Here is a 43,152-nt window from a genome sequence, read left to right on the forward strand (position 1 = left end):
GAATAGAAGAGGGTGGATTTGCATAATAAAGAAAACGGCATCAGTTTCCTGACACCGTTCAGGGGGTGAATCTGCCCGTTTATTATGCAGAAAGGGCGTTAATTACCGTCACGACGCCAGGCATCAGCAGTCAGCGCTTCGCCAAAGTGACTCGAAATCAACCGTTTGGTGAGGTCATGCAGCGGTGCCGCCAGAACTTCGGCCGTATTTCCGCGTTCCACCACCTCGCCTTCGTGCATCACCAGTACCTGATCGCTGATGTGTTTCATCATGCCCAGATGCTGCGTCACGTAGATGTACGAGATGCCCTGTTTTTCCTGTAATTCGAGCATCATATTGATGATTTGTGAACGCATCGACATATCCAGAGACGCCAGCGCTTCATCAGCCACGATCACTTTGGGTTGCAGGATAAGTGCACGTGCCAGTGCCACGCGCTGCTTCTGACCCGACGCCAGCATATGCGGGTAATAATTGGCGTGATCGGGCAGCATGCCGACCAGCCGCAATGTCTGGTTGATGCGTTGTTCGCGCTGTTGTGCATCCATTTCGCTGTTCAGTCGCAGGGGGGCTTCGAGTAACTGCCCGATACGCTGACGTGGATTAAGTGAGGTGCTCGGGTCCTGAAAAATCATGCGGATTTGCTGGCTGCGGAAACGATAATCACGAAACGTCAGCGGATGATCATCAATCAGAATTTCGCCGTCGCTCGGCTCGACCATGCCGGAAAGCATTTTAGCCAGCGTCGATTTGCCCGAACCATTCTCGCCGATGATCGCCAGCGTTTGTTTTTCGCGCAGGGTAAAGCTGACCGGTTTCACGGCCTCGAGATTCATCTTGCGGAACAGTCCGGTGCGATAACGGAACGTTTTGCTCAGATTACGGACTTCGAGCAGGGTTTCGCCCATTATTGCTCCTCCATGTTCAGCGGGAAGTGGCAGGCATACGCATGGGTTTTCGCCAGACGCAGACGTGGCGTTTCGATGCATTTTTTCTGCGCGTAAGGGCAGCGTGGCCCCAGACGGCAGCCAATCGGCAAATGTTCCAGCGAAGGAATGGCACCTGGCAGCGTATTCAGACGGCTTTTATGTGGCAGTGAGCGGCCGAAATCAGGCATCGCGCGGATGAGCGCCTGCGTATAAGGATGATGCGGCGTGGCCAGCAATTCTTCACACGCTGCGCTTTCAACCGTTTGTCCGCAATACAACACGTTGATACGGTTCGCCCATTTGCTCATCATTTGCAGGTCGTGGCTGATCAATAAAATGGTGGTGTTATTGTTCTGGTTGAGTCGCGCCAGCAGGCGGAAAATCTGCGCCTGCGTCGTCGGCTCCATGGCGTTAGTCGGTTCATCGGCAATCAGCAGACGCGGCTGATTCGCCAGCGCGATGGCGATCATCACTTTCTGGCACTCGCCTTCGGTCAGTTCATACGGATAACTGGCCATAACGTCTTTGTGATCTTTAATACCGACGCGGTGCAACAGCTCGATGGCGCGTTTTTTGCGCCACTTCCAGCGCTGATACCAGCGGCCTTTGTAGGTCCAGCCGGGAATGGCCTGAATCAGCTGGCGGCCGATGCTTTCAGAAGGATCCAGACAGGACTGCGGCTCCTGAAAAATCATCGACACATTTTGCCCGACCAGTTTACGTCGTTCGCGTGGCGTCAGTTGCAACAGCTCGATGTTATCAAAGCGCATCCGGTCCGCCGTCACGCGCCAGTTGTCTTTGGTAACGCCACAAATCGCCTTGGCAATCAGGCTTTTACCCGAACCGGATTCGCCCACCAGCCCGCGGATTTCCCCAGCGTTGAGCGTCATACTGACGCGATCCACAGCTTTGACCGGGCCATCGGCGGTCATAAATTCAATGGTCAGATTGCGGATATCGAGTAACGGCATTATTCCACTCCCGCATTAATCGCCCGACGCACACCGTCACCCAGCAGGTTGATCAGCAACACGCTGATAAGAATGGCGGCGCCCGGCAGCATGACTGTCCACGGTGCGACATACACCAGCTCCAGCGAATCGCCGAGCATGGCTCCCCATTCCGGTGACGGCAGTTGTGCGCCCAGATCCAGAAAGCCTAACGCGGCGATATCCAGAATCGCCATCGACAGTGCGCGGGTAAATTCCGTTGCCAGCACCGCAACGATATTTGGCAGAACGGCATAACGCAGAATCTGCCAGGTGGAGGCACCATCGAGTCGTACGGCGACCACATACTCTTTTTCCAGCTCATCATGCACGGCGCTGTAAATCGTGCGCGAAATGCGTGGCAACAGCGCCAGCCAGACGGCCAGCATCGCATGCTCAAGTTTCGGCCCGATAAACGCGACGACGACAATCGCCAGCAGCAGGGAAGGGATAGACAGCAGCGTATCGAAAATATGGTTCAGAATGGCCGATTTCAGGCCACGGCTGATCCCCGCCAGTACGCCGATGATCACACCACATAAAGACGCCGCGAGGGTTATCACCAGTGCGCCGCCAATCGTCGGCGCAGCGCCTGTAAGCATCCGGCTGAGTAAATCGCGGCCAAGATCGTCAGTGCCGAGGAAGAACGACACATTGCCGTAGCGCGACCAGGAGGGCGGCAACAACTGATAACCAAGGAATTGTTGATCGAGCGCGTAAGGCGCTAATAAATGGCCAAATATGCACAGCAATAACAAGCCGAGCACGCCGTAGAAACCGATCATCGACAGTGTGTCGCGATAGAAAATCCCCCACGTATGGCGCAGAGGACTCGGAACCTGTTTTTCGCGGTATACATTATCGAAGGGCATACCATTCCTTATGTTTCAATGGATTCATCAGTGCGCCCAGAATGTCTGAAAGCACGTTAACCACAATTACCAGCGAGCCAACGACCATCACACCGGCTGAAATCGCCGCGTAATCCTGCTGACGGATAGCGTTAATCAGCCATCGCCCGATGCCTGGCCAGTTAAAGACCACCTCAGTAATCATCGCCAGCGTCAGCATGGTCGAAAATTGCAGGCCGAGCTTGGGAATAATCGGCGGCAGCGCGTTGTGTAATACATGGCGACGGATAATCGTAAAGCGTGATAAACCGCGCGTTGCGGCGGCTTTCACATAGTTTTTCTCCAGCACATCGTCGGTGGAAATGCGCATCAGGCGGATCACTTCGGTCGTCGGCGCAACGGCCAGCGCGGCGATCGGTAAAATCATATGGCGGATAGCGCTCATGATCATCTCATGGCGGTATGGCGAATCAGAAAGCCATGCATCAACCAGCGTCAGGCCGGTGACACTTTTCAACTGATAGAGTAAATCCAGGCGACCGGAAACCGGCAGCCAGCCCAGTTGCAGCGAGAAGAACAGCATCAGCAGTACCGCCAGCCAGAACACCGGAATGGAAAAGCCGAGCAGGGCGATGCTGCTGATGGCGACATCCGGCCATTTTCCACGCATCACTCCCGCCAGAATGCCCAGCGGGATCCCGACGACTAATGCCAGCGCAAAGGCCAGCACGCACAATTCCATCGTGGCCGGGAAAACCGCTTTCAACTGATAAGAGATGCCTTCGCCATTGATACTCGACACACCGAAATCAAACTGGCAAAGACCCGCAAAATAGAAGTGGTAGGCGTCCCACAAGGACGCGCCGCGCAGTGGCGCATTCGGCGTGAAATAGCTCAGGCTGAACGCCACAAGGCTCAGGAAGAACAGGGTCACCAGCAGCAGCAAAATGCGGCGTAACGTAAAGATAATCATGGAACTTTCCTTCCTTCATTATCACGACTTTTTTCATCATCACGGAAGACGCCAGCAAACGAGGAGTTGCCAAACGGGCTCAGTACCAGCCCTTTGATGTCGTAACGGTAAGCCTGAAGACGCAGGGAAGACGCCAGTGGCAACACCGGCAGTTCCTGCTCAAGGATTTTTTGCGCCCGCTGATAAAACTCAATACGCTGGGAAAGTTGCTGTGACAACAGCCCCTGACGCAGCAATTCATCAAATTCCGGGTTACACCAGTGAGCATAGTTGGTCTGCGAATGAATCGCTGCACAACTGAGCATAGGGCGGAAGAAACTGTCCGGGTCATTACTGTCCGTTGACCAGCCAGACAGCGTCAGGTCGTGATTCATTTCCATCAGCTTGGCTTCCTGGAAACGTCCCTCGACCGGGACAATGGTGACTTTAATCCCTACCTGTCCCAAATCGGCCTGGATCAGTTCGGCGGTTTTCAGCGGGCTGGGGTTAAAGGACTGCGACGCCGTCGGTACCCATAAATGCAGATTAAGCTTTTCCTGCCCGAGGTCTTTCAGGATTTGCTTCGCTTTATCCGGATTGTATTCCGTTACCTGCGCGTTGCTGTCATAAGCCCAGGACGCACGCGGCAAAATAGACGCAGCGGTTTCAGCGGTGCCGTAATAAATCGACTGCATCAGGCGCTGATTGTTGATCGACAGCGCCACCGCCTGACGGATACGCGGATCATTGAGCGGGGCTTTGTTGGTATTGAAAGCCAGGTAGGCAACGTTCATCCCCGGGCGCAGGGAAAGACGCAAGCGCGGATCCTCACGTAGTATGGACAGCTGACTGGCCGCCGGATACGCCAGCACATCACATTCACCGGTCAGCAATTTCGACAAACGCCCGGTGCCGCCAACGCCCATATCAATCACCACCTGTGCCATACGCGGTGTGCCTTTCCAGTACTGTCCGTTGCGCGCCAGCCGCACATATTGCCCGGTACGGTATTCACCAAGCTGGAACGGGCCAGTGCCTACCGGCTGGCGATCAATCTCTTCTTCGTTGCCGGATTTGATGAGATTCGCGGCATATTCAGCCGAAAGCACCGGTGCATAGTGCGTGGCAAGATGCCAGAGAAAAGAAGCGTCAGGATTATTGAGGCGAAACTCAACGGTATAGTCGTCCAGTTTTTTGATGCTTTTCACCGCATGGGCAAACTGCAGGCTGTCGAAATACGGATATTCTTCACCGTTTACAGCGTGGTAGTGATTATTCGGGTCGATGATGCGCTGGAAGCTGAACACCACATCGTCAGCGTTCATCTTGCGCGACGGTGAAAACCAGCCGGTTTTCTGGAAAGGCACATCTTTGCGCAGATGGAAACGGTAGGTTGCGCCATCATCCAGCACTTCCCAGCTTTGTGCCAGTTCGGGGATCAGGCGATAGGTATAAGGGTCGACATCCAGCAGGCGGTCATATAACTGTGCGGCCAGCGTATCAATGATCAGCCCGCTGCTGGCTTTCTGCGGGTTAAAGGTATTGACCATGCCGTTAACACAATAGACAAAGCCGCTCTGGCGAATATCGTTCACCGGCGCACTGACGACTGTCGGGCTGGCGTGTGTTGGAGCAGTCTCAGCAAAAACTGCCGTGGACAAGCCACTCAGTAAAATCATCCACAAAGTTAGACGACGCATAAAGGCTTCAAAGTTAAGGTGCAATAGCTTAAGTGTACCGTACTCTGCGAGGTACCCCAATCCATTGAGCAAATCAGCGTGCGGGACTGCGGCACTTCGCGCAAAAACCGTTCGTTTTCCGGCAAAAAAAGAGCATGTATCAATAAAACCCTTGAAATTGGATTGTTATTGTTATGTTATATTATAACAATAATTGCAGGCGAAGTATTCCTGCACTGTCCTGAGATATGAGGTTAATGATGTCCTTACTCCCTGTTACCGTGCTGTCCGGTTTTCTTGGCGCAGGTAAAACTACCGTTCTCAACCATATTCTGAACAACCGTCAGGGATTACGCGTGGCGGTTATCGTCAATGATATGAGCGAGGTGAATATTGACGCCGCACTGGTCGCCAGTGAAATCACGCTCGACCGTCAGCAGGAAAAACTGGTGGAAATGAGCAACGGCTGCATCTGTTGCACGTTGCGGGAAGATTTGCTGATTTCAGTGCGTGAGCTGGCACAGGCCGGACGTTTTGATTATCTGCTGATTGAATCGAGTGGTATTTCAGAACCGCTGCCGGTGGCGGAAACCTTCACTTTCGAAGATGAAAACGGTGAAAGTCTGTCGCAGTTCGCACGGCTGGATACGCTGGTGACCGTGGTCGATGGCGTCAACTTTATGCAGCAATATCAGGAAGCGCGCAGTGTGCAGGAGGCCGGTGAAAGTCTGGGCGAGGACGATGCGCGTAGCGTGACGGATTTGCTGATCGACCAGATAGAATTCTGCAACGTGCTGCTGGTGAGCAAAACCGATCTTCTCGACAGCCTGCAACAGCGGGAAGTGATTGCATTGCTGAAAAGCCTCAATCCCGATGCGCACATTATACCGATTTCCCCCGGCAGCCTGCCGCTTGAAGCCGTGCTTAATACGCACCGGTTTGATTTCGCCAAAGCACAGCAGGCGCCGGGCTGGCTGAAAGAGTTACGCGGTGAACACACACCGGAAACCGAAGAGTACGGCATCAGCAGTTTTGTCTACACCGCACGCAGGCCGTTTGATCCGGATAAGTTTTACCGCGTGGTGCACGGCGACTGGGGGGGCGGTACCTTACTGCGTTCCAAAGGCTTTTTCTGGCTGGCGTCGCGTCCGCGCTTTGCCGGGCAGTGGAGTCAGGCGGGCGGCATAGCGCATTATGGCATGGCGGGTATTTTCTGGCGTTCGCTGCCTGAAAGCGACTGGCCGCAGGACGAGGAGACCCGTGAACAGATTATGGAGAAATGGGTTGAGCCGTTTGGCGATATGCGCCAGGAACTGGTGTTTATCGGCCAGCACCTGAATAAAGAAGAGATTATCCGGCAGCTGGATGCGTGTCTGTTAAGCGAAGAGCAGATGGCAGAAGGCATCGAACACTGGGTCAACATGGCCGATCCGTTCCCCGAATGGTAGTCCTTAGTGACCTTAAGGTGTTCATAAAGTAGCCATAATATCAGTGTGGTAATGAGAAATATTCTCAACAAAGTGCTTTACAGACGATACTGAGAACTATTATCATTCTTTTCACCGGACGAGAGGCGGCCCGCCAGGGACGTTAATCGCGAGGTACGACATTGCTCACATTGCTTCCAGTATTACTTAGCCAGCTCGGGTGCTGGCTTTTTTTTTGCCTGTTATTCAGCCCCTTCCTGCGAATTGACCTGAATTGCGTGTTTCTTCAACATTCCGCGCAACTGATGATAAGTCACGTTCAGCAACTCTGCGGCTTTACGCTGATTAAAGCGTGCCTGCCGTAAAGCCTGCTCAATCAGATTTTTTTCCTGTCCGGTCACCCATTGCTTAAGATCCAGCGGTAACGTCGGCAGCGTGTCGTGTGGACTGACGTCAGCCGTTTCGACGGTGGCAGTGCGCTGCGCAAACGGGTTCAGGATAATATTATCGAGCGGAAAATCGCTGGTACCATGGCGGTACATCGAGCGTTCGACGACGTTTTTCAGCTCGCGGATATTGCCCGGCCAGCGGTAGGCCATCAGCGTCTGACGCGCATAGTCGGTAAAGCCGGGGAATAACGGGAGAGACAGTTCGCGGCACATCTGAATGGCGAAATGTTCCGCCAGCAACATGATGTCCTGCTGGCGTTCACGCAACGGCGGCAGTTGCACCACATCAAACGCCAGCCGGTCCAGCAGGTCGGCGCGAAATTTTCCTTCAGCGGCCAGCACCGGTAAATCATCGTTGGTCGCACACACCAGCCGGACATCCACCTGTAACGGCTGGCTGCCGCCGACGCGCTCCAGATGACCGTACTCAATCACGCGCAGCAGTTTTTCCTGCACCAGCATGGGCGCTGTCGCCAGCTCATCGAGAAATAACGTGCCGCCATCCGCACGTTCAAAGCGTCCGAGATGACGTTTCTGTGCGCCGGTAAACGCGCCAGCTTCATGGCCGAACAACTCGGAATCCAGCAGGTTTTCATTGAGCGCCGCACAGTTGAGCGAAATGAACGGCCCCTGCCAGCGGGGCGACAGATAATGCAGACGATGCGCAATCAGTTCCTTTCCGCTGCCGCGTTCGCCGGTGACCAGAACCGGCTTATTCAGCTTCGCCAGTTGTGAGACCTGTTCCAGCACTTCGATGAAGGCGTTGGCTTCACCGAGTAAATTGTCTGTGTTATCCGTCATTTGGCTTTCCTTGTGTGGTGAAACACACTAACACTTAGTGAAAATAATCATCTCGAAAAATAAGCATAGCAGAGACAAAAGTAAAAAATTCAATTTATTCATGCAGATAATGATTTTAAAAAGTTGGCACGGATCCTGATATAGGTTTATCGCCGCAGTGAAAAATTTTCCTGCGGATTTAACCGGTAATCATTTGGCCGGAAACCAACAGAAACAAAGAGGAATTTCGATTATGGGTATTTTTTCTCGCTTCGCTGACATCATTAACGCCAACATCAACACCTTGCTGGATAAAGCAGAAGATCCGCAAAAACTGGTTCGTCTGATGATTCAGGAAATGGAAGACACGCTGGTGGAACTGCGTTCTACCTCCGCCCGTGCGCTGGCAGAAAAGAAACAACTGATCCGTCGTATCGATCAGGGTGAATCCCAGCAGAGTGAATGGCAGGACAAAGCCGAACTGGCGCTGCGTAAAGATAAAGACGATCTGGCCCGTGCGGCGCTGATCGAAAAGCAAAAGCTGTCCGAGCTGGTGACCACGCTGAAAAACGAAGTGAACGTGGTAGAAGAAACGCTGGATCGCATGAAGTCAGAAATTGGTGAGCTGGAAAGCAAACTGACCGAAACCCGTGCGCGTCAGCAGGCGCTGACCTTACGTCATCAGGCCGCAGCGTCCTCGCGTGACGTCCGCCGTCAGCTCGACAGCGGTAAAATTGATGAAGCGATGGCGCGTTTCGAGCAGTTCGAACGCCGCATCGATCATATGGAAGCGGAAGCAGAAAGCGTCAGCATTGGTAAAAAGAAATCGCTGGATCAGCAATTTGCCGAACTGAAAGCCGACGATGAAATCAGCGCACAAATTGCTGCGCTGAAAGCTAAAATGAACGGCAATCAGGACGCATAATGTTTGCCATTAAACCTGCCTGTTCGCAGGCAGGTTGTTGCAGGATTAACGCCGTAACCGGTAATAAATAAGACTCATAAGGAGAGACAATGAGCTTCCTGTTTTTAGCTATTCCGCTGACTATTTTCGTTTTATTCGTGGCGCCCGTCTGGTTGTGGCTTCACTACAGCAATCGCCAGCAAAATGGCAGTCAGCTCAGTCAGCATGAGATACAAAATCTCACCAGCCTGACTCATGAAGCGCAACGTATGCGCGAACGTATTCAGGCACTGGAAGAAATTCTTGATGCCGAACACCCGGGCTGGAGGCAATCATAATGGCGACCCGTCTGTCTGAGAAAAAACTCTACCGCGTGCCGGAAGAGGGCGTAATAAAAGGTGTACTGGCCGGGCTGTCGCACTATCTGGGCGTGCCGGTAAAATTGCTGCGGATTATGGCCGTGCTGTCGATTTTCTTTGGTTTATTCATGTTCACCGTCCTGGCGTATATCATTCTCAGCTACGTGCTGGATCCGGTACCGGCCAGTGAATATGACGATGAAACTGCGCCATCGCCGCGTAATTTGCTGGAAGAAGCCGACCGCGAGCTGAAAGCCAGCGAGCAGCGTTTACGCCAGGTCGAACGCTATGTCACCTCTGAAACCTTCGGGGTGCGTAGCCGGTTCCGCCAGCTTTAATTCTTTATTCACCGCTTTGCCTCTGGCCGCCGGACGTTGCTCCGGCTGCTGTTTTCCTTCTCCTCTCCCGCTTAAGGAATCTTTATGACCCGTTACCTGAATTCCTCGCTGCCGGGTAAGCGCAGCCTGTTTTCGAAAATTTTCAGCGTGATCATTACGCTGGCGCTGACCTTTGGCCCTGCCGGGCTGGCAGCGCGTGTGTTGGGCGTGGTGGGAAAAGGGCCAATGAGGTATGTTTTAGCACTATTATTAGAACCATTATTCAAACGTATTTTGACCGCGCTGTTTGGGCGCTACGCCAGGGAGAGCAATGAAAAGACTACAAAATGAGTTTAATTCACTGATCAATCGCGGCATGGACAGACATCTGCGGCTGGCTGTCACCGGTTTAAGCCGCAGCGGAAAAACCGCTTTCATCACCGCCTTCGTTAACCAGCTTTTACATATGCACAGCGGCGCACGTTTACCGCTGTTTTCGGCTGCCCGCGAGGAGCGTCTGCTTGGCGTGAAACGCGTCCCCCAGCGTGATCTGGGTGTGTCGCGCTTTGCCTATGACGAAGGTCTGGCGGCACTCTACGGCACGCCGCCCGCATGGCCGACGCCGACCCGTGGCGTCAGCGAAATCCGTCTGGCACTGCGTTACCGATCCAACGATTCCCTGCTGCGTCACTTCAAAGACACCTCCACGTTATATCTGGAGATCGTCGATTATCCCGGCGAATGGCTGCTGGATTTGCCAATGCTGGAGCAAAACTATCTCGACTGGTCGCGCCAGATGGCGGGGCTGTTGCAGGGCGATCGTGCAGAATGGGCGAAGCCGTGGCTGACGCTGTGTGAACAATGTGATCCGCTGGCCCCGGCGGATGAAAATCTGCTGGGCGCGATTGCGCAGGCCTACACCGATTATCTGGTGCGCTGCAAAACCGAAGGTTTGCACTTTATCCAGCCGGGGCGTTTTGTTCTGCCGGGAGATATGGCCGGTGCGCCTGCGCTGCAATTTTTCCCGTGGCCGGAGCTGAACCGCTATTCCGATGCGCAACTGGCGCAGGCGGATAAAAACAGCAATCTGGGTATGCTGCGTGCGCGTTTCGACTATTACTGCCAGCACATCGTGAAAGGTTTTTACAAAGATCACTTTGTGAAATTTGACCGCCAGATTGTGCTGGTCGATTGTCTGCAGCCGCTCAACAGCGGACCGCAGGCATTTAACGATATGCGCCTGGCACTGACGCAGCTGATGCAAAGCTTTCACTATGGCAAGCGCACACTGTTCCGCCGTCTGTTTAATCCGTGCATCGACAAACTGATGTTCGCCGCCACTAAAGCCGATCACATTACCGGCGATCAGCACGCCAGCCTGGTGTCGCTGTTGCAGCAACTGGTGCAGGAAGCCTGGCAGAACGCCGCTTTCGAAGGCATCAGTATGGATTGCGCCGGTCTGGCGTCGGTGCAGGCGACGGAAACCGGCATGGTGGAATATCAGGGGCAAAGTTTGCCCGCGCTGAAAGGTCACCGGTTACAGGATGGCGCGCCGCTGACCGTGTTCCCTGGCGAAGTGCCTGCACGTCTGCCGGGTCATGCGTTCTGGCAAAAACAGGGGTTCCACTTTGACGAGTTTCGTCCGCGTGAAATGAGCGTGGATACACCGTTGCCGCACATCCGTCTGGACGCGGTGATGGAGTTTTTACTGGGAGATAAAATGCGATGAGCGAACCCATCAAACCGCGTATCGATTTTGAAACGGAATTAAAAGCCCCTGCTGAACCGGTGATCAAACCGGCGCTGGCGTTTGACGAACAAATTTCAGAGCGCTTTATTGCGGTATCCACCGAAGCAGACGAACAGCAGGAAGAGGGCGAGGCCGAAGCAGTGCTCAACCGTGCGCTGAAACCGCGTCGCAGTTTGTGGGGCAAAATTGTGCGCCTCGGCGTGGCGGTGCTGGGCATCAGCGTGGTAGCACAGGGCGTGCAATGGGTACACGAAGCGTGGATCCAGCAGGACTGGGTGGCGCTTGGTGCCTGCACCGCAGGCGGGCTGATTATTGTCGCCGGTGTCGGTTCCGTTGCGACCGAATGGCGACGCTTGTACCGCCTGCGTCAGCGCGCCGACGAGCGCGATACGGCACGCGAATTAATGCACAGTCATGGATTAGGGCAGGGACGTGTATTCTGCGAAAAACTGGCGGCGCAGGCCGGGCTGGATAACAGCCATCCGGCGCTGCAACGCTGGCAGGCCTCACTGCATGAAACCCAGAATGACCGGGAAGTGGTTGAACTGTATGCCCGTCTGGTTCAGCCGGTTCTCGATGCGCAGGCCCGGCGTGAAATCAGTCATTCAGCAGCCGAATCTGCGCTGATGATCGCTGTCAGCCCGCTGGCGCTGGTGGATATGGCCTTCATCGCCTGGCGCAACCTGCGGCTGGTTAACCGTATCGCGGTGCTGTACGGCATCGAACTTGGCTATTACAGCCGTATTCGTTTGTTCCGTCTGGTGCTGCTGAATATGGCATTCGCCGGTGCATCCGAACTGGTGCGTGAAGTGGGCATGGACTGGATGTCGCAGGATCTGGCGGCGCGTCTTTCAGCCCGTGCGGCACAAGGTATCGGTGCCGGCTTGCTGACTGCGCGTCTGGGCATCAAAACCATGGAACTCTGCCGCCCGCTGCCGTGGCTGGAAGGCGATAAACCGAAACTCGGTGATTTTCGCCGTGAGCTTGTCGGCAAGCTGAAAAACAGCATGGTGAAAAGCGATAAAACTAAATCAGGCGTCTGATATTTCTTCAGTTTTAAACTGCCAATAAAAAAGCCCCCAAATTAACGGGGGCTTGTATTACTCTGACTAAGTTGCTTATAAATTAACTTTCGGTACAACAAAAGCTGTTTATAAACTAGGTTGTCAGATAGTTCTGTGCTTTAGCAAGACCATCGGAAATTTGTGAATACGCCTTGTTCACCGCATTACTGGTGTCACTCACCGCGTCCTGACCAAAGTTTGATAGGCGATCGGCAACCTTATTAACATCTTCCGACCAACCCGCACCATTAACCATTTCAATATCATGTTCTGTTAATTGTTTCATCTTAGGCCTTCCTTTTAATCTGTTAAAGCAAGTCCCCTTAAATAACGGGGGCGATGAAAACATTGAGTAAGTCTATGGAGATAATTTCTACGCAATGTCTTCACAGGGATTAAGCCTAGAGTACTGCGGACGGAATTTGACTAGGAATAATCTCCTATGTGAATTTAGATATGTAACTCATTGTTTGAAATCATTATTAAGATATTTTTAAATCTGAATAATTAATGCAATGTGCAAAAAATAATCGAACCAGAGGTCAGGTGGTTATTTTTTATAAGACATTGAAATTAATATTACTGCGCAATTATCCCTGCGTGGTAATAACTTCATCCGGTGTTTCAGAGTAATCGCGGTGGCAGCGTGATTATGTGCTGCTATCTTTCAAAGATTCTGTTTTTACAGCCGGTTTTTCTGGAACGCTTAAATATGCTCTTTCGTAAAGAGGTCAATGAACATCAGCAAAGTCACTGGGCGGGTAAGGCTTTATTGCTCTCCGGCTGGCCTTTATGGATTGTCACGACACTCACGGCCCTCTTCCTGTTTGCTTTACTGATATTCCTGATCTTCGCTAACTACACACGTCGCATCAACGTCAGCGGTGAAATCATTACTCAGCCGCACAGCATTAATTTATTCAGCCCTGAGCAGGGCGTGGTCACCAAATTGTATGTCGATACCGGTAAACCCGTAAAAAAGGGCCAGCCTTTATATGAAATCGACGTCAGCCGCGTGACGCAGGCGGGGAATGTCAGTACCACCACGCTCGCCGCTATTAAAAAGCAGCGCGAGCAAATCGATTCCATTATTGCCCAGCTGGAACACAATAAGCAGGAAACCCTGCAAAACCTGCAACAGCAACTCGATCAGTATCAGAAGGCGCATGAAGTCTCACAAAGCATGGTGGATTCGGCGCAGGAAGGGCTGGATGCCATGAAAAAGAGCATGCAGAACTACGGGGCATATCAGAAGAAGGGCCTGATCAATACTGACCAGCTGAATAATCAGCGCTACCTGTTTTACCAGCAGCAGACATCGTTCCAGAGCCTGAACACCCAGGCGATTCAGGAAGCATTACAAATCACCAATCTGCGCAGCGAACTGGTCACCCGCGCCGCCGAGTTTGATAACCAGATTTCACAGTACGGCTACCAGCGCAATGACCTCGAACGCCAGCTGGCGCAGGCCGATGCCAAAGGCTCATTGCTGATCACCGCGCCGACCTCCGGCAAAATCTCTTCGCTGAGCGTCACGCCCGGACAGATGGTCAACGCCGGTGACAGCCTCGCGCAACTGGTGCCAGCCAGTAATTCCCCGTTCTTTCTCGTTGCCTGGCTGCCGAATGAAAGCGTGCCTTACGTGAAAGCCGGCGAGCACATCAATATTCGGTACGAAGCCTATCCGTTTGAAAAATATGGCCAGTTCCCCGGCAAGGTGGAATCGATTTCCTCTGCGCCGGTTTCCGAACAGGAGCTGAATTCTTACGCCAGCGCGCCGAGAACGGCCAATGGCACGATCAGCGGGCCGTATTACAAAGTGATTGTTTCACTGGATAAAAAAGCCATGAACTGGCACGGCGAAACGCTGAATTTATCCAGCGGCATGAAAGCCGAGTCGACGTTATTCCTGGAGAAAAGGCCGCTGTATCAGTGGATGTTGTCTCCGTATTACAGCATGAAGAAAAGCGTGGTGGGGCCAATCAATGAATCTCGATAACGTACGGGAGCTGGCTGACCGCCTGCACTTTAGCTGGCGCCACCGGGTGCCGCAGATTATTCAAACCGAGGCCGCCGAGTGCGGACTGGCCAGTCTGGCAATGGTCTTTGGCTATCACGGCAAACACGTCGACTTGCAAAGCCTGCGTCAGCGCTATGGGATATCTTCACGGGGCGCGACGCTGCGCACGCTGATGGATATCGCGGCAGCGAATGAGATGAAATCCCGCGCGTTAAAGCTGGATATCGATGAGCTGAACGCGCTGAAAACGCCGTGTATTTTGCACTGGGATCTCAATCATTTCGTGGTGCTGGTTGGCGTTAAACAGGGCAAAGTGATTATTCACGATCCGGCCTTTGGCCGCCGTTCGCTTGGCATGCGCGAGGTGTCCGAGCATTTCACTGGCGTGGCACTCGAGCTGTGGCCGGACAACGGTTTTACCTCGGAGAAACCGCGCGTACGGCTGGATCTGCGCAAAATGATGGGCAATGTCAGTGGCCTTATTCCGGCGCTGACCAAAATCTTCTGCCTCTCGCTGATGATCGAATCGGTCAACTTACTGCTGCCGGTCGGGATGCAACTGGTAATGGACCATGTGATCCCGGCGAAAGACCCGGATTTACTGACCCTGATTTGCCTCGGGTTGCTGTTCTTCATCATTTTCCGCACCGGCGTCAGCATGTTACGCGCCTGGACATCGCTGGTGATGAGTACGCTGATTGATGTGCAATGGAAAGCGCGGCTGTTCGATCATCTGATGAAACTGCCGCTCGATTATTTTGAGAAACGTAAACTCGGGGATATTCAGTCGCGTTTTACTTCGCTCGATACGCTGCGCACCACGCTGACCACCAACGTGGTCAACAGTATTATCGACGGCATTATGTCGGTCGGGTTAATCGTGATGATGGTGCTGTATGGCGGCTGGCTGATTTGGGTGATTCTTGGCTTCACGGCGATTTATGTCATCTTCCGCCTGACGACGTATAACGCTTACCGCCAGGTTTCCGAGGAGCAAATCGTTAAAGGTGCGCGTGCCGGTTCGCACTTTATGGAAACGCTCTACGGCATCAGCACGCTGAAAGCACTGGGTTTATCGAAAGCCCGCGCCAATTTCTGGCTCAATCTGAACATTGATAACGCCAATGCGACGGTGCGTAAAACCAGGTTTGAGATGATGTTTACCGGCGGCAACACGCTGATCGCCACGCTCGATCAGGTCGCGCTGCTGTGGCTGGGGGCGACGCAGGTAATTGACGGCCATATGACGCTGGGGATGTTTGTGGCCTTCAACACCTACCGCGGGCAGTTCTCCGAACGTGCTGCCAGTCTGCTGAATATGGTGTTGCAACTGCGGATGCTTTCCCTGCACCGCGACCGTATCGCGGATATCGCGCTGACCGGCACCGAGAAATCACTGCCGGAACGTGAGTTGCTGCGGGCGGGCGAGGCAGCGTCGCTGGAGGTGCGGGATCTGGTGTTTCAGTACGACAGCCTTTCCGCACCGCTGATCAACGGGCTAAACCTGTCGGTGGCGGCGGGCGAAAGTGTGGCGATCACCGGGCCGTCGGGGCAGGGTAAAACCACTCTGATGAAGATCATGACCGGTTTGCTGACGCCCACCGAAGGCCGCATTCTGATTAACGGTATGGATATCACCACCGCCGGACTGAACAATTACCGCAGTTGCATCGCCTGTGTGTTACAGGATGACACGTTGTTCGCCGGATCTATCGCCGAGAACATTGCCAGCTTTGATGAGCAGAAAGATGAAGCGCGTATTATTGATTGCGCCCGCCGTTGTAACATCCACGACGATATCGAACGGATGCCGATGGGCTATGAAACGCTGATCAGCGAACTGGGCGGCAGTTTGTCCGGCGGGCAGAAACAGCGTTTGCTGATTGCCCGCGCACTGTACCGCCGTCCGGCGATACTGTTCCTCGACGAAGCCACCAGTCATTTGGATCTGGACAATGAAATGCGCATCAATCAGGCGATCAGCGAACTGGATATTACGCGGATATTTATTGCCCACCGTCCGTCTACGATTGCCTCAGCAGATCGCGAGATCAAGCTCGGTTAAATCCTTCCTTCAGGCGATCCCTGTTCCGGGATCGCCTTTCCAAAATTGCGGCCTCTGTTACATCTCCTCACGGAAAGTTCATCATTTGTTTAAAAGTTATTATAAAATGCGGACTTCATCGTCTGACGGCGCTGCATCGCCTCCTGCCGTCTGAACTGTCTGTGCTCCTGTTTCTAAAAAATATCAGCGCAACAGATTAATTTTTAGGAGTTTTCATGTCGAATCAGTTCCCGAGCTCACGCCTTCGCCGCCTGAGACAGTCCGAATCCCTGCGCACTCTTTTTCAGGAAACTGAATTTAGCGTCAACGATCTGGTACTGCCGATTTTCGTAGAAGAAGAGACCTCTGAATACGTACCCATCGAAGCCATGCCGGGTGTGTTGCGCATCCCTGAATCCCGCCTGGCATTTGAAATCGAACGTTACGCCCGCGCCGGTATCCGCTCTGTTATGACGTTCGGTATTTCGCATCACATGGATGCCACCGGCAGCGATACCTGGAACGAAAACGGTCTGGTCGCGCGTATGGCGCGTATCTGTAAAGACACCGTGCCTGAAATGATTGTCATGTCCGACACCTGTTTCTGCGAATACACCTCACACGGCCATTGCGGTGTGTTGCACGACCACGGCGTGGATAACGACGCAACCCTGGTCAACCTCGGTAAACAGGCTGTCGTGGCGGCTGCTGCTGGTGCAGATTTCATCGCGCCATCCGCCGCGCAGGACGGTCAGGTGCAGGCCATCCGCAGTGCGCTGGATGAAGCCGGATTTATCGATACCTCAATCATGGCGTATTCCACCAAGTTTGCATCTTCCCTGTACGGGCCTTTCCGCGAAGCGGGCGGCAGTGTACTGAAAGGCAACCGCAAGCAATATCAGATGAACCCGATGAACCGCCGCGAAGCCGTGCGTGAATCGTTGCTGGACGAGCAGGAAGGCGCCGATGCGCTGATGGTGAAACCGGCCGGTGCGTATCTGGACGTGATCCGCGATATCCGCGAAGCCTCCCGTCTGCCACTGGCGGCGTATCAGGTCAGCGGTGAATACGCGATGATCAAATTTGCTGCACAAGCCGGTGCTATTGATGAGCGTGCCGTCGTACGTGAAAGCCTGGGCGCGATTAAACGTGCTGGCGCAGATATTATCCTGACTTACTTCGCGATGGATATTGCCGAAAACGGGCTGTAATTTTTGTTCTCGCTGCAAACCAAAACCGGGCTTCCGCCCGGTTTTTTTATGTCCTCGCGTCGGAAGCTGATACTGCGCGATGTATGTTCAGATAACGTCTTTAATATTTAAGAGTGGCAGAAAATTAAAATAATGCTTTTTTATAGAGAATTACCTCACCATTAATAGGGTGTAATTAATAAAAAAGTATTCATACAAAGAATAAGGTTTTATAGCGGTTAAATTACTGACTTTTGTAACTTAATAAACTGAGTTTTTTATTAACTAATTTTTATAGCCTGCCGATACCCCATGTGCTTCACATACAATTGTATTTATAAAAATAATGGAGAGCCATGCGCTATGAAAATATTTATGTCATATTTTGAAAATCTAAAAGTCGGGAAAAAATTAGCATTAGGTTTCGGACTTATCTTATTGCTGAGCATTGCAGTTGCTTTATGTGGTATTAAAAATCTGAATGATATTTCCATTCGAGCTGAGAAAATAAGCCAGCTTAAAGTGATAACTGACCAGTTTGCTATGGCGAAAGCTGAAAGACTGGAATATGTGAAAACGCACGATGAAAAATACATCACAATGAATGAGGTGAACTTACAGCAGGTTGATAAAAAAATTGAAAGTCTCAGGTTGCTTCGTTGGGATACAGAGCACCTGAAGATGCTTAATGAAATGTCAGAGGTCATGAAGACGTATCGTGACAAGCGTGCTCAAACGGTCCGCGAGACCCAACAACGTGATCTTGTTGTCAGTAGTTTTGTGCTGACACGCGAAGAATCTGAGATTAACAGTCTGGCTCAGTCCTATGCACGAGATCCCGCACGTGCTGTCACCGCGATCGCGTTAGGGGATATCGTCAGACACATTGATGGGGTGGCGACACGTGTAAAACTCCTCCAGTTTGAGAATACTGAGGAATCCCTTCAGGCTTTAACAGGTTTTATGAATGAATCGATTCAGCAAATGGATGCCGTCAAATCCCAGTTAAATCCGGCTGATGTCAGCATACTTGAAGAAATTGAACGCTCGGTCTCGGCCAAAAAGGCGAGTGCCGGAAACTACCTCCAATCCTATATTGCTGAGCAGGAAGTGACTCAGTTGCTTGCGAAAGCAGGCGGCAAGCTGACTACCCTGAGTGACAATATATTTGAATCGGAGCTGAGCGCGGCGCATGACGATATCAGAAATGCAGTTATATGGATGACTTCACTCCTGGTAGCAGCAGTCTTATTAAGTATTGGCATTGCACTGATTATTTCCCGCCAAATTGTGAAGCCTCTGGCTGACACGCTTGACGTCGCCAGACAGATAGCGCGCGGTGATTTAAGAGCCCATCTCAATACCACGCGTCGTGATGAGCTGGGAGAACTGATGCAAGCTGTAGATGAGATGAACACCGATCTCCGCCGTATCATCGGGGATATTCGTACCGGTGTGACGCAGGTGAGCCATGCCTCCGCAGAAATTGCGGCAGGTAATAATGATTTATCCGCACGCACTGAGGAACAGGCTGCTGCGCTTGAAGAAACGGCAGCCAGCATGGAGCAGTTAACTGCGACGGTTAAACAGAACGTGGACAATATTCATCATACCAGCCGCCTGGCGGGCAGTACTTCAGAAACGGCGAATAAAGGCGGGCAACTCGTCTCTCATGTGGTGAAAACTATGAATGAAATTACTGCAAGCTCAGCAAAAATTGCTGAGATTACGACGGTAATTAATAGCATCGCTTTTCAGACCAATATTCTGGCTCTCAATGCGGCTGTTGAAGCGGCGCGTGCTGGCGAACAGGGGCGGGGATTTGCTGTTGTGGCAAGCGAAGTGAGAAGCCTTGCGCAGAGAAGCGCTCAGGCTGCAAAAGAAATAGAAGGTTTAATTGGTGAATCGGTAGAGCGAATTAATGCAKGGTCAGATCTGGTAGAACAGGCGGGGACTACCATGCATGACATTGTGACCAAAGTGGCTAATGTTACCGAAATACTGAATGAAATTACTCAGGCATCGGATGAACAGAACAGGGGAATATCTCAGGTAGGGCAGGCAATAGTGGAAATGGACAGCGTGACTCAACAAAATGCGGCCCTGGTGGAAGAGTCTTCTGCTGCCGCCAATGCGCTGCGAGATCAGGCACAAAATCTTGCTGCGTCTGTTTCACGTTTTATTACTGAGTAATCTGATTCTCAAAACAGTCGTGATATTGCGTGCCGTTTGTGCACCACATAGCATGACTGTTTTGTTAAGCCGACCATGCGTGTCATCGGCCAGGTTTTGAGATAAATGCAATTCCCATCCGTAACCCTACTTCTTCACAATGCCCGCAATATCATTGGTGTTCATCAGATGATAATCGCCATTCATGTCGGTGTAGCTGGTCATGCCGGTATTGCGGTCACGATCCGGTTCGCCGTGGGCGAAAAACTGGTCGCCGGATTTGGTGTTAATCACATAATCGCTGGCGCAGCCAGTTAACGACAGAGCCAGAACCACAGCCGTCAGGCAGGATAATTTCTTCATTGTTCAGTAGTTTCCCGTTGCAATCATCTGCCCATATTACAAAACAACCCGCCGCAAGAAGCAAAGAATAAAAATGTCACCCGGCGTAAGCGTGCGTGCAAAACCGTGCTTGTGCACCAGCACGGTGCGATGTGATCCCGTCGTTGTTTCTGTCAGTTGCCCGTAACGCTCTCCCGTCGCTATCTATACTCACATAACCCGTCACATTCTCAGAGGTTGAGTAACAATGGCAGATATTTTGCTTATGTTTTTTTACCTTTGATGTTTTCACCCCCGGAGATAAGCGGGAAACCCTCAGTCTTAAGGCTTAAGCGTTAAATTTCAGATTTTCTGATTACGACTTCGTGTTGGTGTTTTTGCTACATGCGTTTTCCATAACCCGTTTTGCATAAACTCTGTCCTAAGGATCATGATGATGTCGATGAAATTTATTAAAAGTCCTCTTTCTTTGTTGCTGGCAGGCTGTCTGGTCACTGCGTTTACCGCGCGTGCGGATATCGTGATTGGCGTCGCTGGCCCGTTCACCGGCCCGAATGCCACCTATGGCGATCAGTACTGGCATGGTGCCACCCAGGCCGCTGAAGACATTAATGCCGCTGGCGGAATCAACGGCGAGAAAATCAAACTGGTGCAGGGCGATGATGCCTGCGAACCGAAACAGGCCGTTGCAGTCGCTAACCGTCTTGTTGATCAGGATAAAGTGCAGGCGGTGGTCGGGCATTTTTGTTCATCTTCTACCATGCCCGCATCTGAGGTGTACAACGATGCCGGAATTATCGCCATCACGCCGGGATCCACTAACCCGCAAATCACCGAACGCGGCATGAGTGATATGTTCCGCATGTGCGGACGTGACGACCAGCAGGGGCAGGTTGCCAGTGATTACATCATCGACAAGCTGAAAGCCAAAAAAGTGGTCATCATCCACGACAAAGACACCTACGGGCAGGGGCTGGCGGATGCCACCAAAGCGGCGCTTAACAAGCGTGGCGTGAAAGAAGTGATGTATGAAGGCTTATCGCGCGGCGAAAAAGACTTCAACGCGCTGGTCACCAAAATCAGTGCGCAGAAACCGGACGTGGTGTTCTTCGGCGGTTGCCATCCTGAAGCCGGTCCGCTGGTACGCCAGATGCGTGAGCAGGGCGTGCAGGCCACGTTCTTCTCCGGCGACTGTATCGTCAACGAAGAAATGGTCACAGCCGCAGGCGGCCCGCAATATACCAACGGGATTCTGATGACCTTCGGCAAAGACCCGCGTCTGATCCCGGAAGGCAAAGTCGTTATCGATAAATTCCGCGCCAGCAAGTTCGAGCCGGAAGGCTACACCCTCTATTCCTACGCCTCCGTGCAGGCGATCGCCGCCGCCTTCAAAGCCACCGGCGGCAGCGATTCCGCCAAAGCCAGCGCCTGGCTTAAAGCCAACAGCGTCGATACTGTCATGGGCAAAAAAGCCTGGGACAGTAAAGGCGACCTGAAAGTCTCTGATTACGTGGTTTATAAATGGGACGACAAAGGCAAATATCAGGAAGTTAAGGAATAAAGCACTCTTATTTGCCATTTTGAACCCGGGCAGTGCTCACTCTTTATGAAAGAACTGGCTCACGTACTTAATGTACGCTCCGGCTCTTGTGCGCTGGCCGGGTCCAAACTGGCTGCAACGATAACGCTTTATTAGCTTTAATGAATGCGCCCTTAGCCAGGCGCGGTCACAAAAAGAGACTGCGTATTTATGGATTCATTCTTCCTGCAACAACTGTTTAATGGCATTACGCTCGGTGCTGTCTACGGTCTCATTGCCATCGGCTACACCATGGTTTACGGCATTATCGGCATGATCAACTTTGCGCACGGCGAAGTGTATATGATTTCGGCTTACCTCTGTGCCATCGCGCTGGCGCTGCTTTCCTTCTTCGGGCTTCACTCTTTTCCGCTACTGATACTGGGCACGCTGGTGTTCACCATCGTGGTCACCGGCGTGTATGGCTGGGCGATTGAACGCATTGCCTATAAGCCGCTGCGTAATTCGACCCGTCTTGCACCGCTGATTTCTGCTATCGGCATGTCACTTATCTTACAAAATTACGCGCAAATCAGTCAGGGGCCGCGACAGCAGGGCATTCCGACCATGCTGGATGGCGCATTCCGTTTTCATATCGGCGAAAGTTTTGTCCAGATGACCTACACCAAAATTTTCATTCTGGTGGCGTCGCTGGCTGGCATGCTGGTTTTATCGTGGATTATCAGTAATACCAAACTTGGTCGTATGTGTCGTGCGGTGCAGCAGGACAGAAAAATGGCTTCCATTTTGGGTATTAACACTGACCGCATTATCTCGCTGGTCTTCATGATTGGCGCAGCGATGGCCGGACTGGCCGGGGTTCTGGTGACCATGAACTACGGCACGTTTGATTTCTACGCCGGTTTCATCATCGGCATCAAAGCTTTTACTGCGGCGGTGCTCGGCGGCATTGGTTCATTACCCGGCGCGATGCTGGGCGGGCTGATCCTGGGGATTGCCGAAGCGCAGTTCTCGGGCATGGTGAATTCTGATTACAAAGATGTGTTCTCCTTTGGATTGCTGGTGGTGATCCTCATTTTCCGCCCTCAGGGCCTGCTGGGCCGTCCGGTCGTGACGAAAGTGTGAGGGAAATAAAATGATGTCACAAACTGCTGTGAACAGCGGATTTTCATTTAAACGCTGTCTGCTGGATGCCATTTTTGCCGGGCTGGTGGCGCTGATTATTTTCGGGCCGGTGGTCGGCGTGGTGCTCGATGGTTACAGTTTTAACTTTCATAGCCAGAGGCTGGTCTGGATCATTGCTGCGGTGATGACGGGCCGCTTCCTGCTCAGTGCATTTTTAGAAACCACAGCCGGGCAGAAAATGCGTGCGCGTTTCGAATCCGACAGCGCGGGCGTCTATGTCCGGTCGCCGGATTATAAAAGTCATCTGCGCTGGGTTATTCCGCTGCTGATTGTGCTGGCCATTTTCTTCCCGTTCGTCGCCACCAAATACATTCTGACGGTCGCCATTCTGGGACTGATTTATGTGTTGCTCGGCCTCGGGCTGAATATCGTGGTCGGACTGGCCGGTTTGCTCGATCTGGGGTATGTGGCGTTTTACGCCATCGGGGCTTACGGGCTGGCGCTGGGGTATCAGTATCTCGGCCTCGGCTTCTGGTCGATGCTGCCGCTGGCGGCGGTGATGGCCGCGCTGGCGGGTGCGTTGCTGGGTTTCCCGGTGCTGCGTATGCACGGCGACTATCTGGCGATCGTGACGTTAGGTTTCGGTGAAATCATCCGGCTGGTGCTGACCAACTGGTTGTCGTTTACCGGCGGTCCGAACGGTGTTTCCGCGCCTCCGCCCACCTTTTTCGGGCTGGAATTTGGCCGGCGGGCGAAAGAGGGCGGCGTGCCGTTCCACGAGTTTTTCCATCTGACCTATAACCCGAATATGAAATTTATCTTCATCTATGCCGTGCTGGTTCTGGTGGTGTTGCTGGTGTTGTTTATCAAACACCGGCTGACCCGCATGCCGATTGGCCGCGCGTGGGAAGCGCTGCGTGAGGATGAGATTGCCTGCCGCGCGATGGGGCTGAATCATGTGCTGGTCAAGCTGTCTGCCTTTACCCTCGGGGCTTCCACGGCCGGAATTGCTGGCGTGTTTTTCGCCACGTATCAGGGCTTCGTTAATCCGACGTCTTTCACCTTTTTCGAATCTGCACTGATTCTCGCTATTGTGGTTTTGGGCGGTATGGGCTCAACCATCGGCGTGGTGCTGGCGGCATTTGTGCTGACCGTCGCGCCGGAACTGTTGCGCAGCTTTGCCGAATATCGCGTATTGCTGTTCGGCGTTTTAATGGTGGTGATGATGATCTGGCGGCCACGCGGGTTGATCCGCATCAGCCGCAGCGGGTTTGCCGTGCGTAAAGGAGTCGCGCCATGAGCGAAGCGTTAGCGGATAACAACATCCTGAGTGTCGAGCATTTGCGCATGCATTTCGGCGGCATTAAGGCGCTGAACGATGTGAATCTTGCGGTGAAACGCGGATCGATTACCGCGCTGATCGGCCCGAACGGCGCAGGAAAAACCACGGTATTTAATTGCCTGACAGGTTTTTATAAAGCGTCCGGCGGCAATATTTTGCTCAATACGCGCCGCCGGACGACCAATGTAATCCAGGTGCTCGGGCAGAAATTTCAGCCTGATGACTGGATAAAACCGGCGCAACTGGGCAAACGCATTTTCTACAAAATGTTCGGCGGTACACACCTGGTTAACCGCGCCGGGCTGGCGCGTACCTTTCAGAATATCCGGCTGTTTCGTGAAATGTCGGTGGTTGAAAATCTGCTGGTGGCGCAGCACATGCAAACCAACCGCAACCTGATTGCCGGTGTGCTCAATACGCCGGGTTATCGCCGTGCGGAAAATCAGGCACTGGACCGCGCATTTTACTGGCTGGAAGTGGTGGAACTGGTGGATTGTGCCAACCGGCTGGCAGGGGAAATGTCTTACGGTCAGCAGCGCCGGCTGGAAATCGCCCGTGCGATGTGTACCGCGCCGGAAATGATTTGCCTGGACGAACCGGCAGCCGGTCTGAATCCGGTTGAAACACGTACGCTGAGCAAAATTATCCGCTTCCTGCGCGATCATCACGACATCACCGTGCTGCTGATCGAACATGATATGGGCATGGTGATGGACATTTCCGACCACATTATCGTGCTCGACCACGGCGATGTGATTGCCGAAGGAATACCGCAGGCTATTCAGAACGATGAGAAAGTCATTGCCGCGTATCTGGGTGCTGATGAAGACGACGAGGTCAGCTTATGAGCGACGCGATGCTGGAATTTCGTGATGTGAATGTGTATTACGGGGCGATTCAGGCATTACAGCAGGTCTCTTTGCAGGTGCATGAGGGGGAAACGGTGGCGTTGATTGGTGCTAACGGTGCCGGGAAATCAACGCTGCTGATGTCAATATTCGGCCAGCCACGTATACAGAGCGGGCAGATCCTGTTTCGCGGGGAAGATATCAGCCGCAAATCGACACACTTTGTGGCTTCGGCTGGCATAGCGCAATCGCCGGAAGGGCGACGTGTTTTTCCGGATATGACCGTGGAAGAAAACCTGCTGATGGGCACCATTCCCGTCGGGAATAAACACGCGGCAGAAGATCTGCACACCATGTTTGAGTTATTCCCGCGCCTGAAGGAACGCCGTAAACAACGGGCGATGACCATGTCCGGTGGTGAACAGCAAATGCTGGCGATTGCCCGTGCGCTGATGAGTCGCCCGAAGCTGTTACTGCTCGATGAACCGAGTCTTGGGCTGGCGCCTATTATCGTTAAACAGATTTTCCAGACCTTGCGCGAACTGGCAAAAAACGGCATGACTATCTTTCTGGTGGAGCAAAATGCGCATCATGCGCTCAGGCTTTCTGACCGGGGTTATGTGATGGTCAACGGACAAATTCGGCTTAGCGGTTCAGGCGAAGAACTTTTACATAATCAGGAGGTGCGGAAAGCTTATCTCGGAGGAATCTGATTTTTCATCTTCAATGCCCGCGATACCCCGTATTGCGGGCCTTCCCGCCAACTTTTTTCCGCATTTTCAACCTGCCTCCACATTTCGCCCACAGTATTCCGCTATCATGCAATTCTTACAGAAAGGTGACCGGAAAGTTAATTTTCTGAGGTATCATGCGGAATTAGCTGTCATGAATTTGTAAAACGTCAGTTTTTTTGGGCACATCAGTGGCCTGAAGCCGTGTTAAGGCGTTGACCCACCAGGATCAACAGGCTATATAGCGCTATCCGTTTTTGGCATGAATTTTCCTGTCTCAGGGATGAAGTAAGTGAATGACAAACGGGTCATTCGCTCGATGAGTTGAACCGTCGGCGCTGCTCGTAAAACAGCAGAAATGGGTCGTAGAGTTTATTGTTTAAATCAGACAGGGTGCTGAAATGGCTTCTGAGATAATTTCCTTCGTATTATTTCTTTCTTCTATTTTTCTCTACGTCACGCGGGCGTCGGCCAGCCGTGTCTGGTTTTCACTGGTGCTGTTTTTCCTCGGGCTTTACGTCATTCTTAACGTCATCCTGATCGGCAGCAATTATTTCACCGGTGAAGGCATCACGGACGCGGTGTTATATACCGTCACCAGTAGCCTGAAAGGGGCGGGGCTCAATAAATATATCCTGCCATTTATCGGTTTACTGGCAGGGCTTGTCAGCGTATTCGCTTTGCTGGCGTGGGGGCTGAAGCAGCGTCGTGCCAAAAACAGCAGCGCGGTCTACAGTGCGCTGGCCGTGGTGCTGGCGGTCTTTTCTGTCGGTTCCACACAGGCATTCCAGAACATCTCGCGTCTGGTCAAAACGCAAATCTCAGGCAGCGGTGCAGATTTTAGTACCTATTACAAAGTGCCCGAAAAAGCCATTAAAGGCGCGAAAAAGCCTAACCTGGTTTATATCTACGGCGAGAGTCTGGAACGCACGTATTTTGATGACAAAGTCTTCCCCGGCCTGACCACCGAATTAAACCGCCATAAAGCGCAGAGTACCGATTTCACAAACACCAAACAGTTGCCGGGCACTGGCTATACCATCGCGGGTATGGTGGCTTCTCAGTGTGGGATCCCGTTGTTTGCGCCGTTTGATGGTAATGCCTCCAGTGCACTGGCGACTTTCTACCCTGAAAACGTCTGTCTTGGCGATGTGCTCAAAGGTGCAGGTTATACCAACTATTTCTATCAGGGCGCTGAACTGGCTTTCGCAGGCAAAGGAACCTTCCTGAAATCCCATGGTTTCGACCATCTTTATGGTTACAACGAATTGCGTCCGACTGTCGCGGACCCGTCCTATAAAAATGACTGGGGCTGGTATGACGACACCTTGCTGGATGAGGTGTACAAAAAATTCGTGACGCTGAGTCAGGAAGGTAAGCCGTTCTCACTGTTCACGCTGACCGTTGATACGCATCATCCTGACGGCTTTATTTCCCGCGGCTGTACCCGCAAGGAATATAAAGTGAACGGTAAAGCCAACCAGTCACTGAGCGCCGTGTCCTGTAGTCAGGAACTGATTGCCGCATTTATCGATAAGATTAAAAAGTCCGGTTATTTCGATAACACCATCATTGTGGTGTCTTCCGATCATCTGGCGATGAACAACACGGCTTACAACATTCTGACCAAACAGAACCGTAAAGACCTGTTCTTCGTACTCGACGGCCGTCATCCGGCGGGGGAGCTGAACGGTGCGAAACGCAGCACCCTGGATAATGGCGCGACCGTACTGGATATGATGGGTGGCGACAACTACATCGGTCTTGGACGCAGCGGTGTTTCTGCGACATCGATGACTGCGCAGTTCCTCAATATTGATGACAAAGTGAATGCCTGGAAACCGGCGGTCATCAAACAGTGGGGCTTCCCGAACAGCATCAAAGACTATGCGGTGAATACCAAAGACAGCACTTTCACCTTCTCCGGCATGACCATCAAAACGCCGTTTATTCTGAAGGTCACGGCAGACAAAATTGAGCCGATGTTTGATGTCTATCTGTCCACGCCGCTGAAAAAACAACTGGCCGGACTGGCGACCAGCGATAACTTTGTCTGGGTTGATAAATGCTACGAAATGGGACGCGTCTGGGCACCAGAGTTGTCGCTCAATACCGGCCTGTGCGTTGCATCGGGGAACCTCGGGGCGAAGCCGACGATCGTGCAGATCACCGGTGATACCTTCAAAGGTAAAGTGGACTTCGTGAAAGACACCTCGGGCAGCAATGCGATTTATCAGCAAACCCTGAAGACGCTGAACATTGATGATTCCGCCACCACTTATCAGTCGAAAGCCATCGCTTTTATGGTGCCGGGATTGCCGGAGCAGGTAAAAGCGATTACCGGTGTTTCAGCCGTTGAAAACTGGGGACGCTGGTCAGATGCCAATCTGGCACCGTCGGTGAAAATTGATTACGTTAAACCGCTGCCCGCCACCTTTGATGTGGTGATCCGCGCACGGGCTTACGGCAATAACATCGATAAGCCGGTTTCCGTCCGTGTCGGAGATCAGGAGCAGTTTGTCACCTTCGGCGATAAAGACGGTATCGTGAAAGTACAGTTCACCAATCCGGGAGCGGAGCAAAGTATCGTCATCACGCCGCCGGAACCGACCGAACCCACTGAAGGCACCAGCGGCGGCTTCCAGCCTCGTAAACTGGGCATCGGCATGGTTTCTCTTGAAGTTCAGCCGGTGGATCCGCAGTCTTAATCCGCTGTTTGCCCGAAATGTTAAAAACCCGCTCCGGCGGGTTTTTTATTGGAAGCAAATTGGGGGAATGGCAATCGAAAAAACACTTAGCATTTTTATCGCTTTACTATCCCATTTCGGTTATTCATTTCAAGAATAACTATCATTAAAACAATATTATAAAGAAATAACCCGATGGGTATACTCGCCAAATTCCTGCACGGAAACACAGCCCGGAGCAGGCATCTCATCACACTTTTGGGGATAGCGTATGCGCAAGACATTCAACAAAACAAAGACCCGTATTCACCGTGCTTTTTTACTGGCCGCAACCTCGGCAGTGATCATTTCCGGCAGCGTGCTGGCGCCGCTGAGTGCGGCACAGGCCGCCGATAAAACCACGGTTAAGGTCGGTATTATCAGCGGGGAAGACGAAGATGTCTGGCGTGAAGTGGTCAGACAGGCCGCAGCAAAAGGTCTGACGGTAAAACCGGTGATTTTCAACGATTACAACCAGCCAAATGAAGCACTGCAAAACGGCGAAGTGGATGCCAATGCCTTCCAGCATCAGCCTTTCCTCGATAACCAGATCAAAGTGAATCACTACAACATCGTGCGCGTGGGTGATACCGCTGTGTGGCCAATCGGGTTGTACTCTAAAAAAGTAAAATCTGCCGACCAGCTGAAAGAAGGGGCGGTGATTGGCGTGCCGAATGACCCGGCGAACGAAGCGCGCGGGCTGATCCTGCTTCAGCAATCTGGCGTGATCAAACTCAAACCGGGCGCCGGTATTTTCGCCACTACGGCGGATATCACTGAGAACCCGCGCCACGTCACCATTAAAGAGCTGGATTCCGGCATTATCGGCCGCTCCGTGCCGGATCTGGATGCTGCGATTGTGAACACCGACTGGGCGCTGAAAAGTGGCCTGACGCCTGCGGATCGTATCGCGCAGGAACCGGTAAAGAATAATCCTTACAACAACTTCATCGCGGTGAAAACTGAAAATGTGAATGCGCCGTGGGTGAAAACGCTGGTCAGTTCTTACCAGAACGAGGCTGTCAAACAGGTGTTTGATAAGGTCTATAAAGGCACCGGCGTGACGGCCTGGTAAGGATGTAAAGCATGACGATCATCTCTGAAACCGGTGCGCAGTTCACGGCGACGTCTTCAGAAAAAGCCCCTCCACGCCCGGCTAACGCCGGGCAGTTTGCCGGTGGCACTCTGAAAACGCATCAGGATGAGGTGCATGACGTCGTGCGCCTTGACCATGTAAGCCGTCAGTTTGGCACAATTCAGGCGCTGAAAGATGTCTCGCTGACGGTCCGGCGGGGCGAAATCCTGGGCATTATTGGCCGCAGCGGTGCGGGGAAATCCACCCTGATCCGCTGCCTGAACGGACTGGAACAGCCGGACAGCGGCGTGATTGAAATCGAAGGCCATGCCATCACCGGCCTGAGCGAGAAAGCCTTGCAGTCAGTGCGCAGTCGCGTGGGGATGGTGTTCCAGCATTTCAATTTGCTGTCGGCCAAAACGGTTGAGCAGAATGTCGCGCTGCCATTGAAAATCGCCGGATATAACAAGGCACGGCGTCAGGCGCGTGTCGCCGAACTGCTGGCGTTGGTCGGGCTGGAAGATAAGGCAAAGAACTATCCGGCGGCGTTGTCCGGCGGTCAGAAACAGCGCGTCGGTATTGCCCGTGCGCTGGCAGCCAGTCCGGCACTTCTACTTTGCGATGAAGCGACATCGGCGCTCGATCCTGAAACCACGCGTTCGATTCTGGCGCTGCTGCAATCCCTCAATCAGAAACTCGGCATCACCATTTTGCTGATCACCCATGAGATGGAGGTGATTAAAAAAATCGCGCATCGCGTGGCGGTGATTAATGGCGGTGAAATTATCGAAGAGGGGCCGGTGTGGCAGGTGTTTGCGCATCCGCAGTCCGCGCTGACCCGTACGCTGTTACAGGGATTATTGCCGCAACTGCCGGAAGCGCTGGCTGAACGGTTGTCGCCGGTACGTCAGGGCGAGGCCATTTACAGCGTCCAGTATGCGGAGCAGGGGCGGCAGGGCGAAATACTCACTCAAATGGCGACGGCATTACCGGGCAAATTCCGGCTGATCCAGGGCGGCGTGGATCATATTCAGCATTATGCCGTTGTACGTTTCTTCTTCTCAGTGCCGGTAAACGATACGGCATCTGAGCAGGTTGTTTTAGACTGGCTGCGACAGCACCAGGCCACCGTGGAGCTGACAGGTTATGTCTCCGGTAATGATTGATTTACTGATTAACGCCGTCGAAGAAACGTTGCTGATGACGGCAGTTTCCGGCCTGTTCTCGCTGATCGCGGGTTTGCCGCTGGGCCTGATTCTGGTGATGAGCAGTCCTGGCGGCATTGCCGAAAATCGCTGGGTTAACCGCTCGCTCGGGCTGGTGATCAACGGTTTCCGTTCTCTGCCATTTATCATTTTGCTGGTGGCGCTGATCCCGGTAACCCGTTTTCTGGTGGGCACATCGCTCGGCACCTGGGCGGCGATTGTTCCGCTGTCGATTACCGCCACGCCGTATTTCGCCCGCGTGGCAGAAGTCTCGCTGCGCGACGTGGATCGCGGACTGACTGACGCCGTTCGCGCGATGGGTGCCAGTAAACTGCGTATTGTCTGGGACGTGCTGATCCCGGAAGCGCTGCCCGGTATTTTGTCCGGATTTGTGGTCACGCTGGTGGCGCTGATTGGCGCATCGGCGATGGCGGGCGCTATCGGCGCAGGCGGACTGGGTGATCTGGCAATCCGTTACGGTTATCAGCGTTTCGAAACGGTGGTGATGATAGAAGTGATCGTCGTGTTGATTGTGATGGTTTGCGGCATTCAGTGGCTGGGCGATCGTATCGTGGCGCGCGTCGATAAACGTCATTAAAAAGCCGGTTATGCGGCGACCGGCTATGTTCAGTCTCTACAACTCGCTGCGTGAACGCCAGCGTTCACGGGCCATAAATCCTTTCACACCGACATCCAGGAACGGGCGCGGCGGCAGATAACTGGCGCGTCCGATGCCCTGCATATCGGCCAGCAACGGATTGTCCTCTCCCAGCGCATGTTCCGCCAGCAACCGCCCGAACGCACTCTGCTTGGAACTGCCGGAACCATTACATCCCGCTGACGAATACACGTTCGGCGCAATATTCCCCCATACCGGCGCGCCGTTGCGCGTAATGCTGATCAGCCCCGACCAGGTGTACGCCATATTGACGTCCTGTAACTGCGGATAAATACGGGCAAATAATGCCTGATGGCGGCGGGCATGACTGCCGGTTTCTACCGCACGGGTCACCAGACCTGGCGTAAAGTTGACGTGCTCACGGATCAGGAAGCGATGGTCAGAGGTATAGCGCAACGTCGCACCCGCCAGTGCATTCACCGGCGTCGAGCCCCACGGCGCAATATCACCGATCAGCTGACGTTGTGCGGGTGACAGCGGTTCAGTCAGTGTTGCAAACGTCGACATCGCGAAGACGTTGCCTTTGAACAGCGGTAACCCGCGTGCTGCACCATTGATCGCCAGCATCAGTTTACCGGCACGCACTTCGCCGTGCGGCGTTTCTGCATGAATAGTGCCCTGAGTGTCAATCTGCAACGCAGGTGAGTTGGCATAAACCGTGACGTTTGCCGGCAACGTGGCCACCAGCCCGCTGATCAGCGCCGCCGGATTCACCAGAATACAGTTGGGTGTATACACCGCGCTGCGGTAGAAACCGGTGCCCAAACGCTGACGGAGTGCGGCTCTGTCCAGCAGCTCAAAGCTTTCGCCGAGCGTGGTGAGTTCCTGCTGATAATGCGCGATTTCACCGTCAAACTGCGCACTCACGGCGCAATGGTATTTGCCTGAATTCAGCCAGTCACACGCAATATCATGCTGATCGACGGTCTCTTTCAGATGATGCAACCCGTACTGTAAAAGACGCCGGTACGCATTGGCGTGTTCCAGCTCAGCCGATGTGCTGCCGACGGTATGCGGTAAATCAATCACAAAACCCGAATTACGGGCCGAAGCGTTATCGGCCACGTCGAGCGCCTCGAGTACCACAACATGCTCATGTGGCCGAAGCTCGGCAATACGACGGGCAAATGCCAGCCCGGCAAAGCCTGCACCAATCACCAGCCAGTCTGCCGTGACTTTTCCACGTAAAGCCGGATAGCGGGGAATATCACCCCGCAGCGCCGCCCAGCCGTTAATATTTTGATCAAGAGGTAAATGTTTAATTTTCATTGTCTGTCAGGTGGTTATCCCGGGTGCAATGATCCTAAGGGATAGACGTATAGATGTCTAATGCGGATTAATGCTATCAAAAGAAGGTGAGCTGAATACTGCACAGATAGCGGCTGAATCTGGTCGTCTGCTACCCCCTGAGAATTTTGCCGGTGACCGGTCGCCTGTCTCCGGAAGTTGGCTATGAAATCCTCCTGTTGCGCGAAAGAAAAAATTGAGAGCGCTATCCGTTGAGAACCAGAGACATGTCCGGGTATCGGGCGCACAGGAAATCGACGAATGCGCGAACTTTTGGCGCAGCAAGCCGCCTGGAAGTATGCAAAACCCAAAGTTCCCGCTCTGCCCCCGACACGATGCCCCACTGAACTAAATCGCCGCGGGCAAGCTGGTTCCATGCGATGGATTGCGGAATGAGGGCAGCCCCACCGCCGGCGATTGCCGCATCGCGGACCATCAGTAACGAAGAGAAGCGCAATTTTGGGATCGGCTCCAGGACCAGTTGCCCGCCATCGAGACTCCAGTGGGCAGGCTGGAAACTCGACGTTACGATGCCGGGCACTGGCCTGATTGCGCCGGGTAGTGGCCTGATTATTTCAGGTGCGGCCACGACAACCAGCCTGTCTTTGGCGAAACACCGTCCGACTAAATTGCTGTCGGGGCTTGGGTTGATGCGGATTGCGACGTCAAATTGTTCCTCGACCAGATCTACCATGCGATCTTCCGCCACGATTTCAATTTCAATTTCCGGGTAGGCCGCACAGAATTCGGCACCAATGCGCCCCATCGCAAGCTGGGAAAACAGCACCGGAGCGGCAACACGCAAACGTCCGCGAGGCGTCGAAACACCATCACCGACCGCCGTCATGGCTTCGGTCACCTCACTCAGCAGGCCTTCAGTCCGGGAGATCAGCGTCGCCCCGGCTTCGGTGAGCTTCAAACCGCGAGCGCTTCGCTCGATCAGCCTCACACCCAGTTGCTCCTCAAGATCTGCGATGCGTCGCGATAGCGTGGCTTTGGAAATGCCGCTTGCGCGGCTTGCCTTCCCCAGCCCTTCATTTGTGGCGACGAGGATAAAATCAGACAGCGCGTTCAGGTTCATGGTGTTCCATTTATGAGACAAGGTGTCTAAGTTTTAGGATCTTTGTTTTTTAATTGCAACGGAATATTGTCTCGTTATCAGAACTTGCTACGAGGAACCGCAATGAACAACGTACAACGCGCCGTACTGATTGGGGTCTCTGGTTTATGAATAAGCCCGATCCGGTATTACTCGGGAAGCTGGCCAACGACGTCGCCAGCGGCACGCTACAGTCCAGAATTGGCGGCGTAGTGGGCTTCGCTGATATTCCCAACGCAATCGAACGTAATCGTACCGTTTCACGGACCGGTAAGGTCGTTGCGGATTTCTCACGTTAACCATTATCACTATCTTGCAGGAGTTAAATATGAGCATTCTCGTTACCGGTGCCACGGGCACCATTGGTTCACTTATCATTCAGGGTCTGGCTGACGCTGGCGCCGGGGTCAAAGCCCTGGTACGCCAGGCGGGTAAGCGCGAGTTTCCGGCAGGGGTTACGGAAGTCGTTGCAGACCTGACCGACGTCGCGTCGATGCGTGCCGCGCTGTCATCGGTACGAACGCTGTTTCTGCTGAATGCGGTTACGCCCGATGAGGTTACTCAGGCCCTGATCGCCCTGAACCTCGCCCGCGAGGCGGGCATTGAGCGTATCGTTTATTTGTCGGTGATCCATGCTGATAAATTCACCAACGTTCCGCACTTTACCGGCAAGCATACGGTTGAACGCATGATCAAAAGTCATGACATCCCCGCCACCATTCTGCGTCCGGCTTATTTCATGCAAAACGACCTGATGGTTCAACAGACGATTCAGAACTACGCGGTGTACCCGATGCCTGTCGGCTCGGCGGGCGTCTCAATGATTGATGCGCGCGATATCGCGGATGTCGCCGTGGCTGAGTTGCTGCGACGCGACAGGGCATCGTCTGCGCTGGATCCTGTCACGCTGGAGTTGATTGGGCCGCAACCGCTGACCGGTGCGTCCGTGGCGAAGATCTGGAGTTCAGCCCTGGGTCGCGAGATTACTTACGGGGGAGATGACGTCACCGCGTTTGAAGGGCAACTCGCCTCGTACGGTCCCAACTGGCTGGCTTATGACATGAGCCTGATGATGGCTGGTATTCAGACGTTCGGCATGCAAGCTGCTGAAGGAACCGCAGAACAGCTACAGGCTCTCATTGGACACCCGCTGCGCACTTATGAAGATTTCGTTCGCGAGTCTGTTGCCGGGAGCTAAACCGCGAGGCAAAGGGGCGGTTTACTGTCAGGCAGTACGCCGCCGAACAACCGGTAAACGTAACCCAGTCAGGCACTTGTTACCTTGCAGGCATCTTCTCAGGAGGATACGGTATGTACTGGGTTCGGCAGTTCCTCATCCGCACAGGTTTCACCCTGGATACGACTCTGTGCATACCCGCGCAGGCGCTGGAACGGGCTGGTCAGAACGGTATAAACCGACGATACGGGAGTGATTATGAAAAGAGAGTCGTTATTCAGGTACGCGCGGGAACACTATAATTCGGAGCCGGAATATCTCTGGCGTAACCTGCCGGATTATGCCGTGCTTCGTCATCACAATGGTGATAAATGGTTTGGTCTCGTGATGAATGTATCCGGTACCAAGCTGGGGCTGAAAACGGAAGATAAAGTCGACATACTTGAGGTTAAGGTCCGGCCGGAGCACATCGGCTCATTACGTCAGAAAGACGGCATTTTGCCTGCTTATCATATGAATAAAGAGCACTGGGTCAGTGTGATCCTTTCCGGACCGCTGTCGGCAGATGAAATACACGAGCTGCTTGCCGACAGTCATGAACTGACATGCTGATAATATATTCAAAGACAGAGATACCTATGCAGGCGTTATTTCTTAAGCCCCCTTTGATGGATAAGCTCTGAGCGGCAAGGCGCTGCAAAGGAATACGCCACGTGCATAATTAATGGTGCAATAAGTCACTTAAAAACTTCCTGGCACGCGGGTGTTGCGGATGATTGAAGAAGTTTTCCGGTTTGGATTTTTCCAGAATTTTCCCCTGATCCATAAACCAGATTGTGTCCGCTACGTCGCGGGCAAAATTCATTTCGTGTGTGACGCACATCATGGTCATACCTTCACGTGCCAGACTGCGCATCACATTCAGGACTTCACCGACCATTTCCGGATCAAGCGCCGACGTCGGTTCATCAAACAACATCACCGGCGGTTTCATGGCTAATGCCCGGGCGATGGCAACACGTTGCTGCTGCCCGCCGGAAAGCTGTGCCGGATAGGCATTGGCTTTGTGTGATAATCCGACACGTTCCAGCAGTTCACCCGCGTGCTTGCGCGCTTCCTGACGTTTCACGCCGAGCACCTTTACCGGCGACATCATGATGTTGTCCAGCACCGAAACGTGCGGGAAAAGATTAAAGTTCTGGAAGACAAAACCGATACGCGTGCGCAACTGATTCAGGCGGGTGCTGGTGCCATGAATATCCATGCCATCGAACAGGATCTGGCCCTCTTCAATAGGTTCCAGCCGGTTCACGGTGCGGATCAGCGTTGATTTGCCCGAGCCGGACGGTCCGCAAACCACCACGACTTCACCGCTTCTAATTTCTGCACTCAGGTCGGTCAGCGCCTGATATTCGCCATACCATTTATTAACCTGATTAAATAAGATCATTGGTCGCATCGTCGTTCCTTATTATGATTGAGTCTTCAGCAGTGGAGCCTTCGTCATTTTCTCCGCTTCCGGCATCCGGTTCTGCCGTTTGCGCGTGATACGGGCTTCAAGCTTATTGGCCAGCCACGTCAGGCTGAAACAGATGATGTAATAGCCAATCGCGACAATCGCGAAGACTTGAAAAGGTTTGGTCAGCAGTTGGTTATTCACCTGATTAGCGGCAAAGGTCAGCTCCGGCACGTTAATGACGTAACCCAGCGTGCTGTCTTTAATGATAGAAACCAGCTGGCTGACCAGACTTGGCAGCGTGTTGTATAACGCCTGCGGCAGAATAATCAGACGCAGCGTTTTGAAATAACTCATCCCTAAAGCGCGCGCCGCTTCGTACTGGCCGCCCGGCAGCGCCTGAATGCCGCCGCGCACGATCTCGGCGATATACGCACTTTCATAAATCACCAGCGTACACAGCATGGTGCTGAAGCCGCTGATGTTGTGACCGATTAACAGCGGAACGCAGAAATACGTCCAGAACACCACCATCAACAGCGGAATGCCGCGTAAGCTGTAGACCCAGCAGGCAGCGGGCCAGCTCAGCCAGCGAAAAGGCGATAAACGCGCCAGCCCGAGCAGAATACCCACCGGCAGTGCAAACAAAACGGCCAGCAGGGAAATCAGTAACGTACAAAGTATCCCGCCGAGCGGTCCCTGCGGATATTGCCCCATCAGGAACAGCATCCCGTTGTCGTGCAAAATCGTGAACATCTCGAGCATGTGATTACCTCGCGTAGGCCCGCTGGAACCGGCGGGCCAGCAACGCGCCAGCACCCATCAGCAGCAGAGAGAAGAACAGATAACCGGCAGAGGCCACCAGATACGATTCGAAAGTCCGGAACGTCTGGTTTTCAATATCACGGGTCACGTAAGTCAGTTCAGCTACGCCAATGACCATAGCCAGACTGGTGTTTTTGAACAGTAAAACGGTGTGGTTGAGCAGCGAAGGCAGCGCGTTGCGGATGCCTTGCGGTAAAATAACCGAACGCAGCGATCGGGTGTAACTCATGCCCAGCGCGCGTGATGCTTCGGTTTGCCCTTCAGGAATAGCGCGTAATCCGCTGCGGATGTCTTCAGAGAAATACGCCGCCTGACACAATCCGAGCGCAAACATCGAGAACAGAAACTCGGCGTTGAAATCGTTAATCCACATCTGCACAGATTCCGGCAGCAGCGTCGGAATGGCGAAATACCACATCATCAGCTGAATAAGCGTCGGCACATTGCGGTGATACGACACATAGGCGCGGACGAAATATTCGGCGGCGCGTTTGTGCGTCAGCCGGATGACGACCAGCAGCAGGGCAATACACATCGCGAGCAGCCAGGACCCCAGCGCCAGCTTGAGGGTGACAACCATGCCATCGACGATCATCTGCCCGAACTGACCGGTCAGGACTTTGCTGAAATCGAGCGTCATCGTATTTTCACCCTCCTGAATGGTTGAACTGTGGGTTTATAGGAAAAAGATCACAGACCTTCGCCGGGGCGCATGGTGGAAAGGCCACCGGGAACCTGCAACGTCGGGGTGATTTCGATGTTGCCGATGTTGACGGCAATCGGCGCAGAAACGGCAAACGCCACGCAATCGGCGATGTCTTTGGCTTCGGGCAGTTCAAAACCGTCAATGAAACGGCGGCGGGCTTCTTCGTGATCGCCGGAAACATTGCCGAAAATGTCAGTCGCCACGCGACCCGGGCAGATTTCAGTGATGCGCACACGCTTGCCGTAGCAGTCAACGCGTAGCTGGCGCGACAGGGCGTGAACCCCGGCTTTGGTGGCGTGATAAATCGAGTTGCCGCCGAAGTTATAAATCGCGGCAATCGAGGTGATGTTGATGACGTGGCCGCGATCGCGTTCCATCATGCCCGGCACCAGCAGGCGGCAAAGATGCAAAACGGCGCGCAGATTCACATCCACCTGCGTATCCACGGATTCTTCATCGGCGCTCAGGATAGAGCCGGGGCGGGAAACCCCGGCGTTGTTCACCAGAATATCCACGCTGATCTCGCTGCACAGGCGCGTCACCGCGTCGAGGTCGCTGACGTCGAGCGCATGCGGAATACAACCGGTGCGGGCGGCGAGGGCGGCCAGCTGATCGGCGCGGCGTGCGACAGCATGAACGGTGATCCCTTCCTGACAAAGGCGTTCGACAATGGCTTCACCCATTCCGGCCGATGCGCCGGTCACCAGCGCGGTTTTGTAATCTGAAAATGGCATTGCGACTCTCCTGTTAAACCGCCGGCTCCATCATGTTCTGCCGGTGGGTGTTTTCTGACTGTATCCAGTAATTCTCAGACGGTATAAGACATAAACCGTGTGAGGCGATAAGAGGGGCTTATAACAGCGTGTTTTACCCTGCCATCAGGCGGCGTTGCCGGGCTGGCGGCATCAGCGCGATGTCCATTTCGGTAATAATTTCCCGCAGCGTATGCACCATTTCGAGGGATTCCGGCGTATCGCCGTGAACCAGAATCGATGTCGCATCCACCGGCAACGTCACGCCGTCGATGCTTTGCACCGTGCCTTCGCGCAGCAACTGGCGGATGCGCGCGCGTACCTGCTCTTTGTCATGAATAACCGCGCCCGGTTTCGTCCGGCTGACCAGCAGGCCGTTGCTTTCATAGGCGCGGTCGGCGAGAAACGTACAAATCACCGGCAAATCCAGCGCCCGCGCCATGCGTTCGACGGCGTTGCCGGGCATCGTGCTGATGATCATTTGTGCATCGAAATTCTTCACCGCCTGCAATAACACCCGCGCCAGCCGGGCGTCTTCGGACACCATATTGCCCAGCGCACCGTGGAAACTCATGTGCGTCAGCGGGTAATCCGCCGCTTTCGCAAAAGCAGAAAGCGCGCCAAGCTGATAGGTGACGTAATGCGCCATCACCTCCGGTTCGATGTGCATCCGGCGGCGGCCAAACCCGGACAAATCAGGGAATCCGACGTGCGCGCCGAGATCTACCTGATACTTTTTCGCCAGCGCGACGGTTTTCGCCATAATCACCGCATCCCCCGCGTGAAACCCGCAGGCCACGTTGGCGGAGGTGATCAGCGGCATCAGCGCGGCGTCGTCGGCGATGGTGTAATCGCCAAAGCCTTCGCCGATATCGGCGTTTAAATCGATGTATTTCATGCGGCCAGCTCCTCGCGGCGTAAAGTGAAAATCTCCGCGCCGTATTCCACGCAGTCACCGTCTTCCACGGACAGGGATTCCACCACGCCCTGCACCGGGCTGCGCAGCGGCAGATAAATCACGCCGACTTTCAGCAGCCCGAGCAGCGCATCTTTCCCGACTTTTTCACCCGGTTGTGTGAACGGAATTTTGTTGAGCGGATGCTGTAACAACACGATGCCGGGGAAAGGTGCACACACCGCGTCGGGGGCGGTCAGCGCGGGAAGCGCAGGCGTTTCGTCCGGCATGCGGCATGGCAAAATGGCGGGGGAGACTGGCGCGTATTTCATGCTGACCCGAAAGCCGTTTCCGCTGAGTTCAATCTGGCTCAGGCCGGACTTACGCATCTTTCGTGCGATATCTCGCAACTCGCTGAGTGCTGGTGCTTTTTTTTCCATATCCTTCCCGTCGAAGAGAGAGTGTCCCCGCGCAATAACGACGACAAACGACCCGCTTTGCGGGCGGTAAAAGCACTCTATCGTGTCACTGCCGACGTCAGGAAAGAGGATTTCGCTTTGCGGTAATAAGGTGCGCTTATTACCCCACCAGCGTCAGTGGCCGGTTATCCACCGTGCGGCTGGCCATCAGCGACAGCAAAATCGCTTTGACCGCTTCGGCGGGCTGGGACAGCGGCAGATGGTCGGACATACAAAATGACAGCGCCGCCTGAATATTCGGTTTATCAATTTTCGCCATCCACGAATCCGAGGCTTTGAGCATCGCGCGGGCGGCGGATTCCGGCATGATCGTGCAGCCTAAACCCGCCGCCAGCGCGGCATTGAGGGTGGTTTGCGATTCGATTTCGCACTTCACGCGGTACGTCACAGCTTCATGGATAAACGCGTCGTCGATGACTTTTCGCATGATGTTGTAAATGCGCGGCAGGAACAGGTCATACTTTGCCACCTGCGCCAGACTGACGGATTTCAGCGGTTTGCTCAGCGCGTGCGGGCAGACGAAATACAACTCTTCTTTCATCAGCGGCATAAACCGTAATCCGTGAATTTCCCGGTTGCCGTAAATCACCGCCATGTCCATCCGGCCATTCATGATCAGCTCGCTGAGCGTGGTGCCGAAGTTTTCATTGAAATACAATACGATGCCCGGATATTGCCGGTGGACTTCTTCCAGCAGCGGCAATGCCAGTTGCTGTGCGGCGGTGCCCGGCGCAAGCCCGACAGAAACGCTGCCCGAAAGCGCCAGCGCCGAGCCGTCAATCGCGCTCTGGGCCTGATCGCACTGGCGCAAAATGGCCTGCGCGTGGATATACAAAATCTTGCCCGCTTCGGTCGGCGTCACGCCGCGTTTGGTGCGGATCAGCAGTTGCTGATTCACTTCGCCTTCCAGCGTCGCGAGTTGCTGGCTGAGCGCAGGCTGCGCAATGTGCAGGATATCTGCGGCCTGAGTGAGGCTACCCACATCGACAATCTTGATAAAATATTTAAGGCGGCGGAGATTCACGATGGCATCCTCATCACGGAAACAAGTGGTGTTATAAGTAATGTGTATGAAGCAAGATGAGTGCCAACACGCACTAACAGGCTGATTTATGTCCGATATCCGGTTTTCCTTCTGATTTACCCGCCGATTTATTCACTGTATAGCCGGATGTTTTCTGCCTTTGCGCAGCCTCCCGAATAATGAAAATCCCCGCCTGCACTGCGCCGGTGCAAATTGCCTGATTTGCGCGTTCAGCCATTGTTTTGTGTTATGTCACCACAACAAAGCGCTATTGGTCGGCGCGGTCCGTTCCTCATTACTCTTTCCCCTGAAGTGCCTCATCGCTGTCCGTCTTTTTACGTTCGATAAAAACAATGGAACCCCAGGACCATGCCTGATATCGCCGATCGCTTAAAAAATGTCTCTGTTTCTGCCTCCGTCGCCATGACGCAAAAGGCCCGTGACCTCGCAGCCGCAGGCGTGAACGTCATTGCGCTTTCTACCGGTGAACCGGATTTTCCGACGCCCCCTCACGCCACGGAAGCCGCCTACGCCGCTGCGCTCGGCGGTGATACCCGTTATCCGCCGACCGACGGAACCCCTGCGCTGCGGGCGGCCATTGCGCGTAAATTTCAGCGCGATAACAACCTGAATTACGACGTGAGCCAGATCCTCACCGCAGGCGGCGCGAAGCAAATTATTTTTAACGCGATGCTGGCGACGATTAATCCGGGCGATGAAGTGGTGATCCCGACGCCGTCGTGGATTAGCTATGCGGATATCGTCAAATTCGCGGGCGGTATTCCGGTGCCGGTGGCCTGCCCGGAAGAGAACAATTTCAAGCCGTATCCGCAGGACATCGACGCGGCGATTACGCCGAAAACCAAGTGGCTGCTGCTGAATTACCCGAGCAATCCGACCGGTTCCGTGGCAACCCGCCAGGAATTGCAGGCGATGGGCGAGGTGATGCTGCGCCATCCGGGCGTGTGGATCCTGACCGATGACATTTACGAACATCTGATTTATGACGACGTGACGTTTTATACGCTGGCCGAAGTGGAACCGCGTTTGCTCGATCGCGTGCTGACGGTCAACGGCGTGTCGAAAGCCTATTCCATGACCGGCTGGCGTTTAGGTTTTTGCGGCGGTCCGCAAGATCTGATTAAAGCCATGAGTAACGTGAACACGCAAAACAGCGGCGGCGTCACCACGCTCACGCAGGCGGCGGCGGTCGCGGTGCTTAACGGCCCGCAGGATTTACTGAAAGAGCGCGCCGAAATCTACCGCCAGCGCCGCGATTACGTGCTGGAGCGGTTAACGTCCGTGCATGAACTGCGCTGTCATAAACCGCAGGGCGCGTTCTATCTGTTCGTGAACATTGAAGGCTGCATCGGGAAAACCACCGCAGGCGGGCGTCACATCAATAGCGATGCCGATTTCGTGATGGCGCTGATCGAAGAAAAACACGTCGTCACCGTGCAGGGCGCGGCCTACGGCATGAGTCCGTATTTCCGCATTTCGTATGCGACCAGCATGGAAGTTTTGCAAGACGGCTGCGACCGGATAGCAGCGTTTTGTGCGGAGCTGAAGTCATAACGTCTGAGTCAGAACCATAAAAATCTATGGTCACCCCCGTTTTTGCAACGTTGATTTTGATTTATGATGGGCTTGCTTAAATCTATACGGCGTCTGATGGGCAACCTTACGTTGCCCGCGCCATGATGAAGTCCGCGCCTGCAGAACCTTAAAAAGCGGACGGCTTCAAAGAGCCATTTTTTATGTCAGGTTCATCCGCAGGTCGCTGTGCCGTTCATGTCATCAATAATCGGTCGTCGCAAAACCAGAAAGTCACTGCGTAATGCCTAAGAGCTAACAGTTCGTCCCTGTTGGCTCTTTTTATTGGATAAAAGCTGTGCGATGGGTTGTCACCGACCAGGCTATTCGGGCCAGTTTGTTGGCTAACCCGCAGGCCACTACGTTCGGG

41 protein-coding genes are annotated in these 43,152 nt (G+C 53.5%); 24 read left to right on the forward strand and 17 right to left on the reverse strand.

Annotated features, from left to right (window positions below; all coding sequences use genetic code 11):
• Positions 1–98: 98 nt before the first annotated feature.
• Genes sapF through sapA form a run of 5 tightly spaced genes read right to left on the reverse strand, consistent with a single transcriptional unit; the run spans position 99 to position 5,421 of the window.
• Entirely contained in the window at positions 99–908 is an 810-nt protein-coding gene (gene sapF / locus AC1DUO_RS16630; RefSeq protein WP_013576058.1) for a putrescine export ABC transporter ATP-binding protein SapF, read from the reverse strand.
• Positions 908–1,900, reverse strand: a complete 993-nt coding sequence (gene sapD, locus AC1DUO_RS16635) for a putrescine export ABC transporter ATP-binding protein SapD (protein WP_013576057.1) — start codon at positions 1,898–1,900, stop codon at positions 908–910. The genes sapF and sapD overlap by 1 nt, the downstream gene beginning before the upstream one ends.
• Entirely contained in the window at positions 1,900–2,790 is an 891-nt protein-coding gene (gene sapC, locus AC1DUO_RS16640) for a putrescine export ABC transporter permease SapC (RefSeq protein ID WP_013576056.1), read from the reverse strand. The genes sapD and sapC overlap by 1 nt, the downstream gene beginning before the upstream one ends.
• On the reverse strand, positions 2,777–3,742 hold the full coding sequence (gene sapB, locus AC1DUO_RS16645; RefSeq protein ID WP_013576055.1) for a putrescine export ABC transporter permease SapB: 966 nt from the start codon (positions 3,740–3,742) through the stop codon (positions 2,777–2,779). The genes sapC and sapB overlap by 14 nt, the downstream gene beginning before the upstream one ends.
• Positions 3,739–5,421 (reverse strand): ABC transporter substrate-binding protein SapA, encoded by a 1,683-nt coding sequence (gene sapA, locus AC1DUO_RS16650; protein ID WP_013576054.1) that lies wholly within the window; start codon positions 5,419–5,421, stop codon positions 3,739–3,741. The genes sapB and sapA overlap by 4 nt, the downstream gene beginning before the upstream one ends.
• Positions 5,422–5,660: 239 nt before the next feature.
• Here sapA and zigA point away from each other — a divergent pair, with 239 nt between their 5' ends.
• Complete coding sequence (gene zigA / locus AC1DUO_RS16655; protein WP_112152214.1) at positions 5,661–6,848, forward strand: zinc metallochaperone GTPase ZigA; 1,188 nt, start codon at positions 5,661–5,663, stop codon at positions 6,846–6,848.
• Between the two features lie 221 nt (positions 6,849–7,069).
• Here zigA and pspF read toward each other — a convergent pair whose 3' ends face one another.
• The gene (gene pspF, locus AC1DUO_RS16660; RefSeq protein WP_013576052.1) at positions 7,070–8,077 is read right to left on the reverse strand and encodes a phage shock protein operon transcriptional activator; all 1,008 of its coding nucleotides are present in this window, start codon (positions 8,075–8,077) and stop codon (positions 7,070–7,072) included.
• A 232-nt stretch (positions 8,078–8,309) separates the two neighbouring features.
• Between pspF and pspA the strand changes: the two genes are divergently transcribed.
• The 6 genes from pspA to AC1DUO_RS16690 all read left to right on the forward strand — a co-directional run bounded on the left by pspA (position 8,310) and on the right by AC1DUO_RS16690 (position 12,429).
• Complete coding sequence (gene pspA, locus AC1DUO_RS16665; protein ID WP_013576051.1) at positions 8,310–8,981, forward strand: phage shock protein PspA; 672 nt, start codon at positions 8,310–8,312, stop codon at positions 8,979–8,981.
• An 89-nt stretch (positions 8,982–9,070) separates the two neighbouring features.
• Entirely contained in the window at positions 9,071–9,298 is a 228-nt protein-coding gene (pspB, locus tag AC1DUO_RS16670) for an envelope stress response membrane protein PspB (RefSeq protein ID WP_112152186.1), read from the forward strand.
• A complete protein-coding gene (gene pspC / locus AC1DUO_RS16675; RefSeq protein ID WP_037035549.1) occupies positions 9,298–9,657 on the forward strand; it encodes an envelope stress response membrane protein PspC in 360 nt (119 codons plus the stop codon). The genes pspB and pspC overlap by 1 nt, the downstream gene beginning before the upstream one ends.
• A gap of 84 nt (positions 9,658–9,741) precedes the next feature.
• Positions 9,742–9,987, forward strand: coding sequence for a phage shock protein PspD (locus AC1DUO_RS16680; RefSeq protein ID WP_037035548.1), 246 nt, complete (start codon positions 9,742–9,744; stop codon positions 9,985–9,987).
• Positions 9,968–11,365 (forward strand): YcjX family GTP-binding protein, encoded by a 1,398-nt coding sequence (locus AC1DUO_RS16685; protein ID WP_119261793.1) that lies wholly within the window; start codon positions 9,968–9,970, stop codon positions 11,363–11,365. The genes AC1DUO_RS16680 and AC1DUO_RS16685 overlap by 20 nt, the downstream gene beginning before the upstream one ends.
• Complete coding sequence (locus AC1DUO_RS16690; protein WP_112152188.1) at positions 11,362–12,429, forward strand: YcjF family protein; 1,068 nt, start codon at positions 11,362–11,364, stop codon at positions 12,427–12,429. The genes AC1DUO_RS16685 and AC1DUO_RS16690 overlap by 4 nt, the downstream gene beginning before the upstream one ends.
• Before the next feature lie 115 nt (positions 12,430–12,544).
• Here the strand turns inward: AC1DUO_RS16690 and AC1DUO_RS16695 are convergent, their stop codons facing one another.
• Positions 12,545–12,736: a hypothetical protein gene (locus AC1DUO_RS16695; protein WP_013576041.1), complete on the reverse strand. Its 192-nt coding sequence runs from the start codon at positions 12,734–12,736 to the stop codon at positions 12,545–12,547.
• A 426-nt stretch (positions 12,737–13,162) separates the two neighbouring features.
• Between AC1DUO_RS16695 and AC1DUO_RS16700 the strand changes: the two genes are divergently transcribed.
• From AC1DUO_RS16700 to AC1DUO_RS16715, 4 genes are all read left to right on the forward strand, one after another.
• Positions 13,163–14,449 (forward strand): HlyD family secretion protein, encoded by a 1,287-nt coding sequence (locus AC1DUO_RS16700; RefSeq protein WP_232829627.1) that lies wholly within the window; start codon positions 13,163–13,165, stop codon positions 14,447–14,449.
• Positions 14,436–16,535 carry a peptidase domain-containing ABC transporter gene (locus AC1DUO_RS16705; RefSeq protein WP_013576039.1) on the forward strand — a complete coding sequence of 700 codons (2,100 nt, stop codon included), beginning with the start codon at positions 14,436–14,438 and terminating at the stop codon, positions 16,533–16,535. Before AC1DUO_RS16700 ends, AC1DUO_RS16705 begins: the two co-directional genes overlap by 14 nt.
• A gap of 215 nt (positions 16,536–16,750) precedes the next feature.
• The gene (gene hemB, locus AC1DUO_RS16710) at positions 16,751–17,725 is read left to right on the forward strand and encodes a porphobilinogen synthase (protein ID WP_013576038.1); all 975 of its coding nucleotides are present in this window, start codon (positions 16,751–16,753) and stop codon (positions 17,723–17,725) included.
• 342 nt (positions 17,726–18,067) lie between these two features.
• On the forward strand, positions 18,068–19,897 hold the full coding sequence (locus tag AC1DUO_RS16715; RefSeq protein ID WP_477988035.1) for a methyl-accepting chemotaxis protein: 1,830 nt from the start codon (positions 18,068–18,070) through the stop codon (positions 19,895–19,897).
• A 126-nt stretch (positions 19,898–20,023) separates the two neighbouring features.
• Here the strand turns inward: AC1DUO_RS16715 and AC1DUO_RS16720 are convergent, their stop codons facing one another.
• On the reverse strand, positions 20,024–20,239 hold the full coding sequence (locus tag AC1DUO_RS16720) for a YgdI/YgdR family lipoprotein (protein WP_013576036.1): 216 nt from the start codon (positions 20,237–20,239) through the stop codon (positions 20,024–20,026).
• Between the two features lie 415 nt (positions 20,240–20,654).
• Here AC1DUO_RS16720 and AC1DUO_RS16725 point away from each other — a divergent pair, with 415 nt between their 5' ends.
• The 9 genes from AC1DUO_RS16725 (at position 20,655) to AC1DUO_RS16765 (ending at position 31,408) form a co-directional block, all read left to right on the forward strand.
• A complete protein-coding gene (locus AC1DUO_RS16725; RefSeq protein ID WP_112152190.1) occupies positions 20,655–21,779 on the forward strand; it encodes a branched-chain amino acid ABC transporter substrate-binding protein in 1,125 nt (374 codons plus the stop codon).
• A 189-nt stretch (positions 21,780–21,968) separates the two neighbouring features.
• A complete protein-coding gene (locus AC1DUO_RS16730; RefSeq protein ID WP_013576034.1) occupies positions 21,969–22,883 on the forward strand; it encodes an ABC transporter permease subunit in 915 nt (304 codons plus the stop codon).
• 13 nt (positions 22,884–22,896) lie between these two features.
• Positions 22,897–24,183, forward strand: a complete 1,287-nt coding sequence (gene livM / locus AC1DUO_RS16735; protein ID WP_173362108.1) for a high-affinity branched-chain amino acid ABC transporter permease LivM — start codon at positions 22,897–22,899, stop codon at positions 24,181–24,183.
• A complete protein-coding gene (locus AC1DUO_RS16740; RefSeq protein WP_013576032.1) occupies positions 24,180–25,073 on the forward strand; it encodes an ABC transporter ATP-binding protein in 894 nt (297 codons plus the stop codon). Before livM ends, AC1DUO_RS16740 begins: the two co-directional genes overlap by 4 nt.
• Positions 25,070–25,786, forward strand: a complete 717-nt coding sequence (locus AC1DUO_RS16745; RefSeq protein WP_015690111.1) for an ABC transporter ATP-binding protein — start codon at positions 25,070–25,072, stop codon at positions 25,784–25,786. Before AC1DUO_RS16740 ends, AC1DUO_RS16745 begins: the two co-directional genes overlap by 4 nt.
• A 419-nt stretch (positions 25,787–26,205) precedes the next feature.
• Positions 26,206–28,512 (forward strand): phosphatidylglycerol--membrane-oligosaccharide glycerophosphotransferase, encoded by a 2,307-nt coding sequence (opgB, locus tag AC1DUO_RS16750; protein ID WP_013576030.1) that lies wholly within the window; start codon positions 26,206–26,208, stop codon positions 28,510–28,512.
• Positions 28,513–28,762: 250 nt separating this feature from the next.
• Complete coding sequence (locus AC1DUO_RS16755) at positions 28,763–29,605, forward strand: MetQ/NlpA family ABC transporter substrate-binding protein (protein WP_119261792.1); 843 nt, start codon at positions 28,763–28,765, stop codon at positions 29,603–29,605.
• An 11-nt stretch (positions 29,606–29,616) separates the two neighbouring features.
• The gene (locus AC1DUO_RS16760; RefSeq protein ID WP_112152192.1) at positions 29,617–30,771 is read left to right on the forward strand and encodes a methionine ABC transporter ATP-binding protein; all 1,155 of its coding nucleotides are present in this window, start codon (positions 29,617–29,619) and stop codon (positions 30,769–30,771) included.
• The gene (locus AC1DUO_RS16765) at positions 30,752–31,408 is read left to right on the forward strand and encodes a methionine ABC transporter permease (protein WP_112152193.1); all 657 of its coding nucleotides are present in this window, start codon (positions 30,752–30,754) and stop codon (positions 31,406–31,408) included. Before AC1DUO_RS16760 ends, AC1DUO_RS16765 begins: the two co-directional genes overlap by 20 nt.
• 36 nt (positions 31,409–31,444) lie before the next feature.
• Here AC1DUO_RS16765 and AC1DUO_RS16770 read toward each other — a convergent pair whose 3' ends face one another.
• A complete protein-coding gene (locus tag AC1DUO_RS16770; RefSeq protein WP_015690109.1) occupies positions 31,445–32,758 on the reverse strand; it encodes an NAD(P)/FAD-dependent oxidoreductase in 1,314 nt (437 codons plus the stop codon).
• A gap of 223 nt (positions 32,759–32,981) precedes the next feature.
• Positions 32,982–33,857 (reverse strand): LysR family transcriptional regulator, encoded by an 876-nt coding sequence (locus AC1DUO_RS16775; RefSeq protein WP_013576025.1) that lies wholly within the window; start codon positions 33,855–33,857, stop codon positions 32,982–32,984.
• 146 nt (positions 33,858–34,003) lie between these two features.
• Here AC1DUO_RS16775 and AC1DUO_RS16780 point away from each other — a divergent pair, with 146 nt between their 5' ends.
• The 3 genes from AC1DUO_RS16780 (at position 34,004) to AC1DUO_RS16790 (ending at position 35,664) form a co-directional block, all read left to right on the forward strand.
• A complete protein-coding gene (locus AC1DUO_RS16780; protein ID WP_015690107.1) occupies positions 34,004–34,174 on the forward strand; it encodes an NADPH:quinone reductase in 171 nt (56 codons plus the stop codon).
• 29 nt (positions 34,175–34,203) lie between these two features.
• Positions 34,204–35,073 (forward strand): NmrA/HSCARG family protein, encoded by an 870-nt coding sequence (locus AC1DUO_RS16785; RefSeq protein WP_112152196.1) that lies wholly within the window; start codon positions 34,204–34,206, stop codon positions 35,071–35,073.
• 237 nt (positions 35,074–35,310) lie between these two features.
• Positions 35,311–35,664 (forward strand): MmcQ/YjbR family DNA-binding protein, encoded by a 354-nt coding sequence (locus tag AC1DUO_RS16790; protein WP_112152197.1) that lies wholly within the window; start codon positions 35,311–35,313, stop codon positions 35,662–35,664.
• A gap of 109 nt (positions 35,665–35,773) precedes the next feature.
• Here AC1DUO_RS16790 and AC1DUO_RS16795 read toward each other — a convergent pair whose 3' ends face one another.
• The 7 genes from AC1DUO_RS16795 to nac all read right to left on the reverse strand — a co-directional run bounded on the left by AC1DUO_RS16795 (position 35,774) and on the right by nac (position 41,189).
• Complete coding sequence (locus tag AC1DUO_RS16795) at positions 35,774–36,511, reverse strand: amino acid ABC transporter ATP-binding protein (RefSeq protein ID WP_013576021.1); 738 nt, start codon at positions 36,509–36,511, stop codon at positions 35,774–35,776.
• A gap of 12 nt (positions 36,512–36,523) precedes the next feature.
• On the reverse strand, positions 36,524–37,273 hold the full coding sequence (locus AC1DUO_RS16800) for an amino acid ABC transporter permease (protein WP_119261790.1): 750 nt from the start codon (positions 37,271–37,273) through the stop codon (positions 36,524–36,526).
• 4 nt (positions 37,274–37,277) lie between these two features.
• Positions 37,278–37,973, reverse strand: coding sequence for an amino acid ABC transporter permease (locus AC1DUO_RS16805; RefSeq protein WP_013576019.1), 696 nt, complete (start codon positions 37,971–37,973; stop codon positions 37,278–37,280).
• Positions 37,974–38,023: 50 nt separating this feature from the next.
• The gene (locus AC1DUO_RS16810; protein WP_013576018.1) at positions 38,024–38,773 is read right to left on the reverse strand and encodes an SDR family oxidoreductase; all 750 of its coding nucleotides are present in this window, start codon (positions 38,771–38,773) and stop codon (positions 38,024–38,026) included.
• Positions 38,774–38,906: 133 nt separating this feature from the next.
• Positions 38,907–39,689, reverse strand: a complete 783-nt coding sequence (locus AC1DUO_RS16815) for a LamB/YcsF family protein (protein WP_112152198.1) — start codon at positions 39,687–39,689, stop codon at positions 38,907–38,909.
• Positions 39,686–40,126: an acetyl-CoA carboxylase biotin carboxyl carrier protein gene (locus AC1DUO_RS16820; protein WP_119261789.1), complete on the reverse strand. Its 441-nt coding sequence runs from the start codon at positions 40,124–40,126 to the stop codon at positions 39,686–39,688. Before AC1DUO_RS16820 ends, AC1DUO_RS16815 begins: the two co-directional genes overlap by 4 nt.
• Positions 40,127–40,265: 139 nt before the next feature.
• Complete coding sequence (nac, locus tag AC1DUO_RS16825) at positions 40,266–41,189, reverse strand: nitrogen assimilation transcriptional regulator NAC (protein WP_119261788.1); 924 nt, start codon at positions 41,187–41,189, stop codon at positions 40,266–40,268.
• Between the two features lie 369 nt (positions 41,190–41,558).
• Here nac and AC1DUO_RS16830 point away from each other — a divergent pair, with 369 nt between their 5' ends.
• Positions 41,559–42,764: a pyridoxal phosphate-dependent aminotransferase gene (locus tag AC1DUO_RS16830; protein ID WP_037035530.1), complete on the forward strand. Its 1,206-nt coding sequence runs from the start codon at positions 41,559–41,561 to the stop codon at positions 42,762–42,764.
• The last annotated feature ends 388 nt before the right edge of the window (positions 42,765–43,152 follow it).

Source organism: Rahnella sp. P4_A8, from assembly GCF_056402435.1.

Excerpts from the sequence above, each read along its gene's own strand:
- pspC (WP_037035549.1), top strand. The coding sequence starts at position 9,298 with ATGGCGACCCGTCTGTCTGAGAAAAAACTCTACCGCGTGCCGGAAGAG.
- AC1DUO_RS16805 (WP_013576019.1), bottom strand. The coding sequence starts at position 37,973 with ATGACGCTCGATTTCAGCAAAGTCCTGACCGGTCAGTTCGGGCAGATG.
- AC1DUO_RS16795 (WP_013576021.1), bottom strand. The coding sequence starts at position 36,511 with ATGCGACCAATGATCTTATTTAATCAGGTTAATAAATGGTATGGCGAA.
- AC1DUO_RS16720 (WP_013576036.1), bottom strand. The coding sequence starts at position 20,239 with ATGAAGAAATTATCCTGCCTGACGGCTGTGGTTCTGGCTCTGTCGTTA.
- AC1DUO_RS16780 (WP_015690107.1), top strand. The coding sequence starts at position 34,004 with ATGAATAAGCCCGATCCGGTATTACTCGGGAAGCTGGCCAACGACGTC.
- AC1DUO_RS16760 (WP_112152192.1), top strand. The coding sequence starts at position 29,617 with ATGACGATCATCTCTGAAACCGGTGCGCAGTTCACGGCGACGTCTTCA.
- AC1DUO_RS16775 (WP_013576025.1), bottom strand. The coding sequence starts at position 33,857 with ATGAACCTGAACGCGCTGTCTGATTTTATCCTCGTCGCCACAAATGAA.
- AC1DUO_RS16725 (WP_112152190.1), top strand. The coding sequence starts at position 20,655 with ATGTCGATGAAATTTATTAAAAGTCCTCTTTCTTTGTTGCTGGCAGGC.
- AC1DUO_RS16680 (WP_037035548.1), top strand. The coding sequence starts at position 9,742 with ATGACCCGTTACCTGAATTCCTCGCTGCCGGGTAAGCGCAGCCTGTTT.
- pspF (WP_013576052.1), bottom strand. The coding sequence starts at position 8,077 with ATGACGGATAACACAGACAATTTACTCGGTGAAGCCAACGCCTTCATC.
- AC1DUO_RS16755 (WP_119261792.1), top strand. The coding sequence starts at position 28,763 with ATGCGCAAGACATTCAACAAAACAAAGACCCGTATTCACCGTGCTTTT.
- hemB (WP_013576038.1), top strand. The coding sequence starts at position 16,751 with ATGTCGAATCAGTTCCCGAGCTCACGCCTTCGCCGCCTGAGACAGTCC.
- AC1DUO_RS16690 (WP_112152188.1), top strand. The coding sequence starts at position 11,362 with ATGAGCGAACCCATCAAACCGCGTATCGATTTTGAAACGGAATTAAAA.
- AC1DUO_RS16695 (WP_013576041.1), bottom strand. The coding sequence starts at position 12,736 with ATGAAACAATTAACAGAACATGATATTGAAATGGTTAATGGTGCGGGT.
- AC1DUO_RS16815 (WP_112152198.1), bottom strand. The coding sequence starts at position 39,689 with ATGAAATACATCGATTTAAACGCCGATATCGGCGAAGGCTTTGGCGAT.
- pspA (WP_013576051.1), top strand. The coding sequence starts at position 8,310 with ATGGGTATTTTTTCTCGCTTCGCTGACATCATTAACGCCAACATCAAC.
- sapF (WP_013576058.1), bottom strand. The coding sequence starts at position 908 with ATGGGCGAAACCCTGCTCGAAGTCCGTAATCTGAGCAAAACGTTCCGT.
- AC1DUO_RS16700 (WP_232829627.1), top strand. The coding sequence starts at position 13,163 with ATGCTCTTTCGTAAAGAGGTCAATGAACATCAGCAAAGTCACTGGGCG.
- AC1DUO_RS16790 (WP_112152197.1), top strand. The coding sequence starts at position 35,311 with ATGAAAAGAGAGTCGTTATTCAGGTACGCGCGGGAACACTATAATTCG.
- opgB (WP_013576030.1), top strand. The coding sequence starts at position 26,206 with ATGGCTTCTGAGATAATTTCCTTCGTATTATTTCTTTCTTCTATTTTT.
- AC1DUO_RS16770 (WP_015690109.1), bottom strand. The coding sequence starts at position 32,758 with ATGAAAATTAAACATTTACCTCTTGATCAAAATATTAACGGCTGGGCG.
- sapA (WP_013576054.1), bottom strand. The coding sequence starts at position 5,421 with ATGCGTCGTCTAACTTTGTGGATGATTTTACTGAGTGGCTTGTCCACG.
- sapB (WP_013576055.1), bottom strand. The coding sequence starts at position 3,742 with ATGATTATCTTTACGTTACGCCGCATTTTGCTGCTGCTGGTGACCCTG.
- AC1DUO_RS16830 (WP_037035530.1), top strand. The coding sequence starts at position 41,559 with ATGCCTGATATCGCCGATCGCTTAAAAAATGTCTCTGTTTCTGCCTCC.
- AC1DUO_RS16685 (WP_119261793.1), top strand. The coding sequence starts at position 9,968 with ATGAAAAGACTACAAAATGAGTTTAATTCACTGATCAATCGCGGCATG.
- AC1DUO_RS16800 (WP_119261790.1), bottom strand. The coding sequence starts at position 37,273 with ATGCTCGAGATGTTCACGATTTTGCACGACAACGGGATGCTGTTCCTG.
- zigA (WP_112152214.1), top strand. The coding sequence starts at position 5,661 with ATGTCCTTACTCCCTGTTACCGTGCTGTCCGGTTTTCTTGGCGCAGGT.
- sapD (WP_013576057.1), bottom strand. The coding sequence starts at position 1,900 with ATGCCGTTACTCGATATCCGCAATCTGACCATTGAATTTATGACCGCC.
- AC1DUO_RS16765 (WP_112152193.1), top strand. The coding sequence starts at position 30,752 with ATGTCTCCGGTAATGATTGATTTACTGATTAACGCCGTCGAAGAAACG.
- pspB (WP_112152186.1), top strand. The coding sequence starts at position 9,071 with ATGAGCTTCCTGTTTTTAGCTATTCCGCTGACTATTTTCGTTTTATTC.
- livM (WP_173362108.1), top strand. The coding sequence starts at position 22,897 with ATGTCACAAACTGCTGTGAACAGCGGATTTTCATTTAAACGCTGTCTG.
- AC1DUO_RS16740 (WP_013576032.1), top strand. The coding sequence starts at position 24,180 with ATGAGCGAAGCGTTAGCGGATAACAACATCCTGAGTGTCGAGCATTTG.
- AC1DUO_RS16820 (WP_119261789.1), bottom strand. The coding sequence starts at position 40,126 with ATGGAAAAAAAAGCACCAGCACTCAGCGAGTTGCGAGATATCGCACGA.
- AC1DUO_RS16810 (WP_013576018.1), bottom strand. The coding sequence starts at position 38,773 with ATGCCATTTTCAGATTACAAAACCGCGCTGGTGACCGGCGCATCGGCC.
- AC1DUO_RS16730 (WP_013576034.1), top strand. The coding sequence starts at position 21,969 with ATGGATTCATTCTTCCTGCAACAACTGTTTAATGGCATTACGCTCGGT.
- AC1DUO_RS16785 (WP_112152196.1), top strand. The coding sequence starts at position 34,204 with ATGAGCATTCTCGTTACCGGTGCCACGGGCACCATTGGTTCACTTATC.
- sapC (WP_013576056.1), bottom strand. The coding sequence starts at position 2,790 with ATGCCCTTCGATAATGTATACCGCGAAAAACAGGTTCCGAGTCCTCTG.
- AC1DUO_RS16705 (WP_013576039.1), top strand. The coding sequence starts at position 14,436 with ATGAATCTCGATAACGTACGGGAGCTGGCTGACCGCCTGCACTTTAGC.
- AC1DUO_RS16745 (WP_015690111.1), top strand. The coding sequence starts at position 25,070 with ATGAGCGACGCGATGCTGGAATTTCGTGATGTGAATGTGTATTACGGG.